Annotated in this window: 55 protein-coding genes and 1 pseudogene (1 of these 56 only partly in view); 28 read left to right on the forward strand and 28 right to left on the reverse strand. The window is 66.2% G+C overall.

Annotation, left to right across the window (positions count from 1 at the left end; all coding sequences use genetic code 11):
• The 4 genes and pseudogenes from ABZ942_RS27630 to ABZ942_RS27645 form a co-directional block, all read right to left on the reverse strand.
• On the reverse strand, positions 1-260 hold a 260-nt coding region (locus ABZ942_RS27630), incomplete at its 3' end, for an NAD(P)-binding protein (protein WP_357386881.1).
• A 315-nt stretch (positions 261-575) separates the two neighbouring features.
• Positions 576-1,454: an alkaline phosphatase family protein gene (locus tag ABZ942_RS27635; RefSeq protein ID WP_357386883.1), complete on the reverse strand. Its 879-nt coding sequence runs from the start codon at positions 1,452-1,454 to the stop codon at positions 576-578.
• 175 nt (positions 1,455-1,629) lie between these two features.
• The gene (locus tag ABZ942_RS27640) at positions 1,630-2,871 is read right to left on the reverse strand and encodes a M4 family metallopeptidase (protein WP_357387923.1); all 1,242 of its coding nucleotides are present in this window, start codon (positions 2,869-2,871) and stop codon (positions 1,630-1,632) included.
• Positions 2,869-3,330 (reverse strand): annotated as a pseudogene (locus ABZ942_RS27645) (hypothetical protein); the annotation flags it as partial. The gene ABZ942_RS27640 and the pseudogene ABZ942_RS27645, both read right to left, overlap by 3 nt.
• A 130-nt stretch (positions 3,331-3,460) precedes the next feature.
• Here ABZ942_RS27645 and ABZ942_RS27650 point away from each other — a divergent pair.
• Both ABZ942_RS27650 and ABZ942_RS27655 read left to right on the forward strand, forming a co-directional pair.
• A complete protein-coding gene (locus ABZ942_RS27650; protein WP_357386885.1) occupies positions 3,461-4,582 on the forward strand; it encodes an epoxide hydrolase family protein in 1,122 nt (373 codons plus the stop codon).
• 188 nt (positions 4,583-4,770) lie between these two features.
• A complete protein-coding gene (locus ABZ942_RS27655; RefSeq protein WP_357386887.1) occupies positions 4,771-6,297 on the forward strand; it encodes a threonine/serine exporter family protein in 1,527 nt (508 codons plus the stop codon).
• A gap of 25 nt (positions 6,298-6,322) precedes the next feature.
• Here the strand turns inward: ABZ942_RS27655 and ABZ942_RS27660 are convergent, their stop codons facing one another.
• Positions 6,323-7,321, reverse strand: a complete 999-nt coding sequence (locus tag ABZ942_RS27660; protein ID WP_357386889.1) for an alpha/beta hydrolase — start codon at positions 7,319-7,321, stop codon at positions 6,323-6,325.
• A 205-nt stretch (positions 7,322-7,526) separates the two neighbouring features.
• Here ABZ942_RS27660 and ABZ942_RS27665 point away from each other — a divergent pair, with 205 nt between their 5' ends.
• Positions 7,527-8,360: a CoA ester lyase gene (locus tag ABZ942_RS27665; protein ID WP_357386891.1), complete on the forward strand. Its 834-nt coding sequence runs from the start codon at positions 7,527-7,529 to the stop codon at positions 8,358-8,360.
• On the opposite strand, the gene ABZ942_RS27670 is transcribed toward ABZ942_RS27665, so the two are convergent.
• From ABZ942_RS27670 to ABZ942_RS27705, 8 genes are read right to left on the reverse strand one after another with little or no spacing between them, the layout of a single operon-like run.
• A complete protein-coding gene (locus ABZ942_RS27670; protein ID WP_357386893.1) occupies positions 8,354-9,097 on the reverse strand; it encodes an arylmalonate decarboxylase in 744 nt (247 codons plus the stop codon). The genes ABZ942_RS27665 and ABZ942_RS27670 overlap by 7 nt on opposite strands.
• A 59-nt stretch (positions 9,098-9,156) precedes the next feature.
• Positions 9,157-9,942: an SDR family oxidoreductase gene (locus ABZ942_RS27675; protein ID WP_357386895.1), complete on the reverse strand. Its 786-nt coding sequence runs from the start codon at positions 9,940-9,942 to the stop codon at positions 9,157-9,159.
• Positions 9,939-10,856, reverse strand: a complete 918-nt coding sequence (locus tag ABZ942_RS27680) for a hypothetical protein (protein WP_357386897.1) — start codon at positions 10,854-10,856, stop codon at positions 9,939-9,941. Before ABZ942_RS27680 ends, ABZ942_RS27675 begins: the two co-directional genes overlap by 4 nt.
• Complete coding sequence (locus ABZ942_RS27685; RefSeq protein ID WP_357386899.1) at positions 10,853-11,539, reverse strand: hypothetical protein; 687 nt, start codon at positions 11,537-11,539, stop codon at positions 10,853-10,855. Before ABZ942_RS27685 ends, ABZ942_RS27680 begins: the two co-directional genes overlap by 4 nt.
• A complete protein-coding gene (locus ABZ942_RS27690) occupies positions 11,536-12,657 on the reverse strand; it encodes an aromatic ring-hydroxylating dioxygenase subunit alpha (RefSeq protein ID WP_357386901.1) in 1,122 nt (373 codons plus the stop codon). The genes ABZ942_RS27685 and ABZ942_RS27690 overlap by 4 nt, the downstream gene beginning before the upstream one ends.
• Positions 12,651-13,616 carry an alpha/beta hydrolase gene (locus tag ABZ942_RS27695; RefSeq protein WP_357386903.1) on the reverse strand — a complete coding sequence of 322 codons (966 nt, stop codon included), beginning with the start codon at positions 13,614-13,616 and terminating at the stop codon, positions 12,651-12,653. The genes ABZ942_RS27690 and ABZ942_RS27695 overlap by 7 nt, the downstream gene beginning before the upstream one ends.
• Positions 13,613-14,437 (reverse strand): oxidoreductase, encoded by an 825-nt coding sequence (locus ABZ942_RS27700; protein WP_357386905.1) that lies wholly within the window; start codon positions 14,435-14,437, stop codon positions 13,613-13,615. Before ABZ942_RS27700 ends, ABZ942_RS27695 begins: the two co-directional genes overlap by 4 nt.
• A 20-nt stretch (positions 14,438-14,457) precedes the next feature.
• Complete coding sequence (locus ABZ942_RS27705; RefSeq protein WP_357386907.1) at positions 14,458-16,065, reverse strand: carbon-nitrogen hydrolase family protein; 1,608 nt, start codon at positions 16,063-16,065, stop codon at positions 14,458-14,460.
• Between the two features lie 235 nt (positions 16,066-16,300).
• Here ABZ942_RS27705 and ABZ942_RS27710 point away from each other — a divergent pair, with 235 nt between their 5' ends.
• Genes ABZ942_RS27710 through ABZ942_RS27725 form a run of 4 tightly spaced genes read left to right on the forward strand, consistent with a single transcriptional unit; the run spans position 16,301 to position 19,151 of the window.
• Positions 16,301-17,533, forward strand: a complete 1,233-nt coding sequence (locus tag ABZ942_RS27710) for a hypothetical protein (protein WP_357386908.1) — start codon at positions 16,301-16,303, stop codon at positions 17,531-17,533.
• Positions 17,530-18,123, forward strand: a complete 594-nt coding sequence (locus tag ABZ942_RS27715) for a neocarzinostatin apoprotein domain-containing protein (protein WP_357386910.1) — start codon at positions 17,530-17,532, stop codon at positions 18,121-18,123. The genes ABZ942_RS27710 and ABZ942_RS27715 overlap by 4 nt, the downstream gene beginning before the upstream one ends.
• A gap of 20 nt (positions 18,124-18,143) precedes the next feature.
• Positions 18,144-18,563 (forward strand): neocarzinostatin apoprotein domain-containing protein, encoded by a 420-nt coding sequence (locus ABZ942_RS27720; protein ID WP_357386913.1) that lies wholly within the window; start codon positions 18,144-18,146, stop codon positions 18,561-18,563.
• Positions 18,564-18,569: 6 nt separating this feature from the next.
• A complete protein-coding gene (locus ABZ942_RS27725) occupies positions 18,570-19,151 on the forward strand; it encodes a neocarzinostatin apoprotein domain-containing protein (RefSeq protein WP_357386915.1) in 582 nt (193 codons plus the stop codon).
• 121 nt (positions 19,152-19,272) lie between these two features.
• On the opposite strand, the gene ABZ942_RS27730 is transcribed toward ABZ942_RS27725, so the two are convergent.
• From ABZ942_RS27730 to ABZ942_RS27750, 5 genes are read right to left on the reverse strand one after another with little or no spacing between them, the layout of a single operon-like run.
• Positions 19,273-20,727, reverse strand: a complete 1,455-nt coding sequence (locus ABZ942_RS27730) for an aldehyde dehydrogenase family protein (protein ID WP_357386917.1) — start codon at positions 20,725-20,727, stop codon at positions 19,273-19,275.
• The gene (locus ABZ942_RS27735; protein ID WP_357386919.1) at positions 20,724-21,869 is read right to left on the reverse strand and encodes an NAD(P)/FAD-dependent oxidoreductase; all 1,146 of its coding nucleotides are present in this window, start codon (positions 21,867-21,869) and stop codon (positions 20,724-20,726) included. The genes ABZ942_RS27730 and ABZ942_RS27735 overlap by 4 nt, the downstream gene beginning before the upstream one ends.
• Positions 21,866-23,254 carry an aldehyde dehydrogenase family protein gene (locus tag ABZ942_RS27740; protein ID WP_357386921.1) on the reverse strand — a complete coding sequence of 463 codons (1,389 nt, stop codon included), beginning with the start codon at positions 23,252-23,254 and terminating at the stop codon, positions 21,866-21,868. The genes ABZ942_RS27735 and ABZ942_RS27740 overlap by 4 nt, the downstream gene beginning before the upstream one ends.
• Positions 23,251-24,525: an acyl-CoA dehydrogenase family protein gene (locus ABZ942_RS27745; RefSeq protein WP_357386922.1), complete on the reverse strand. Its 1,275-nt coding sequence runs from the start codon at positions 24,523-24,525 to the stop codon at positions 23,251-23,253. Before ABZ942_RS27745 ends, ABZ942_RS27740 begins: the two co-directional genes overlap by 4 nt.
• Positions 24,522-25,010: a flavin reductase family protein gene (locus tag ABZ942_RS27750; RefSeq protein ID WP_357386924.1), complete on the reverse strand. Its 489-nt coding sequence runs from the start codon at positions 25,008-25,010 to the stop codon at positions 24,522-24,524. Before ABZ942_RS27750 ends, ABZ942_RS27745 begins: the two co-directional genes overlap by 4 nt.
• A 128-nt stretch (positions 25,011-25,138) precedes the next feature.
• Between ABZ942_RS27750 and ABZ942_RS27755 the strand changes: the two genes are divergently transcribed.
• The gene (locus ABZ942_RS27755) at positions 25,139-25,924 is read left to right on the forward strand and encodes an IclR family transcriptional regulator (protein ID WP_357386926.1); all 786 of its coding nucleotides are present in this window, start codon (positions 25,139-25,141) and stop codon (positions 25,922-25,924) included.
• A 30-nt stretch (positions 25,925-25,954) separates the two neighbouring features.
• On the opposite strand, the gene ABZ942_RS27760 is transcribed toward ABZ942_RS27755, so the two are convergent.
• From ABZ942_RS27760 to ABZ942_RS27770, 3 genes are all read right to left on the reverse strand, one after another.
• Positions 25,955-26,662 (reverse strand): hypothetical protein, encoded by a 708-nt coding sequence (locus tag ABZ942_RS27760; RefSeq protein WP_357386928.1) that lies wholly within the window; start codon positions 26,660-26,662, stop codon positions 25,955-25,957.
• A 128-nt stretch (positions 26,663-26,790) separates the two neighbouring features.
• Complete coding sequence (locus tag ABZ942_RS27765; protein WP_357386930.1) at positions 26,791-27,408, reverse strand: isochorismatase family protein; 618 nt, start codon at positions 27,406-27,408, stop codon at positions 26,791-26,793.
• 13 nt (positions 27,409-27,421) lie between these two features.
• Complete coding sequence (locus ABZ942_RS27770) at positions 27,422-28,636, reverse strand: CoA transferase (protein WP_357386932.1); 1,215 nt, start codon at positions 28,634-28,636, stop codon at positions 27,422-27,424.
• A 170-nt stretch (positions 28,637-28,806) separates the two neighbouring features.
• Between ABZ942_RS27770 and ABZ942_RS27775 the strand changes: the two genes are divergently transcribed.
• Positions 28,807-29,709 (forward strand): hydroxymethylglutaryl-CoA lyase, encoded by a 903-nt coding sequence (locus tag ABZ942_RS27775; protein WP_357386934.1) that lies wholly within the window; start codon positions 28,807-28,809, stop codon positions 29,707-29,709.
• Here the strand turns inward: ABZ942_RS27775 and ABZ942_RS27780 are convergent, their stop codons facing one another.
• The 3 genes from ABZ942_RS27780 to ABZ942_RS27790 are packed head-to-tail and all read right to left on the reverse strand — an operon-like array spanning position 29,710 to position 33,163.
• Positions 29,710-31,116 (reverse strand): MmgE/PrpD family protein, encoded by a 1,407-nt coding sequence (locus tag ABZ942_RS27780; protein WP_357386936.1) that lies wholly within the window; start codon positions 31,114-31,116, stop codon positions 29,710-29,712.
• Positions 31,113-31,979, reverse strand: a complete 867-nt coding sequence (locus tag ABZ942_RS27785; RefSeq protein ID WP_357386938.1) for a cyclase family protein — start codon at positions 31,977-31,979, stop codon at positions 31,113-31,115. The genes ABZ942_RS27780 and ABZ942_RS27785 overlap by 4 nt, the downstream gene beginning before the upstream one ends.
• Positions 31,976-33,163: a CoA transferase gene (locus ABZ942_RS27790; protein WP_357386940.1), complete on the reverse strand. Its 1,188-nt coding sequence runs from the start codon at positions 33,161-33,163 to the stop codon at positions 31,976-31,978. The genes ABZ942_RS27785 and ABZ942_RS27790 overlap by 4 nt, the downstream gene beginning before the upstream one ends.
• A gap of 138 nt (positions 33,164-33,301) precedes the next feature.
• On the opposite strand from ABZ942_RS27790, the gene ABZ942_RS27795 reads away from it, so the two are divergent.
• A complete protein-coding gene (locus tag ABZ942_RS27795; RefSeq protein ID WP_357386942.1) occupies positions 33,302-34,765 on the forward strand; it encodes a dihydroorotase family protein in 1,464 nt (487 codons plus the stop codon).
• 41 nt (positions 34,766-34,806) lie between these two features.
• Here ABZ942_RS27795 and ABZ942_RS27800 read toward each other — a convergent pair whose 3' ends face one another.
• Positions 34,807-35,700, reverse strand: coding sequence for a DUF4437 domain-containing protein (locus ABZ942_RS27800; protein ID WP_357386944.1), 894 nt, complete (start codon positions 35,698-35,700; stop codon positions 34,807-34,809).
• A gap of 81 nt (positions 35,701-35,781) precedes the next feature.
• Here ABZ942_RS27800 and ABZ942_RS27805 point away from each other — a divergent pair, with 81 nt between their 5' ends.
• From ABZ942_RS27805 to ABZ942_RS27825, 5 genes are all read left to right on the forward strand, one after another.
• The gene (locus ABZ942_RS27805) at positions 35,782-36,351 is read left to right on the forward strand and encodes a TetR-like C-terminal domain-containing protein (RefSeq protein ID WP_357386946.1); all 570 of its coding nucleotides are present in this window, start codon (positions 35,782-35,784) and stop codon (positions 36,349-36,351) included.
• Positions 36,352-36,381: 30 nt separating this feature from the next.
• Positions 36,382-37,125 carry an arylmalonate decarboxylase gene (locus tag ABZ942_RS27810; RefSeq protein WP_357386948.1) on the forward strand — a complete coding sequence of 248 codons (744 nt, stop codon included), beginning with the start codon at positions 36,382-36,384 and terminating at the stop codon, positions 37,123-37,125.
• Positions 37,126-37,294: 169 nt separating this feature from the next.
• Complete coding sequence (locus ABZ942_RS27815; RefSeq protein WP_357386950.1) at positions 37,295-38,296, forward strand: hypothetical protein; 1,002 nt, start codon at positions 37,295-37,297, stop codon at positions 38,294-38,296.
• A gap of 603 nt (positions 38,297-38,899) precedes the next feature.
• Positions 38,900-39,073 carry a hypothetical protein gene (locus tag ABZ942_RS27820; RefSeq protein WP_357386952.1) on the forward strand — a complete coding sequence of 58 codons (174 nt, stop codon included), beginning with the start codon at positions 38,900-38,902 and terminating at the stop codon, positions 39,071-39,073.
• A gap of 29 nt (positions 39,074-39,102) precedes the next feature.
• Positions 39,103-41,688: a lanthionine synthetase LanC family protein gene (locus tag ABZ942_RS27825; protein WP_357386953.1), complete on the forward strand. Its 2,586-nt coding sequence runs from the start codon at positions 39,103-39,105 to the stop codon at positions 41,686-41,688.
• A gap of 9 nt (positions 41,689-41,697) precedes the next feature.
• On the opposite strand, the gene ABZ942_RS27830 is transcribed toward ABZ942_RS27825, so the two are convergent.
• Together ABZ942_RS27830 and ABZ942_RS27835 are read right to left on the reverse strand one after the other, a co-directional pair.
• Positions 41,698-42,393 (reverse strand): DUF4232 domain-containing protein, encoded by a 696-nt coding sequence (locus tag ABZ942_RS27830; protein ID WP_357386955.1) that lies wholly within the window; start codon positions 42,391-42,393, stop codon positions 41,698-41,700.
• Positions 42,394-42,731: 338 nt separating this feature from the next.
• Positions 42,732-43,751, reverse strand: a complete 1,020-nt coding sequence (locus ABZ942_RS27835; RefSeq protein ID WP_357386957.1) for an MFS transporter — start codon at positions 43,749-43,751, stop codon at positions 42,732-42,734.
• A gap of 205 nt (positions 43,752-43,956) precedes the next feature.
• Here ABZ942_RS27835 and ABZ942_RS27840 point away from each other — a divergent pair, with 205 nt between their 5' ends.
• Positions 43,957-44,445 carry a beta-ketoacyl reductase gene (locus ABZ942_RS27840; RefSeq protein WP_357386959.1) on the forward strand — a complete coding sequence of 163 codons (489 nt, stop codon included), beginning with the start codon at positions 43,957-43,959 and terminating at the stop codon, positions 44,443-44,445.
• Positions 44,446-44,459: 14 nt separating this feature from the next.
• Here the strand turns inward: ABZ942_RS27840 and ABZ942_RS27845 are convergent, their stop codons facing one another.
• Complete coding sequence (locus tag ABZ942_RS27845; RefSeq protein ID WP_357386961.1) at positions 44,460-44,882, reverse strand: MarR family transcriptional regulator; 423 nt, start codon at positions 44,880-44,882, stop codon at positions 44,460-44,462.
• A gap of 52 nt (positions 44,883-44,934) precedes the next feature.
• Between ABZ942_RS27845 and ABZ942_RS27850 the strand changes: the two genes are divergently transcribed.
• The 12 genes from ABZ942_RS27850 to ABZ942_RS27905 all read left to right on the forward strand — a co-directional run.
• Positions 44,935-45,207 (forward strand): hypothetical protein, encoded by a 273-nt coding sequence (locus tag ABZ942_RS27850; RefSeq protein WP_357386963.1) that lies wholly within the window; start codon positions 44,935-44,937, stop codon positions 45,205-45,207.
• 174 nt (positions 45,208-45,381) lie between these two features.
• The gene (locus ABZ942_RS27855) at positions 45,382-45,903 is read left to right on the forward strand and encodes a hypothetical protein (RefSeq protein ID WP_357386965.1); all 522 of its coding nucleotides are present in this window, start codon (positions 45,382-45,384) and stop codon (positions 45,901-45,903) included.
• A gap of 72 nt (positions 45,904-45,975) precedes the next feature.
• Positions 45,976-47,226 (forward strand): hypothetical protein, encoded by a 1,251-nt coding sequence (locus tag ABZ942_RS27860; RefSeq protein WP_357386967.1) that lies wholly within the window; start codon positions 45,976-45,978, stop codon positions 47,224-47,226.
• A 195-nt stretch (positions 47,227-47,421) separates the two neighbouring features.
• On the forward strand, positions 47,422-48,849 hold the full coding sequence (locus ABZ942_RS27865) for an MFS transporter (RefSeq protein WP_357386970.1): 1,428 nt from the start codon (positions 47,422-47,424) through the stop codon (positions 48,847-48,849).
• Positions 48,850-49,292: 443 nt separating this feature from the next.
• Positions 49,293-50,177 (forward strand): helix-turn-helix transcriptional regulator, encoded by an 885-nt coding sequence (locus ABZ942_RS27870; RefSeq protein WP_357386972.1) that lies wholly within the window; start codon positions 49,293-49,295, stop codon positions 50,175-50,177.
• 129 nt (positions 50,178-50,306) lie between these two features.
• Entirely contained in the window at positions 50,307-51,323 is a 1,017-nt protein-coding gene (locus tag ABZ942_RS27875; RefSeq protein WP_357386974.1) for an iron ABC transporter permease, read from the forward strand.
• Positions 51,320-52,387, forward strand: a complete 1,068-nt coding sequence (locus tag ABZ942_RS27880) for an iron ABC transporter permease (RefSeq protein ID WP_357386976.1) — start codon at positions 51,320-51,322, stop codon at positions 52,385-52,387. The genes ABZ942_RS27875 and ABZ942_RS27880 overlap by 4 nt, the downstream gene beginning before the upstream one ends.
• Positions 52,384-53,316: an ABC transporter ATP-binding protein gene (locus ABZ942_RS27885; RefSeq protein WP_357386978.1), complete on the forward strand. Its 933-nt coding sequence runs from the start codon at positions 52,384-52,386 to the stop codon at positions 53,314-53,316. Before ABZ942_RS27880 ends, ABZ942_RS27885 begins: the two co-directional genes overlap by 4 nt.
• 65 nt (positions 53,317-53,381) lie before the next feature.
• On the forward strand, positions 53,382-54,392 hold the full coding sequence (locus ABZ942_RS27890; RefSeq protein ID WP_357386980.1) for an iron-siderophore ABC transporter substrate-binding protein: 1,011 nt from the start codon (positions 53,382-53,384) through the stop codon (positions 54,390-54,392).
• Positions 54,393-54,459: 67 nt separating this feature from the next.
• On the forward strand, positions 54,460-54,807 hold the full coding sequence (locus ABZ942_RS27895; protein ID WP_357386982.1) for a hypothetical protein: 348 nt from the start codon (positions 54,460-54,462) through the stop codon (positions 54,805-54,807).
• The gene (locus ABZ942_RS27900; RefSeq protein ID WP_357386984.1) at positions 54,804-55,289 is read left to right on the forward strand and encodes a MerR family transcriptional regulator; all 486 of its coding nucleotides are present in this window, start codon (positions 54,804-54,806) and stop codon (positions 55,287-55,289) included. The genes ABZ942_RS27895 and ABZ942_RS27900 overlap by 4 nt, the downstream gene beginning before the upstream one ends.
• Positions 55,290-55,546: 257 nt before the next feature.
• Positions 55,547-55,929 carry the 5' end (the start) of an amino acid adenylation domain-containing protein gene (locus tag ABZ942_RS27905; RefSeq protein WP_357386986.1) on the forward strand. Its footprint extends 1,270 nt past the window's final position, so the window shows 383 of its 1,653 coding nt (coding positions 1-383); the start codon lies at positions 55,547-55,549; its stop codon lies off the right edge, out of view.

A 55,929-nucleotide genomic window follows, 5' to 3' on the forward strand; every position in this document is an offset into this window, starting at 1 on the left:
ATCTCGTTGAGCTGTGGGTCCAGGATCAACTGCTCGGCGGAGGCGTCCATGACGATCTCGTCCAGCAGCGGGTGCCAGCGTTCCGGCAAGCAGTTACGCACCGCCTGGAAACCGGTCGGGTTCAGTACCAGCCGGTAGCCCTGGAATCGGGCGACGATCCCCGGGTCACGCTCGAACACCTCGGCCTCGATCCCGGCGCCTCGCAGACCCTGCGCGAGAGCCAGACCTCCCAGACCGGCTCCGACTACGGAAACTCGCATCACATACCTCCACAACCTCGAAACGAACTTAGTTCGTCATTATGATCTAAGTTCTACTCGACGAACTTAGATCACGTCAAGTTGTAGTGACCGGTATGTCAGCCGATCTCCGGCAACGCCGCGCAGCTCGAGGCCCTGGTCGGTCGCGCCTGCGCCGAGGGCCGCTGACCGCACCGAATACCCTTGTCGCCGTGGGGAACTGCGCTCCCGGATCGCGGCGAAAACGTGCTTCCCGCCACACGCACCGGTTCCGGCTACCCCGATGACGGCCATCAGGGGTAGCCGGGACCACGGCCGCGGTACCTGGTGCGGTGCTCAACGGGCGGTCGGGGTGGTTCTCCATATGTCGGTGATGGGGGTTGCGTGGGCCGCGTTGGCCAGTGGTGGTAAGCCGTAAGCGTTCTCGAAGGTGCGCAACATCGAGTAGTGGTCGATTCGCTCGTGGTATTGGCCGGGATTCACGTTCGCGCCGTAGACGATTGTCGGGATGCGGTTGACGCCGGTGCCTTCGTCCTCGTCGAAGGTGACGACCAGCAGGCTGTTGTTGGCCTTGGCCCATTCCGCGTAGCCGGACAGGTTCTTGTTCAGCCAGGTATCGCCGGTGGCGACCGGGCAGTCGTGGATGTCGTTGCACATGTTCGGCGAGACGAACGAGACGGTGGGTAGCTGGGCGTAGTCCGAGGGGAACGCCGAGTACGGCACATTCGAGGTGGCCGTGACATTGTCGAAGTTCACCCAGCCGTTGTGTTTGCGCCGGTAGCTGCCGCCGCTGCCACTGCATCCGGTGTAGCCGGCGTTGGGCAGGTCCTCGGCGTAGCCGATGAATTGCAGTCCGGCCTTGCTGAGCTGGCTGCCGAGGTTGTCGACGCCGGTGAAGTTGTGCGGGCAGCTGTCACTGGTGACGCCCTGCGTGTCGCCGGAGAACAGCGCGATGTAGTTGGGCTGGCTGGGGTGGGTGAGGGCGTGCGAGTCGGTGAACAAGGCGCCGTTGTCGGCCAGCTTGTTGAAGTAGGGGGCATCGGTACTGCCGATAATGGCGTCATAGCCCGTGTTCTCGAACATCACCAGGACGATGTGATCGAATTTCGGGACGGTCGTGGCGTCGGCACCGGCGGGGGACAGGGCGGTCGATGTGGCCAGGGCCAACGCCCCGGCGACGACGGAAAACGCTTGGGCGAGTTGGGGAATTCGCACAATGACACTCCTCGCGTCTGTGGCGATCCGCGACCGCCGGTAAACAGCCTCGCGCGTCACCACCTCCGCGTCCAGCCAGACAACTGGGGAACGTATTTGCCGAGGTACAAAAGAACGTCTCACCGAGCTCATGACGAGCGCGGTGAGACGTCCAGCTTTATCTCAATAGTAGTTGTCAGGTGCGGGTCTTCAGTTGTGGCAACATGGTGGCCTTGGTGGCGTTGGCCACCTGGACGCAGTCGGCCGCCGTTGTTCCCGCGGTGCTGTTCTGGACATTGGTGTTGCACGCGTTCTTCAGCGCACTCGACAATGCCGCATAGTCGGTATTGGCCGAGAGAAGTGTCTGGGTGGTCCAGTAGAGCGCGGCGGTTTTCTCGATGCCCAGACCGGTGACGGTCACACCATTGAGGCTGCCGCCATCGACCAGGAGCTCCGCGGTCTTGTTGCCCACTCCGCTGTTGGTGTGCACACCACCGTTGTCGCCGCTACCGGTGTACCAGTACTGCCCGTTATAGGAGTCGGGCTGCCGATGTGCCTTCGGGTTCGCCATGTCCCGGATCACACCAATGGAACTGCAGGCACCGAGCTTCCACCGATTCTGGGCAGTATTGCACGGGTTCGCGGTGTCCACCAGGAAGGTGAGTTCGCCGAAGACATCGGACATGGACTCGTTGATCGCGCCGGGCTCGTCGCTGTAGACCAGACCGTTGGTGTTCTGGGTGACGCCGTGGGTGAGTTCGTGCGCGGTGATGTCCTCGGTGGTCAGACCCGAACCGTAGGCCATGTAAGTGCCCGACCAGAATGCGTTCTGATAAGGGCACTCATCGTAAGTGCAGAGACGCACGGTGGCGCGCAACGCCTGACCGTGACCATCCCCGGTGTCATTGCCGATCAAATTGGTCAGGTTCGCCACCTGGGTGTACTGGGCGTAGAACTTTTCGGTGTTGCCCAGGTAGTCGTAGATCTTGTCGACATCCTCGATGCCGCTGGGAGCCTCGCCCTCCGCCCTGGTGGATTGGATGCTGTCGGTGCCGCAGCCGGCCTGGTTGGGGTCGATCTGCTGGTTCGCGTTGTCGCACACGACTCGGTTGAGGTGCTTGGTCTCGCTCCAGCTGCCGAGCACCTTGCCGGTGTTGGTGGCGTCTACGAAGACGACCCAGGTCGCGGGCTCGCCCTTCTTGTCGGCGCTGGGGCCTTTGATGTCGACTTTGAACGCCGGGACCGCCACGCTCTGCGCATTCTTCTTGGAAACCAGCTTCGCGTCGTACCAGTAGGCCTTCGTCTCGGTGACGGTCAGCTTGTCCGGAGCGGCTTTACTCTGCTCGGCGACCTTCTTCAGCGCGGACTGCTGTACCTGCGCCGACGGTGTGGTTGTCGCGAACTTGCCCCGCGACTTCTTCGACAACGACCCGGTCACCGAGATCAGTGACCCGTCGGCGGTCAGCGACTCCGCCGCCGACGCGCCGAACACCGGAACCTTGTCGATCTCCTGGCGCAGCCGAACCGTAGACCCCTTACCAACCGGGAATACCGACTCCACCACCAAAACGCCTGCGGTATCACCATTTCCGCCGAGCGCCTTCTGCACACCGGCCGCGTGCGCCTGCGCCGCGGCCTTGGCATCGGCGGCCGTTCCCGCCGGCACCTTGATCGGATCCTTCGGGACCACCTGCTCGACGGCTCCCTGGGGATCTGTGGTCACTTCTTTCGGAACGGCAGACAAATCTGAACTCGATGGTGCGGATGGACTGGCCGGCGGCTGCCCGCTGGCGCCAGGGCCAGACGCGAAGATCATTGCCCCGACAGCAATTAAAGCAAAGGCGATATTTCGACCCGCCCGTTTGTGTGTGGGTTGCATGACCAAGTAGAACCACATATGGGTGGTCGACTCGACTGGCGACGAGACTGGGGAAAGGCAGGGCTGGGCAGGGAATCTTTGAGCTAACGGGAGCCGGTCGACGGCTTCATTCGATCCGATAATGTCTTACCGAGGAAGAGAGTTCGCTATGGTCGCCGAGCCATTTGAGGTCAGCATTACCGATGCCGAGATCGCGGATCTGCGGGAACGGTTGCGACGGACGCGGTGGCCCGAGCCCGAGCCGGTGGACGACTGGTCGCAGGGGTTGCCGCTGGCTTATGCGCAGGAGCTTTGCCGCAGCTGGGCCGACGATTACGACTTCGGGTTCGCCGAGCGGCTGAATGTTTTCCCGCAGTACCGCGACACAGTCGACGGGTTGGGCATCCACTTCCTGCATGTCCGCTCGCCGGAGCCGAACGCGTTCCCGCTGGTGCTCACGCACGGGTGGCCGGGTTCGGTGCTCGAGTTCCTGGAGGTCCTCGGTCCGCTGAGCGACCCGCGCGCGCACGGCGGGGACCCGGCGGACGCGTTCCACGTGGTCGCGCCGTCGTTGCCCGGGTACGGCTGGAGTGACAAGCCGTCGACGACCGGGTGGGGCGTCGAACGTATCGCGCGCGCCTGGGACACGCTGATGGTCTCGCTCGGGTACGAGCGGTACGGCGCGCAGGGCGGTGACTGGGGTTCGGCGGTGTCCGGCGCGCTGGGCGAGGTGGCGCCCGAGCGGGTCGCCGGCGTGCACCTGAACCTGGGGTCGGTGGCGGCGGGCACGTTCGACGACCCGACGCCCGCGGAGCTGGCGAACCTCGAGGCCGAGAAGGAGTTCCGGCGCACCGGCCGGGGGTACTCGGGGCAGCAGGCGACCCGCCCGCAGACGCTCGGCTACGGCCTCACCGATTCCCCGGCGGGCCAGGCCGCCTGGATCGCCGAGAAGTTCTGGGCCTGGACGGACCACAACGGCCACCCCGAGGACGCGTTGTCGCGGCAGCAGATCCTCGATGAGATCTCGGTTTATTGGTTCACCGCGTCGGCCACCTCGTCGGCGCGCCTGTACTGGGAGAGCTACGCCAAATTCCGGGACAAGGTCACCGCGCCGTCCGGGCTGTCGGTCTACCCGCGCGACATAACCCGCCCGTCGCGGCGGGAGGCCGAGCTGCGGTTCACCGACCTGCGCTGGTTCGAGGAGCTGCCGCGAGGTGGCCACTTCGCCGCGCTGGAGCAGCCGGAGTCGCTGGTCGAGCAGGTGCGCGGGTTCTTCCGCCTCTTCCGCTGACTGCCCGTCCCTTCCCCGGGAAGCCCGCGCCCGGGGAGGGTGCTGCCCACCATCGGCCGGGCACGAATACCTTTCGCCCGTATCGTCGAGCAGTAGTTAGTGTCGTCACAATTCAAGGTTTTTCGCGCTGTCGATGGGCAATCTGACAGCAACGCTGGTGTGGTGGTGCGCACGAGCGGGTTTCCGTCATGCTGTCCAGCACTGGATTGGAGATCATGCCCACGCCGAAGCGCAGGCCTCGCACATCGGTCACCAATGCCGTCAACGGTGCCCGGCGTCCTGTTCGGCAGCGGCGGCCACGGGTGGCGACACCCGAGCAGCGGCGCGATATCGCATTGTTGCTACGCGGGAGCATCTACTCGGGCGTCTCGCCTTCACCGACCGCGACCGGAGATGAGTATTCGGCCCGTCAGGTCATCGACTTCTGCTTGGACCTGGGGGAGGTGATGTTGTCGTCGGGGGCTGACGCGCGCAGTGTCGAGGTGGCTATCGTCGCGGTGTCGGCGACCTGGAATCTGGCAGCTGTGGAACTCGACTTTCCCGGCTCGTCGATCCACATGGTGTACGCGGTGCCCAACGAGCCGACCATCGCCGGATTGCGGGCCGTCCGGGACACCGGCGCCGACCTGCACCGGCTCAACAATGTATACGGCGTTGTCGACGACATCGTGAGCCACGAGACCGACATGACCCAGGCCAGTCGGCGACTCGTCGAGGAGATACGGTCGGATCCGCGATGGCCCTATCGGGTTGTCGCGGGCGCCATGGGCGTGCTGGGTGTAGTCGTCGCGCTGCAGGCGGGCGGGACCTACTGGTCGGCGGCGGGCGCGTTCGTCCTGATGTCCATGTTGATGTACCTCGGTAAGTTGCTCGGGAGACGTTATCTGCCAACGTTTTTCGTCGCCGTTGCGCAGATGGCGCTGGCGACGACGGCCGGTAGCCTGGCGATGGCATACAGCTCGATCAATCCGGGCGAGGCGGCCAGCATGGTCGCCGCATGCGTGGTGCTGCTGTTGCCACATCCGTCGATCGTCGCGACCGCGCAGGACGCGATATCCGGCTTTCGGAGCCTGGCCTTGGTGCGCGGGCTCGGCATCGGATTGGTGGTGCTCGGAATGGTGACCGGCATTCAGGCGGGCCTGATATCGACCCGGTGGGTGCATCTCGAAGTCGATCCGTCGGCGATTCAGCTGACCGGCCTGACGCCGTGCTGGGCGCTGTTCGCCTCGGCGATCGCTGCCGCGGCGAATGCCTTCGCTCAGGGGGCCACCGCGCGGGTGGTGCCGATTTCCATGGCGGCGGCGGTATTCACGCAGCTGATTGTGCAGCTATGTGCGCGTGCACATATCGGGCTGCAATTGTCGTTGATGCTCGGCGCGGCGATACTCGGCGCCGTCAGCACGTGGACGGCGGCCCGCCTGCGCATTTCTGCGGCATCGATAATTGTTCCGGCATTTTGCGGCGCTCTGTTGCCGTCCCTGGCGGTCGCCCATTCATTACTACAGTTCATCGGACATTCGCCAGGATCAGGAGTGTCGTTCGCTCTTTCCGTGCTCACCACGCTGGCCATCGGTGCGGGCCTGGTGTTGGGCAATATTGTGGCTACCGGCGGGGCGCGTCGTATGGTCAGCACACGAACGCGGATTCGCTCGGCGAGCCTCGACACCGAGCCGCGACCGACTGCCCAGGAGGCCGACGGGCAACCGGATTCGTAACCGCGGGAGCGAATCTCGAACGCGATCATGACCCGGAGAGGATCTGCGCGGTGGGTGCGGCGGCGATGGCGTTCGCGACGGCTGCCTTGGCTTCGGCGGCGTCGGAGCGTGGGGCGTCGACAGGGTAGTAGTCGGCGGTTCTGGTGCCGGTGACGAAGTCGCCCGCCCAGCCGATCGCTAACGTGCGGAGCGTCGAGATGTTGACGCTTTCCGGTGTGCCGCAGAGTAGGTCGCCCATCAGGTCGCCGCTCGGGCCCTCGGCGTCGGTGTGTACGCCTGAGCCGATTCGTATTCCGACGTAGGACCGATGGAGGAGCTGTTGGACGGCGGCGGTGCCGCTGCCGAGGCTGTTGCACAGCGACGGCGGGGCCGAGATGGTCAGGATGGGCAGTGCCGTGGTGTCGAGATCGGCGAGTGCGCGCTCGGTGTTGTTGCCCAGGAACGACTTCACCGGGTCCAGCAGCACCAGGCCGCGCAACGAAGGCCAGGTGCCGGGGTAGTCCGTGTGCAGCCGGTGCGCGACGTATTCGATGGCTTCGGCACCCGCGGAGTGGCCGATGAAGACGAGTTGATCGGGGATGCGCAGATCTGTGCGCCGGGCTGAATCGGCGGCTCGGGCAAGGCTTCGAGCGAGCGGCGCGGTGGGATCGGTTGCGGTGCCGAACAGGTCGGCGACGTTGTTCAGGAAACCGGTGTTGTCGCCCAGGTTCTGCAAGGTACAACCCGAGATGTCGATGAACGGCAGGCTCGGCGCGAACACGAGATAGCCTGCGGCGGCGAAGTCTTCGGCCAACGCCGCGACATTGGCGTCGGTCCTGGCGAAACCGTGTTGCAACCAGAGCAAGCCCCGTGGCGTCCCGGCGGGCAGATACCAGTCGGCATTCTGATGCAATGTTCGTGCGGCGCAAGGGATGTCGATGGCTTCCGGGATGCCGGTGGGTTCGGCGGCAGTGGCCGTCGCACTGCTGAGGGCGACGGCGGTGCAAAGGATGGCGACCGCCGAAGCGGGACATCGAAGGTTCATCGTGACTCCAGCGACTGAGCGCGCTGTTTCCTATGGCGGAATAGCGTTTCTTTCTTGAATGTCATTAAGGCCCAGCGATGGACTGGTGTCAAGAGCGGAAACGGGTCCGATCCGTTCTGGACGGCGAGAGGGCGGCATGATAGATGTTTCGTATGAGGAAACAGTGTCTCCAATGGTTTGACCGGTGTGCGCACAAGGTGGCCCGGTGAGGTCGGCCCTGTACGTGCCGGGCAACCGCCCGGAACTGTTCGACAAGGCGCTGGCAGGTCCGGCGGACGTCGTTCTGCTCGATCTCGAGGATGCCGTTCCGCTGGCTCAGAAGGCTGCGGCGCGTGCCGCGGTCTCCGCCTGGCTGCGCACGATTGGTGCTGCTGGGCAACGGATCTGGGTGCGGGTGAATTCTGGCTCGGCGGGACTGGATGATGTGCGAGCGGTGGCCCTGCCTGCGGTTTCGATGCTATGCCTGGCCAAAACCGAATCGGCGGAACAGGTTCGGGAGGTCGATACGGTGCTGCGCGAGGGTGAATCAAAGCCTGGGGCGATCGCGGTGTGCCCGCTGCTGGAGAGTGCGGCCGCGGTGCTCGACGCCCGGGCGATCGCCACGGCGCCGCGGGTGGCACGGCTCCAGCTCGGGGAGGCCGACCTGTGCGCGGATCTCGGTGTGGATCCGGACGCCGACGGTCGCGAACTGCTGGCGGTCCGCTCGCAGGTGGTGCTTGTCAGTGCGGCGGCGGGAATAGCGCCGCCGTTGGGGCCGGTCAGCACGGACTTCCGTGACCTGCAGCTGCTGCGCGGATCGACGAAAGCATTGGCGCGTATAGGGTTTCGAGGCCGCGCGTGTATACATCCGGCGCAGGTCCCGATAGTCAACGAGGTGTTCACGCCCACTGCGGACGAGATCGAGCGTGCACGCGTGCTGGTCGCCCGATTCGAGTCCGCCGCAGGCGGAGTCGTCCTCGATGAGGTCGGCAGAATGGTGGACTTGCCCGTGGTCCGCCGGGCCCGCCGCCTGCTGGAAGGCCGACCCCCCGCTCAGTGATCGCGCAGCAGTGACCCCACGCCCTCGATTCGGTCCTGGATACCGTTGTCGCGCAGCGCCATCCACCAGGTCGCGGCGTTGATGGCGATCACCGGTTTGGCCAGCCAGCGTTCCGCCTCGTCGGCCAGGCGCACCATGGAAAGGTTGGTGCCGCACTGGACGAGTGCGTCGATATCGTCGCTGTCCACTTCGCGGAGGGCGTCGCGGAGCGTGTCCTCGCGGACATGGGCGATGGATACCGCGGTGGGACAGCGCAACCCCTTGATCGCGGCCACCTCGAAACCCAGCTCGCCGAAGAATCGGATGACATTGTCGTCGCCGACCGGCTGATAGGGCGTCACGACGCCGATTCGCCTTGCGCCGTTGAGCGTCAGCGCTCGCCGGCACGCTTCGGCACCGGTGGCGACCGCCAGTCCGGTCGCGTCGTGGATCTGCCGCACGAATTTGCGGTTGCCTTCGACCCCGCCCCAGAACGTCTCGGCCGACATGCCCATCACCATGTAGTCCGGTTCGCAGGTCATGACCCGCGCACAGGTCACGTCCATTTCGGCACGGATCTGCGCGAGCAGCTGGTCCATGCCCGCGTCGTCGCCCATGTTCTGATCACGGATGTGGATGCGGCCGAAATGAGCGGTCACTCCGGGTACACCCATGCGGGCGAAGTCCGGTTCTACCACCGTATTCGTCGACGGAGCGAGTACGCCGAACTTCATGCGCCAGCCCAATACGTCAGGCATTGATCATCTCCCAGTAGTTCTCGAGGCCAGTGCAATCGGGTAATCCATTGCACCCGTAGTCATTCGGTGAACAGGTCCCGGTGGCGAAACGGTGCGGTGGCGAAACGTCCGATCACCTTCGGCGTGGTGAGCCAGCGCACGTGGGCGCCGTTGCGCCGGCTTGCGACGGCGTGCTCGGCCAGCCACGGTGCGACGGTCTCGACGCGATCGGCGAGGATGTTGAATATCTTGCGCGCCTTCGCTAATTCTGCTGAGTCGGCGTATCCTTGGGTCAGCAGATCGGTGACCACCATGCCCGGGCTGAGCAAGCCGACGGAAACTCCGGCGGGAACCTCCTTCGCCAAGGCCTTGGTCAGGTAGGTCAGTGCGCGTTTGCTTGCACCGTAGACCGACAGGCCGGGTACTGTGCGTCCGTCGCTGCCGAGGCCTTCCATATTCCAGACGTGCCCGCCGCCGGAGCTCACCATGCCCGCGATGGCGACGGCAGACCCATTGATCGTGCCGATCAGATTGGTCGCGACCACTTTCCGGGCATCGTCGGCGGCTAGCTCCCACACCGGGGTACGGGTATGGGAGATGCCCGCGTTGTTGATCCAGACATCGATCCCGCCGAAACGCTCGGCCGCGACATCCCACAGTCCCTGCAGTTGCTCGCGGTCGGTGACGTCGGCAGGCACCACCAGCGCGCTCTCCGACAGTTCGGTCCGCAGCTCGTCGATCCGCTCGGTATCGGTGCCGCACAGCGCGACTCGATGACCGCGCTCTAGCAGGGCGCGGGTGATGCCGAGTCCGATGCCGCGTGTTCCGCCGGTAACTACCACGGTTCTGGTCGACGGTGTGCTCATGAGCGCATCAGCACGCCATGCAGTACTGCACTGAGGCAGTTGTGTTCGAACAGTTCGTAGACCACGGCAAGCTCGGAGCCCGCGCCCATCCCGGGTTCGGCATTCATCATGAATTCTCGTCCGTTGAGCTTCCCGCCGTCGGACAGGTGCAGCACCGGGTAGTTGGCTCGGCCGTAGGCGGTCGCGTTGCCCCACACACCGGGGCCCTCGTGGAAGGAGCGGACGCCGTCGCGGCGCACAGTGGCTTCGTACTCGCGGTCGAGCGCGCCGCTCCAGGTGACGCGGTGCTCGGCGGTCAGCAGGCTCAGCGGTGTCACCTCTAGGACGATCCGCACCGTGCCGCGCCGCTGCTGATCGGCGCCCCACAGCTCGCAGTCGCCGGTGTATCGGCAATCGTCTTTGGTTGGAAGTATGAAAGTGGTGGCACCGCAACGTGTTTCGTGATCGACGAGTTCGTCGGCCAGAGCGGGGTCGCGGGTGTAGACACCGTTGAACATCCCGATCATGGCCGGTCCCTGGTACAGCACCGAGGAATAGACCTGGGTGTCGCCGAGTGTCTGATTCCAGGTGTTCAAACCGACTTGCCAGCCGGGGCCGTAGTAGTGCGCGTCGACGAAACCCCCGTAAGGTCTACCCGCGCCGTAAAAGTCGGGGCCGGTGTAGAGGCGGTCGTTGTCGGAGTCGATCACGCCGAAGGCGAACGGCGCTCCGAGGGCGAACCGCCCGGCGAGATCGCCGCCCCCGGTGAGACCGCCGTCCATGTAGTAAGTCGTTGTCCCATCGGCGAACACCGAGGAGCGGCGGATGTCCTCGAAACCCCGCCAGACACCGTCGGCGGCGAACAGCGATGGTCTGCCTACCCATTCCCCGGCGATGCGCTGCTGCCATTGGCTCGGCGCTTCGGCCGCGGTCATCCGAGCAGCTCCGCCCGCACCCGCTCGGCTTGTTCGTCGCCGAGCAGCCGGGCTACCTGCGCCCACACCGGGTCGACCGCCGGGCTGAACAGATTCGCGCGGTTGGCCCGATCGCGCGCGGCCGTATCGCCGGTGACGGCTGGAACTCCCTTGTCTACCAACGTGAGCCAGTGCCCGAGGTAGTCGCGGACGGTGGCATCGAGTGCACGGAAGGCGGTTTCGGTGGCTCGGCACACGACCATCCACGGCGACATCATTGCCCGCTGCCGAAGACCCACCGCCGCTGCGGACACGCCTTCGATCTGCCAGGCCGCCTCGAGCAGCGGAGTCAGTGGCAGGAACGCGGCGTCGAGGTAGGCGAGATGTACCGCGAGGTCGATGCGGGGGATGAGATCGAGGTGCATGGCGTAGTAGTCCGCGTGCACCGAGTCCAGGGTGAAGTGCGGGACCGCCGAGTCGGCGGGGGTGAAGGCGAAGATCATGTGGCTGTCCAGGCCGATGGCCGGGACCACCAGGTCGACGGTGACGACCTTGTCGATCGGATCACCGCGCAGCACGCGCAGCCTGCCGACCGGCTCCGGTGCCATGGTGCTGGTCAAGGGAATGTCTCGAGCGGTGCTGAGTTCCAGGGCTGTGCTCAGGGTCTGCAAGGTGCGTTCGCTGAGCTCGGTGGGCAGGCTCATTGTGGTGTTCCTCCGTTGCGGGCCTTGTGCACCCAGGCTTGGTCGAGTTCGGGGTTGTCGCGGCGAGCGGGGGAGGCGATGACGGTGGCGGTGCGGCGTGGTCCGTCGCCGGTGATGATGTCGTCGCCGCCGAGCCACCACCCGTCCTTGATCAGTTGGGTGCGTCTGCGCCGGTAGGCGATCTGCAGTGCGTCGCTGCGCACATGCAATTCGTCGGCGAGGTCGAAGGGCAGCAGCTCCGGCCGTTGTGACTCGACCACCGGTTTGTCTTGCAGCAGAATGTCTTTGATCCTTCGGCGAGTATCGGCGTCGGCCCAGCGGCTGGTGAAGAAGTTGCGGTAGCCCAGGATCTTGATCAGGGTGCGGTCTTGGGAGAGCGGGATATTGAAGTCGTAGAGCAGCAGATCGCCGATGGGCAGCCGAATGTGCAGCTTCACCACGTTGGGCAGGTACCAGCCATTGGTAACAGTCACGAACTCGGGGCGTGGCTTGTTCCTGGACAGCATTCCCCACAGCCCGCCCGGCGGTGGCGGGCTGAGCTGGATGTCGGCCTCGGCGGACCAATCATCCTTGCGTATGGTGAAATTCGGTATTTCGGGCTTATCCGGATTGCCGAACCTGGTGCCGTGCACGAAGGGTGTGTGCGAGGCGTCGACGACATTCTCGAAGGTGCGTTCGTAGTTGGCCTCGACCTCCATCTCGAACTGCACGACCCGGAAGGCCGGATCGTCGTGCACCGGGATGTCCGGGATCGGCGGGCGCTGTGGTTCGGGCAGATCGCCGAGGAACGCCCACACCATGCCGTACCGCTCCTGGGTCGGATAGGCGTCGACGCGGGCCTTCTTCGGAATGAGCCGATCCGCGGAATTCGCCGGAATTCGCACGCAAGCGCCCTCGGCGTCGTACTGCCAACCGTGGTAAGGACAGGCGATACAGTCGCCGGTGAGCGTGCCCATCGACAGCGCGCCACCTCGGTGCACACACAGATCCGACAGGCACACCGCCGCGCCGGCCTGGGTGCGATACAACACGAAGTCCTGGCCGAGACAGGTCACCTTTTTCGGTGTTCGCCCGACCTGGTCGGCGAATTCCAGTGCGTACCAAAAGTTCTTCAGCATTGTTCGCGCTCCGATAGATGGGGCCGCAACACGTTCGCGTCGGCCAGCTCGGTGAGTTCGGCGCGGGCCGTCGCCGAGTCGCACAGGTGGGTGCGCAGGAACGCCGATGTCATTCGGGCGAAAGGCCGCACCGCGTCCGCGTCGTCCGGTCCGTCGAGGAACGCGCGCGCGGCGGTCGGATCGGCCTCGGCGATGCCGAAGTGATTGGCATCCGGTATGACGGCGAGTAGATGCTCGCCCGGCGGCAAGGCTTCGGCGAATGTCCTGGCGACCGGATCGGGGCGATCGGCGCCGTCCTCGCCGTAGCGATCGGCACTGCCCTTGATGACGCCGTCGTTGGTGCCGACGCCGAGCAGGACCGGGCAGGCGACCTGTGCGGGCAGCACGGTGCCCGCGGGCCAGCCGAGCATGGTGGCCACCATCGTGTGCGCGCCCCAGGCGAAAACCGCGCCGATCGCGGGAAAGAAGCGTGCTGACTGGAGCGCCACCGTCCCGCCTGCGGAGTGGCCGCCGAGCGCGACGCGGTTCAGGTCGAGGGCGCCGAGTAGTGGCCCCTGGGTGTTCAACTCGGTGAGCGCGTCGAGGACCGTGCCGATCGCGGGACAGGTCGGGCGGGTGCCGTAGGCGTCGGGGCGGGCAGCGTCCAGGTCGACGCCGACCGTCAATCCGCGCTGGCCGCCGAACAATTCGGCGACTCGATCGAAAGTCACTACGACGAAGCCGCTTTCGGCGATGGCGGTGACGAACCCGCGGTAGGAATCCTGGCCCACATTGACCCCGGACAGGAACACGACCACCGGATACGGTGCGGCCGATGGATCGGGGGTGAAGACGCCGGAGAGGCGTTCGGTATCAGAGCCGGTGGCTATCGCGGGGTAGTACACCTTCAGGTGCGCGGTATCGAAAGGCGCCTCGCCTGCGGTGCGCGCCGACCACCAGAGCGAACGAATGCAGGTCATGCCGCCCCCGCACCAGCACTCGGCCTCGGTAGGACGCGGTCGCCGCCCCACAGCCCGCGCACCAGGCGCCGGGTCAGGTCGGCTCCGAACATGCGCTCGCCCATCACATTTGCGGGATCGCGTTCGGCGATATTACGGCGGATGGCCAGATCGCGGTCCGCCAGAGCGGCCTGCTCTGTGTCGGGCACCGGCGCCGCTGCGTCGACCCAGCCGAGCCATTGCGCTACTCGTGCGGTGAGTAGTTCGGCGACGGTAGCGCGGTTGGCGCGGTTCGGCGGGAAGGAGTAGCAGTAGGCGGTGGGAGACAGGCTGGACCGGATGAACCCGGTGCGGCTGGTGAACCAGGTGAAGTCGGGGTGTTCTTCCTTGAACGCCAGCCACGGCGGGTCGTTCTCGGCGTAGTAGCTGTCGAAATAGTCGCCATCGCCGACCAGATCGCCGCGCGGTATCGCGTCGACATAGAACCAGCCCTGCGGCCATAACAGCAATGCGACGCCCAGATGGGGGACCCTGATCTGCGGTCCGAGCCATGCTGTGAGATGCAGGTTGACGAAACCCGTTGCGGGGTCGCCGATCCAGGAATGCACCAGCCAGTCGATCTCGGGGCCGGTGTAGGCGGCCAGGCTGCCGGAGGGGCCGGTGGCCGGGTCACCGTAGCTGTCCAGGTCTTCGGTCGAGGGATCTCTGGTGAGTTCGAAGCGTTCGGCGATCCGGGACTGTAGTTCGCTCAATAACTCTCGCCATTCCTGGAAGGTCTCGGTGACGTCTGTTCTGGCCGTCGTGTCGACCATCTGCTCGACGTGTTGCACGGTTTCACTCATCGTCGCTCCGGGTTCTGTCGTCACTGTGCTTCTGTCGTCATGGCATCCAGTGCCCAGCGTGGGCGCCCGTCCACCAGGTCGGTGCCCTTGGAGACGTTGCGGTTCACGGACTGGGCGGGGTGCACGGTCGCCCGCAGGCTCGTCGAGCCGGGCGGTGTGCCGGTCACGATCGGGTGGCTGATCACGCCGGTGAACGGTCCGCTCCACGCGGTCCACAGGGTGAAGTCGGGGCTGAGCGCATAGATCGCGCCGAGGAGTTCGCCGCCTGCGTTGCTGCCGGCGGCCAGCACGTTGAGCCGGTTTTCCGCCGCGCGCTCGGCCAGGCCGAGGGACAACTCCCACGGCTCGGTGGGAGAGCAGGGCACCGCCACGACGTCCACGTCCTGAATAGCGGCCAGCCGGAAGCTCTCCGGGAACAGCGCGTCGTCTCCGACAACGATTGCCATTCGGCCCCAGGTCATCTCGAAAACAATCAACTCGCTGCCGGGCTCCGTCAGCCATGGATGACGGTTGGTCGGATGCAGTTGCGGCTGGTAGCCGACCACTCCGTCGGCGTTGACCAGCATCGCGTGATGTGCACCGTGGGTCCGCACGCTGAGGACCACGTGCGCCGGCGTATCGTGAAGTGCCCGAACGACTTCCGGGATCGGTGGGGTCGCGAGTTCGGGGAGGACGATGAGCTCGACGCCGTCGGCCGCGAGTTCGGCCAGCACCGCGGTGTCGGCGACCGCGAGGGCGGTCGACAGTGTCGCGGCCCCGGCCGGTGCGCGTCGTCCGCGCGGTGCGCTGGTCAGTGCGCCGTAGAGCTCGGGTCGGCGGGCGGCCATGATGTCGGTGCCGTCAGGACGGCGCTTATCGTCGGCCAGTGCCACGTCGATATCGGCGACCACGATCGCATCGCCGGTGACCGGTGCTATCGCGACCGGTATGCCGTCCGGGCCGACGATCTGGCTTTCGCCCGCACCGTGCAATCGGTCCTCCGGTACCCCGAGGCGGGTGGCGATCACCGGAAGTTGCTCGGCCGGCAGCAGCGGACCGACCTTGTTCGCGGCCACCACCCATACCTTGTTCTCGGCCGCGCGCACCGGAATGTGCAGGCTCGCCTCGTCGATGGCGAACGAGTTGAGGCTGTTGAGCAACAGTTGAGCGCCACGCAACGACAGCGATCGGGTGACCTCGTTGATGACGCCCTCCATGCAGGCGTACATGCCGATCCGGCCCAATGGCGTTTCGATGACCGGTGATTCGGTCCGGCCGGGATCGAGGTAGTCGTTCTCGGCGCCCATCAAGATCTGCTTGTCGGATTCGCCGAGCAGCACACCGTCGGGTCCGAACAACAGGCTGGTGCCGGTCGTTCGGCCGCGGTCGCGAGCGAGCGTGACGCCGATCTTCACGTACAGCCGATGTCGGCGGGCACGCTGGGCGATCGCGGTGAGGAACGTGTCGCCGAGGGTGCATGCCATTCGGTGGGCGTGCGCGCGGTCGGCGTACCAAGATAGATGGTTACAGAATTCAGGAAGGACAACCAGCTCCGTGCCTGCGGCCGCGTCGATCATCCGGAGGCAGGTGTCGAGGTTGGCCGCGACGTCGGTTCCCGCCGCCAGTTGTGCGGCCGCGACTCGGGTCATGAACTCGGACCCTCTCATTCGTAGCGTTTCGTATCAAGAAACACCGTTTCCAACTCGATGTCGATTCTGTACCCCGGCGAAGGATCTGTCCAGGGGTGGTTCGACATTTCACGCCACCGTAATTCGCGCCGAACGTGGCTTTTTCGCCTCGTCTTGACACTGGTCGGTGCCGCGGGTTCAATATGGCAATCGTGAAACTGTGTTTCCCTCAGTGGAACACGGGTGGAGGTTGAGGATGACGAGGCAGCGCCCGTCCCCGGAAAACGCGAGCACCGGCCGCCAGACATGGACTCCAGCAGGCCGAATCGGCAACGACGCGAACGGCACTCGAATCGGCGTCCGGTCGACCGCGAGCAGCACGGCGGTCGTGCTTTGCGCGGTCGCCGCCGGACCGGTGGCCGGCGGGCAGTTGGTCCTGCTCGGCAAACCGTTCGGCGGCGCGGTCGGTCTGCCCGGCGCGGTGGTCGGCTACATCGTTCTCACCGCGGTCGCGCTCGGCCTGCTCACTGCGGCGCTGAGTCTGTGGCGATGGCGACCCTCTCGTGGAATAGCAAGTGCAAGTGGGGTTCTCGTCGGTGTCGCGGTCGTCGTGGCGGGTGCGGTCGATGCGGTCGTGGTGTTCACGGTCGCGGTGCTGGTGGCAGGCGCGACAATGGGGCCGCTGCTGGCAATGGCGCGTGCGCTCGCGGCCGATCTCGGGCCCGGCGGCTTTGCTGTGCTACCTGCCACGGCCGGGGGCGGGCTGGCCGCCGCCGCATGGCTGGGCAGCCATTACTACGAGGAGCCCGGCTCGGGTCTGATCATCGCGGGTGGCCTGACCGCCGTCCTCGGCGCGGGCGCGGGACTGCTGAGCATCTCCCGGCGCGGGCCGCTGTTTCCCGTGCGGCCCGCGAAAATCGACATCCAGCCCCGTTCGATCCTGTCCGGCTACGTGGCGATCGGCCTCGCGGTCGGGGGTACGGTGCTACCGGCGCTGCACCTATTGTTGTTCCGCTGGAACGAATTCGGGTCCGAGCAACTCGGCTGGTTACTGTTCGCCGCCGCACCGACCATATTTGTCGTCGCCCTGCCGGGGCATCGCCCGGCCGCCGTACCGATCCTGTTGATCCTGGCAGCGGGTGGTCCGCTGCTCATCGCGACCGCGCCTGGCCCGGTGACATTGACGATCGGACTGGCGGTGGCCCTGATGGCCGCAGCCCGCGCGATGACGGCGCTCGACGAGACGATGTGGGCGACCTCGACGCCGGCCGATCGGGGCGCCGCCGCAACAGTCAGCACGATGGTCGCGGCGATCGCGGGATTGGCCGGACTGGGTCTGGTCGATCTGCTCGATCGGCTCATGGATACCGGATCGGCCCTGACCGTACTGGCCGCCTGCGTACTGATCGCGGCATTGCTGTTCAGCAGGCGTCAGTCCCGCGGACGGCCGAACGCGCTCGGCTCAGCGAGCGAAGGAAGTGCACAATGACAAGTCTGGGTACTGCGACCCGGATGGTAGCGGCCGCAATGCTCGGCGGATTCCTCTTCGGGTCTCCGGTAGCGGCATTCGCGGACGAACCGGCCACGCTACAGGTCAGCTCGACCGCCGAACTGGTCGACGGCCAGCGAATCACCGTGCATGGCAGCGGATTCCGCGCCGGACTCGCCGCAGTCGCGGTCGGCATGTGCAAACAGGGCTTCAGCAACGGATTGAAGGACTGTGACCTGGACGGCGGTGCGACTTTCGTCAACATCGGCGGCGACGGCACCTTCGGTCCGCTGACATTGACCGTGCACCATCAATTCCACAACATCGACTGCGATCAGCAGCAGTGCGTCATCGCGGCCGCGCCGTTGCCGGGCACCGAGCCGCCGGCGGTCATCGCGGCCAATTCCGCTTCGGTGTCAATAGGTTTCGCGGGCTCGCGACTACCGACGGCCGCTCCGGCGCCCGCGCCGGCTGTGTCAGTGCGGGCCGACACCGATATCAACGGCCCGTCCACCGTGTTGTGGGCGGTAACCGCAGGCCTGCTCGTGCTCGTGGCCGGCCTCGCTCTCGCCGATCGGCGGCGGTTGTGAAATCCCTTTGGAGGAAGAATATGAAGCTCATCATCACCAGGCTCGCCGTTTTCGGAGCCGTCGCCATTGCCGCGGCTGTCGGTGCGGGCCCCGCAGCGGCCGCACCGGTACTGCAAATCAGCCAGACGAGCGGAGTTGCCGCGGGACAGACCATCTCGGTCACCGTGAACGGTCTGGCTGCGGATCTCGGATCGGTGGCGGTAGGGCAGTGCAGAGCTCAGGTCGCCGGGCCCGCGGACTGCAATCTCCCCGGCACCCTGCTCGGCAAAGCCGACGAGCAGGGTACGTGGCGGCCCAACGGCGGCAGTAGCGCGATCACCCTGCTCGGTTCCGTTGGCGGAGTCGACTGTACGGCTGCCGCCGGTGCGTGCATCATCGCGGTCACCAGCCTGACCGATCCCGGCAACATCCTGCTCGCCACGCCACTGGCATTCGGGTAGGGCGGCATGGGACTCATCGGACGGCGCGCGGCAGCTCTGGCAGCGCTCACGATGGTCGGGCTGCTGGGTGGCGCGCCCGCGGCACTTGCTGCTCCGGCTTTGCACGCGAGCCAGACGACCGGACTCACTGTGGGACAAATGATCACGGTGACACTGGACGGCCTGCCCGCGAATATGGCCGCGGTCGCGGTCGGGCAATGTAAACCGCGGATCATGGGCCCGGGGGACTGCAACCTGCCGGGGTCGATGCTCGGCGCGGCAGACGGGCAAGGCACATGGCAACCCAGCGGAGACAAACGGGCAATCACCCTGGTCGCCGACATCGGCGGCACCGATTGCACCGCGGCTCCCGGAGCCTGCACGATCAGCGTCACCAGCCTGACCAACGCCAGCGAGATCATCGCCTCGGTGCCGCTGACCTTCGGGCCTGCCGCGGCAGCTCCGAAACCCTCAGCTGCCGCGAGCAAGACAGCTGACACCGACTCCGGCAGCAACACCGCCGTCGTGGTCTGGATCGGTATCGGCGTGGTGGTAATCCTCGCGGCAGTTGTGCTCATCGTGGTACGCCGTCGTGGCCGTCACTACTGAAACCTGGCGGTCCGGGGCAGCACGCTCCGGACCGCCGGGCCACATCCGTTCGCGCGAGGTAGCCGAATGGCTGGCAGCCCGCGCTGTGGTGGACTACTGCGGCAACCGCACAGGTTCTCGGCTACCAGCCGCGGCTGTTGTCGGTGGCGTCCGATGGTGGTGTGAGTGTCCCGGGATAGGCCCCGGCCGGTAGTCCTGTGCCGCCTGCGCGGAATGCGCCGGGCGCGTGCGTTGCCGCTGCTTGGATGTATTCGAGCAGGCCTTCGGGTGCGTATTCGCGGCCGAAGCCGCTGTTCTTGGTCCCGCCGAAAGGCGCGCGCAGTGACATCCCGGTGCGGTTGTGGGTGTTGATGAAGGTGAAGCCTGCTTCGACGCGGGTGGCGAGGGCGAAGGCGCGGTCTTCGTCGGCCGACCACACGGAGGCGGCCAGGCCGAGGTCGGAATCGTTTGCGCGGGTGAGGACTTCGGACTCGTCACGATAGGTCAGGATGGGTACGGCCGGGCCGAATTGTTCCTCGCGTACCAGGGCGGCGTCGTCGGGGACGCCGAGCGCGATGATCGGGTCGAGGAAGTATCCGTCGGTAGTCGGCGCGTCGGCGAGGGGGATGATGCGCGCGCCTCGATTGCTGGCGTCGATGACGAGCCCTGTCACCCGTTCGGCGGCCGCTTCGGTGACCACCGGGCCCATCGTGACCGCCTCATCGACCGGATCGCCGACGATCAGGATGCGCTGTGCGGCAGCGAGATACGAGTCGACGAATTCGGCGAGCCGGGTCTCGGGTACGTACAGGCGCTTCGCGGCCATGCACACCTGGCCTGCCGTGGCGAAGGACGCGAGGACGAGTCGCTCGAAATCGGCCGGGGTCAGCGCGAAGTCGTCCAGGAATATGGCCGGGTCGTTGCCGCCGAGCTCGAGCAGCACCGGTGTGATCGACTGCCCCGCAGCTGCCGCGATCGCCCGTCCCGCCTGCTCGCCGCCGGTGAAGGCGACCTTGCGGATCAGTGGGTGCGCGACGAGCGCGTGGACCGTATCCGGGCCACCGTGGATCACCGTGGTGGCGGGCAGTAATTCGGCCGCCGCGGTGACGGTCAGCGGGGCCAAGGGAGATGGTTTGAGCACGACCGCGTTGCCTGCGGCGAGTGCGGGGCCGAGTTTGAGCATCGAGAGAATGATCGGTGCGTTCCACGGGGTGATCGCGGCGATCACGCCGAAAGGGCGCGGCGACAATGTAAGTCGTCCGTGTGTGTCATCGATGGTGCGGTTCTGGAAGATATCGGCGCCGTGCTCGCGTACCCAGCGCAGATAGGTTGCGGCGAAGCCGATTTCGCCTCGGCAGTCGGTGACGGGTTTGCCGGTTTCCCGTGCCAGCAGCGTCGCCAGTTCGGCCTTGCGTCGGTCGAGGGCATCGGCGGCGTGGCCGAGTGCGGTGAGGCGAGACTCGAGTGGGTGCCGCGACCAGTCGTGAAAGTCTCGGTGCGCGGCGTGCACCACGGCGTCGATTGCCTCGGGTGGGGTCGAGGTGACGGTTCCGACGACCTCGCGCGGATGTGCCGGGTTCTCGCGGTCGATTCTCACGGCCGGATCTCCAGCGAGTCGAGCAAGCAGGCGCGCCGGAGGTAGGCACGGGTCGCGGCCGGATCGGCGGCCAGTTCGCGCAGCTGCGCGCGGTGGCTGTCATCGTGCCCGCGCAACCGATTCCAGTTGTCGTGGCTGGTTCGTTGCACGTGGTCGACGGCGACAGTGCGACGATGCGCCGCGACATCATCGAGCAGCGCGTCCAGGCCACCTTCGATGACATCGGCCAGCGCGGACGCCAATTGGACGGCATCGTGGATGCCGCTGTTCATACCCATGCCGCCGAGCGGGTTGTTGACGTGCGCGGCGTCGCCCATCAGCAGGACCCGGCCGTGCCGGAATCGATCGGTGACTCGTTGATGTACCCGGTACAGCGAGGCGTGCGCCACTCGCCATGGCCTGCCCAGGTCGGCTACGCCCGCCAAACGTTCTGGCAGCCTCCGTAATTCGTACTCGTCGTCGGTGTCCATCGGTGTCGGCAGCAGCACCCGCCAATGCTCCGGGGTGCGCAGTAGGACCAGCCATTCGTCCGGGTCGAAGACGTAGTTGATCGGCGCGATGCCGGGCAACACCGCCGCCAGATCCTCCTCGACCGAAGCGACCAGGAATCGTTCCGGATAGGTGCTGCCATCGAATTCGGCTCCGAGGGCGCGCCGGACGGCGGAATGCGCGCCGTCGGCGCCGATCACCCAGTTCGCGCGCAGCGGGCCTCGGTTGGTGCGCAGCACCACGACATCGTCGGTGCTGAGCAGCCAGTCCACCCGGTAGCCGAAACGCACGTCGGCGGCGCCGAGGGCGTCGAGCAGGATCGGGGTGAGTTTGCTCTGTTCGCATTGCACCCGGAACGGGAACGGGGTGTCCTGGGTAAGCGCAGCGAGGTCGAGGGTCGCGATCTCGTCGCCGCCGCGTTCGCGGTACTGGAAGGTCGAGGCGACGATTCCCTTGTGCAGCAACGCATCCAGCACGCCGAGGTCGCGCAGCATCTCCAGGGTGGGCGGATGAAAGGTGGAGGCCCGCGACTCGGTGGCGAGCTGGTCACCCTGCTCGAGTACGGTGACCGGGATGCCGCGGCGGGTCAGGGTCAGTGCGGCGGTGAGCCCGACCGGTCCGGCGCCGACCACGACGACGGCGGGCATACTCATGACGTGTGCAGGGCGAAGCGCCCTTCGACGCCGACGACGCGAGCGCCGGTGAAGAAGCGCAGTGTCTCGGCGGTGCCCTCTTCGCCGAGTCCGGACAGTCCCCACGCGGGGCGTGGCGTCATCAGGTGCAGGCTCATGATCGAGGAACCGTTGACCTTCACCTCACCGCCGCGGATCCGGCGCGCGATGCTCAGCGCCTGCTGCTCGTCGGTGCCGCAGACATAGCCCTCCAAGCCGTAGGGCACCGCGTTGGCCAGTGCCACCGCTTCCTCGACCTCGCGATAGGTGGTGACACCGGCAACGGGGCCGAACACCTCGTCGACCAGATCGCCATCGAGAAGTGTTGGGGCGAAATAGTTTCCGGTATCCGGCATGCTGCCGAAGCTGCGTGCTTCGCGGTCGGTGAGCGAATCGCGCACCGTCTGGACGTGTTTCGAGTGCACCAGCGGCCCGAACTCGGTCAGCGGATCCAGCGGGTCCCCGACCCGCAATGCCGCGAGCCGCTTTCCGACCGCCTCGACGAGCTCGTCCGCGCGGTCCGCGGGCAGGATCAATCTGCCCAGCGCACGGCACCATTGGCCGTTCAAAGTGGTCAGCAGTTCGGCGGCCATCCGCGCGGCGGTGTCGAGATCGGCGTCGGGCAAGACCACCAGCGGATTGTTTCCACCGAGTTCGAGCTGGCACGGGCGGAACATCGCGGCGGATGCGGTGGCAACGGAACGTCCGCCGGCCAGACCGCCGGTGAACGAGACCGCCTTGACGCGCTGCGCGGCGGCAAGCTGCGCACCGACTTTCGCGCCGCCCTGGACCAGCTGGAACATCGCGGCGGGCACGTGTTCGGCGATCACTTCGGCCAGCACCATCGAGCTGAAGGGTGCGAGTTCGCTGACCTTCAGGATGACCGGGCAGCCCGCGGCGAGTGCGTTGGCCACCTTGTGCGCGGCCATCGGTGCCGGCGCGTTCCACGGGACCAGGCACAGGGCCGGACCGAGCGGTAACCGATGTACCTCGACGCCGTCCCGGTCCTGGCGTAGCGCTCCGGACCGGAGCTGCTCGGCCGCGAGTCGGAAGGAGCCCGAGACGATCGCGCCGAGCAGGGTGGTCTGCGAGATCGGCACCCCGGTCGCGCGCGCGTCCAATTCGGCGATCCGCGATAGTCGCTGGTCGAGTCCGGCGGCGATCGCGTCCAGTGTGGCGGGATCACTCTGTCCGGTGGCGGTTTCGGCGACCGCGAGCGCACGTTCGACGCGATGGGTGGCGGTGGCGACTGCTCTGGCGACCGGCGCACCAGTGGCCGGATCCTCCAGTGCCACACCGAGATCGACTGTCGGTGTGCCCCATTCGCCGTCGATCAGGTCGGTGATGGTGGGTAGCTCGGTGGTCATCGGTCCGCCTTTGCCGGTGCGGTGGCGAACAATTCGTTCGCCGTGGCGTCGGTGACGATGCGGGCCACCTCGAGCATGCCGCGTTCGGCGGGGAAGGTCATCACCAGGCCCATGGCCAGATCACGTAACGCGCGCCCGGCCACCCCGCTCATCGCGGCGGCGGAGGTGCCGCCCGCCTTGAAGGCGCCGAGCGCGACCTGGAAGCAGGCCTCGGTGACCGCGCCCTTGCCGAGGCGCCACTGGGTGAAGACCTCCGGCTTGGGCTTGAACGGCGGCTCCGTGGTCTCCACCAGCAGCTGATAACGCAGCCAGAGGTACGCGGTCTGCAATTGCCTGGTCATCTCGCCGATGAGCACTTGGTGTACCGGCGAGGAAGCGATCGGCTCGCCGGTGTCGGCGAAGGTCTTCGCGGTCGTCGCCGCCAGCATTTCGTCGTAGACGTTCTGTGCGCAACCGGTGTAGACCGCCGCGATGGCGAGTTGGTTGCCGACGAAACTGCCTCTGCTCATGGTGAGCATCTTGGTGAACGCTCCCGGTATCGCCAAGGCCTCGCCGTGTGGGATGAAGACGTCGTCGAGGCGGATGCCGTTGTTGGCGGTGGCGCGCATGCCGAGCCCGTCCCAGGGGGCGCGCACGCTGACACCGGGTGCGTCGCGGGGGACGAAGAAGGTCGCCAGTCCCTCGGCGGTGTCGTACGCCGCGAGTTTGGCGGAGGTGAGGTAGTAGTCGGCCACTCCGGTCGCACAGCCGAAAGACTTCTCGCCCTGCAGAATCCAGCCGCCATCGACCTTGCGGGCCGTGGTGGCGATGGTGATGTTCGCGGCAGCGGTCTTGATCGCCTCCGAGGCGAAGTTCGCCAGCCACCGGCCTTCGGCCATTCGCGTGAGCACCTTCTCGGCGAAGGCCCGCACGACGGGAATCTCGTCGTCGGTGAACAGTCCGGCGTCGATCGCCTCCAGCGGCAGTAGACCGCGCGAGGCGCTGGTGTTGTGGAAGAAGAACGCCAGCGCGGTGGATGGGCACGCGGTGCCCATCGCGAAAGTGGCCGCCGCCAGATCTCGTAGGGTGCCGCCCAGCCCGCCGAACTTCTCCGGCACCACCAGCCCGAGCAGTCCGGCCTCGCGTAAGAGCTGGACGTGGGTGGGCGGAAAGGCGCCGAGCCGGTCGGCTTCCTCGGCTGCCGCGCGCAAAGCGGGCAGCACGGCGTCGACCCGTTGCGCGCGTTCGCGTTCGGCGTCGGTCATGTCCTCGACGAGTCGTTCACCGATCATCGGACTATCCCCTCGTGGTAGCTGCGGTCGTGGTAGATGAGTGGCGCAGTGGGCCGGGGTGTCGCGGCCTCCTGCACGGCGCCGAGGACGATGGTGTGGTCGCCGGCGAGGTGACAGGCGGTGAGCACGCAATCGAGCCAGGCGACGGCGTCGGTCAGCACCGCCGCACCGGTGCTCGCGGTGTCCCACCGCCCGGCGGCGAAGCGATCCGGCCGCGTGGACGACGCGGTGGACGCGAAGCTGCGGCCGATGGCCTCGTGATCGTGTCCGAGGACATTGACCGCGAAAACGCCGCTCTCGCGGATCATTCGGCAGGTTGCGCTCGTGGAAACGAGACACACCGAGATGAGCGGCGGATCCAAGGCCACACTGGTGAACGAACTCGCTGTCATGCCGTGCCGGTCACCGTCACCCCGGAGCGTGGTGACGACCACGACCCCGCTGGCCCACTGCGCCAAGACCGCGCGGAGATAATTCGGTTCCACCGTGACATCCGTTTCGATAGTGGAAACACTGTTACGCACAAGGTAACGCCCGATATGGGCGCGACGCAAGCCGTCCCGTGCCGGGGATGGTGTTTCCCATCGGGAAATCCACCACTTACACTCGAGGCGTGCCCGAAACCGAATCCGACAACCAGAGCAGGTCGATCGCCGCGGTCGAGCGCGCCATGGATGTGCTGTTGCTGTTCGGCCGCAGCGGAAGGGCCGATCTCGGCGTGACCGAGATCGCCACCGAGCTCGGCATCACCAAGGCCGCGGTGCACCGCATTCTCACCGCGCTGCGCAACCGCGACCTGATCGCGTTCGAACCGGCAACGCGCCGTTACGCGCTGGGACATGCCGCTATCGCGCTCGGCCGGGCGTATCTGGCGCGCACCGATCTTCGGGTGATGGCCGCGCCGGAACTGCGCAGGCTGGCGGCCGTGACCGGCGAGACCTCGACGCTGTCGATCCGGCGCGGCGACACCCGGATGTATGTGGATCAGGTTGTGCCGGACCAGGAGTTGCGCATGGAGGTCGCACTCGGTGTGCCGTATCCGCTGTATGCCGGCAGCTCCTCGAAAGTGATCCTGGCGTTGCTGCGCAAAGAGGAAATCGATGAATACCTGGGCAGGCATGACCTGACCGCGTTCACCGATGCGACGATCACCTCGGTCCGCAAGCTGCGCACCGAACTGAACGCCACGAAAAAGCGCGGTTACGCGATCTCGCTGGGGGAGCGGCAGATCGGCGCCGCCTCCATCGCCGCGCCGATCCTCGACCACGACGGTGGGGTCGTGGCCGCCATCAGCGTGTGCGGCCCGCTGTCGCGCTTCCAGCCGCGGATGGACAGCTGCGTTCCCATGCTGATGAAGGCGGCCGGGGCGATCTCCGCCCAACTCGGCTACGCGCCGTAACGTCGGTGCGTCACGGCCCGGCACCGGACATCACAGGTTGGCGCCGGGCTTGAGCACGCCGAGTGCCGCCGCGGCGAGCACGCTGCCCCAGATCAACCACACGTAGGGCAGGCAGCCGTCGACGCTGCGTCGCAGGGTGCGCTCGACAGGTTCGCTGGAGCCGTCGGTCATGAGCATTCGGAATGCAGTGCCGAAGGGGCGCAATGTCATTCGGATGCCGAGGCCCGACGCGACAGCAAGGGTGTACAGCAGAATCTTCGCGCCGAGCCAGCGCGGGTTGGTCGTCACGCCGAACGGGTCGTGCGCCAGCACGGTGTAGCCACCTGCCCCGGCCATGGCGGTGATGACCGCGAATCGGATGCCGAGATCTGCCCGGCGGACGGCGGTGAGCTGCCCGTGGGTGCGGTGTGCGAGCACGGTCAGCGTGAGCCATACCGCAGCGAAGATCCACACCAGCACCACGAACCACCAAGGGAACAGCTCGATTCCGAATGCGCTGGCACCGTGTGGCTCGAGTGCCATCAGCGTGAGACCGCTGGGCAGGAACAGTACGAGGCAGATCTTGGGCCCTAGATCCAGGCCGCTCATGATCGCCAGTGCCGCCGCGCGGGCCGGTGGGGTGAGCCCCGGGTTGATCACGAACCGGCTGGAATAGAACACCCCGAGATCGCCGCCGAGCCAGCACACGAACAGCACCAGGTGCAGCATGATCCACCAACCGTGCGGGTGTGCGCCCATAGGAATCCTTTGGTCAGTTGTCGGAAGCGGGTTTCCGGCAAAGTTGTGGCGTAGGCGGCGACCGAGACGCGATTTCGGTGCACGTCAGCGGTCTCGACAGCTGGTTGCTGGTGCTGACCGCTTGGGGCTCAACGCAATACGTCGAGCGCCTCGGGCAGGCTGAGCACGTCGGCGTACTTGATGTCCAAGTCGAGAAGGTTCGCTTCGTGCAGGGTGGTGTCGCGATCGCCGCAGGCGTCGGCGACGACCAGTGGCCGGAAGCCGTGCTGCATCGCATCGGTCGCGGAAGCGCGTACGCACCCACTGGTGGTGAGGCCGACGATGACGAGGGTGTCGATGCGCTGGGCGGCCAATACCGCGGCCAATGGCGTGGCGTGGAAGGCGCTGGGGTACTGCTTGGTGATGATCACGTCACCGGGTGCCGGTGCGGGATCGTCGAGAAAGTCGCCGAGTGGATTGCCGGCCTCGAACACGCGCAGCACCGGCACCTTGTGGCGGAACAGGCCGCCGTCTGGACCGCCGGACTCGAAGCGCACGCGGGTGAAAATCACCGGCAGGCCGGATTGTCTTGCCTGCGTGACGATTTCGGCGGCAGCCCGGACCGCGCCATCGACCGGAGCGCGCAGCGGTGATCCGTCGGTGAGATAGGCGGCGCAGATGTCGACCACCAGCACCGCGGGGGAGGTACCCGCGCCGAGGCGCGCGCTGTATCCGGAACGCCGGTAGTCGTCGGCTCGCTCGATCATCGGCGATTTCTCCTCAGATGATGCCATCGACGGCGAGTTGGCTGATCGTTTCCGCGTCGAGGCCGAGCAGGCCGCCGTAGACGTCGAGATTGTGCTCGCCCAATTCCGGGCCGGGATGGCGCACGGATCCGGGGGTTTCGCTCAACTTCGGGAAGACGTTCTGCATCGGCAGCTCACCGAACTCCGGGTGCGCGAGTCGCACGATGGCCTCGCGCGCGGCGAAATGCGGGTCGGCGAACATGTCTCGCGCGGTGAAGATCCGGCCGGCGGGGACACCGGCGGCGTGTAGTCGGTCGAGGAGATCGTCGGTCTCGCCGGCCGCGGTCCAGTCCGCGATCAGTTCGTCCAGCTCGGTCATGCGCGCGCCACGGGCGGTATGGGTCGAATACCGTTCGTCGGTGGCGAGTTCGGCACGGCCCATGGCCTTGACCAATCGGGCGAAGACAGTGTCCTGATTGGCGGCGACCAGGATCATCTCGCCGCCTTTGGTCGGATAGACGTTGCTCGGCGCGACATTCGGCAGCACCGGACCCGTGCGCTCGCGCTGATATCCGGTCACCGCCCATTCCGGCAGCAGCGATTCCATCATCGCGAGCACCGCCTCGTAGATGGCCGAGTCCACCATCTGACCGCGCCCGGTGTTCGCCCGGTGATGGACCGCTGCGAGGGTGCCGATGGTGGCGAACACCGCGGCGAGCGAGTCACCGAGCGAGATACCGGTTCTGGCCGGAGCGTGATCCGGATCGCCGGTGACATAACGGATTCCGCCCATCGCCTCGCCGATCGAGCCGTATCCGGCGCGCGGCGCGTAGGGGCCGGTCTGGCCGTATCCGGTGACCCGAACCATGATCAGTCCGGGATGCGTCTCGCGTAGCCGGTCGAAGCCGAGGCCCCAGCGCTCCATCGTGCCGGGCCGGAAATTCTCGATCACAATGTCGGACCGACTGATCAACGCGCGCGCCAGCCGCTGTCCGGCGGCTTCGCGAAGGTTGCAGGTGACCGACTTCTTGTTCCTGGCGACGACCGGCCACCACAGGGATTTGCCCTGCGACTGTTCCCGTCCCCACTGCCGCATCGGGTCACCGGTGCCGGGGGATTCCAGCTTGATCACCTGGGCGCCGAGATCGCCGAGTAGCTGGCCGCAGAACGGTCCGGCGAGCAGCTGGCCCATCTCGACCACCCGCAGGTCGGCCAGTGGCCCTGCGGATTTCGTCGCCTCGACTGCCATGAGGCATCTCCATTCTGTCACGCACCTCGACGCCTGTTGCGTTCTCTCGGTGGACATATCGCTATGGCTGAGATTGGATACAATGTATCCCGTAGCGGAACACTGTGACAAGGCGGGCAATCCGTGCCGCGGCGGCAGGACATCGTTCCGTCGGCAACCATGGAGGGTCTGTGAACGTCACGCTGGTCGAGGTCGCGCCGAGGGACGGCCTGCAGAACGAGCCGGAAATCCTCGCGGTCGAGGACAAGGTTCGGCTGGTGCAACGCAGCGTCGATGCGGGATTGTGCCGGATCGAGGCGGTGAGCTTCGTCAACCCGCAACGCGTTCCGCAGATGGCGGACGCGGAGGCTGTGATGGCCTCGGTTCCCCGGATCGATGGCGTGTCCTATGCCGGGCTGGTATTCAATGATCGCGGTCTGGATCGAGCACTGGCGGCGGGCGTCGATGAGATCAATGTCGTTGTGGTTGCCACGGATTCGTTCAGTCAGCGGAACCAGGGGTGTTCGACCGTGCAGGGGATCGAGCGCTGGGCTTCGCTGGCGGCGCGGGCACGGGACGCGGGACTGCTGCGCACGGTGACGATCGCGGCGGCATTCGGTTGCCCGTTCGACAGGGAAGTGCCCGAACCGGTTGTGCTGGAACTGATTCGCCGCGTCGCCGAGGCCGGACCCGATGAGATCGCGTTGGCCGATACCATCGGTGTCGGCACCCCGGATCGCGTGCGGGCGCTGACCGCGGGCGCGGCGGCGATCGCACCGGAGACGGCCCTGCGTTTCCATTTTCACAACACCCGAAACACCGGCTACGCCAACGCCATTGCGGCGTTGGACGCTGGTGTCCGGGTTCTGGACGCCAGCACCGGAGGCATCGGCGGGTGCCCGTTCGCGCCGGCCGCGACCGGCAATATCGCCACCGAGGACCTGCTGTACGCACTCGATCGGATGGGGGTCGAGACCGGCGTGCGGATCGAGCAGGTCATCGAAACCGGTTCGTGGCTCGGCGAATTGCTCGGTAAGCCGGTGCCCGCCTTGCTCGGCCGGGCCGGTGTATTTCCTGAGCCGGACCGGCGGTAGTCATGTCCGCAGTAGCGACATCAACGCATCGAGGTCCCGTTGTTTCGCGAGATCGAAGACCACTGTGCTGATCCGGTCCGCGTGGAGTCCGGTCAGTGTGTGTTCGGTGTTGAGACGGAACTTGGTGGCGAGTTCGTCCTCGGATAGTGGATTGCCTGGACCGCCTCGGTTCACGTCGACTCGCGCGGTCCGGATGCGTCCGTCGTGCAGCCGAGCGGTTAGCACGGCCGGAAACTGGTGCGGGAAAATCGCGTCGCAGTGTGCATCCGCAACGCAGGTGACCCGGGCCGCGAGGGCCAGGCGGTCGGTATTCGCGGCTGCCGCATCGGTGAAGTCCTGATGGAACAATCCGAGACCGCCACCGCCGAGCAGGGCGGCGGCCACGGTGTAGGGACCGGAGAAGGCGGCGTGGTAGCCGGACTTCGGACGGATCTTGTCGGCGTGCGGCTCGCCGATGGTGCGCAGCACGGCGGTGGGTGCGCCGAGTTCGAGGCGCTCGACAACGTCGGCGGTGATGCCTTCGGCGCGCAGGCGTAGCGCCGCGTCGATGCCTGCGTGGGTGAAGTGGTTGCAGGGATAGGGTTTGAAGAACACCTTCGGCAACTCCCAGTGCTCGCCGAGGCCGTCGAGTATCGCGTCCGGATTGCTCTGCTCGCCGCAGAACGCCTGCAGCAGACCGAATCTCCCCTCGAACACCGTTGGCGGCCCGGTCAATCCGGTGCGGGCGAGACCGGCCGCGGTGACCGCGGCGTGCGCGGCCCAGCCGCAGTGCACTCGTTTCACTGTCCCGCCGGTGCGGTTGGCCTCCAAGAGTCCCGAACCCATGCTCGCCGCGATACTGATCGCGTGTGCGATGCCGTCGGCGTCGGCGCCCGAGAGCATCGCGACGGCCGCGGCGCCGCCGAGGGTGCCGCAGATGGCGGTCGCGTGCAGGCCGCGCTCGAAGAAGACCGAGCTGCCCAGCTCTTGGTCGTAACCCGCCATGCCGACCCGGACCGCGATCTCCACCCCGACGGCAATGGCGTCGAGCAGAGCCGGGCCATCGGCGTTGCGGGATTCGGCGACCGCTAGTGCGGCCGGTACCACCGTCGCCGACGGGTGTAGTACCGAGGGTAGGTGAGTGTCGTCGAAATCCAGTGCGTGCGCGAGGGTTCCGTTGAGCAGAGCGGCGCTCGCGGCCGGCCATCGACCGGGCAGTCCGAGCGCCGTCGCGCCTGGTGTGCCGCCCCATTCCTCGACCAGGGTGCGCACCGCGCGAGCCGGCCGGGTGTCGAGCGCCGCGATGGAGTTGCCGAGCACATCGAGGACCCGCTGTGCGGTGTTCGCCCGCAACGAGTCCCCGACCCCCTGCTCGCGGGCGGACACCGCGAAGGTGGCCAGTTGCTGGACGATCGTTGCTCGGCTCATCGGCTGACCGCCGCGAGCGGGCGGACCGGGGAGCCGGTGCCCCCCACGATCTGCAAAGGGGCGAGCAGGAAAGCGAATTCGTTGCGCCCGCTGGCGGCGAGGTCTTCCAGCGCGAGGTGTTCGATGATGTAGATGCCGGATTCGACGAGCAGCACCCGATGCACGGGCAATACGTGGTGGCCCGCGCCGGGTGCGATGCACTCATAGGCGGTGGTGTCCGCGCCGGTCGCCACCACGTCGCGGCCGGCGAGCCAGTGCGCGGCTTCGACGCCGAGCCCGGGCACGCCGGTTTCCCTGCCCAGGTAGGCATCTGGTTCGCCGAACAGCCGCGACCATCCCGTGCGGATCAGCACGACATCGCCGGCCGTTACGCGGACCCGCGCCTGTCGAGCCGCCGCTTCCAGGTCGCCCACGGTGATCTCGTAACCACCAGGGAGCCGGTCGATCTCGTGCACCCGGGCGATGTCGAGCAGTACGCCGCTCCGCAGTAGGCCGGGCAGGTTCTCGGCGCCGTGCGCGGTGAACGCGCCGCCGCGCTGGGCCTCGCGTGCGTCGACGCCGCCGTAGAGTGCGCCGTTCTGGCTGACGTGGCTGAGTGCGTCGATGTGGGTGCCGACATGTCCGCCGGTCACGATGATCTCGTTGGCGGCCGAGCCGCCGTCGGGGCGTACCAGGTCACCGTGCCTGCGCGCCAACGTCATTCGGAAGCCGGGGTGATTGGGCGAGCACGGCATGCCGGTGAAGAACGGCTGTCCCAACTCGATCAACCGGATGTCGCCACGGACAGCGGCGAGCAAGGGATCCCGTGTGGTAATGGGTTCTTCGGCCCCGGCCGTTTCCGCCGTGGATTCGGTGTTCGTCATCGGATCACTCCGGCGGCGCGTAGCTGGGCGAGCTCATTTCGGTCGACGCCATAGCGCTGCAGCACTTCGTCGGTGTGCGCGCCCAAAGGTGGTCCGGTCCACCGTATTGCCCCGGGTGTCTCGGATAGCCGGAACAAGATGTTCTGCATGCGCACCGAGCCGAGCTCCGCATCGGGCAGTGTGATGATCGAGCCGAGTGCCCGGAACTGTGGGTCGGTCAGCACGTCGGCGGCGGTATAGATCGGCGCCACCGCCGCCTCGGCTTTCTCGAAGGCGCGCACCACCTCTTCGGTGCTGTGCCTGCCGATCCAGCCACCGACCGCCGCATCGAGTTCGTCAGCGTGCCTTGCCCGTTCGGTACCGGAGGCAAACCACTGCTGCTCGATGAGATCGGGACGCCCGACCAGCCACAGCACTCGCTCGGCGACCGACTGCGCGCTTGCGGAGACCGCGACCCAGCCGCCGTCGGCGGTGCGATAGGTGTTGCGCGGTGCGTTGTTCGAGGATCGGTTACCCATGCGCGGCTGCAGTTCGCCGAGCTGGTCGTAGGCGATGATCTGCGGACCGAGCAGCGTCAGAATCGGCTCGATGATGGCCAGGTCGACCTGCTGCCCGGTGCCGTCGCGGTCCCGTGCGCGCAGGGCGGTCATGATGGCGAAAGCTGTTGTCAGTGCGGCGATTCCGTCGGCGAGACCGAAAGGTGGCAGGGTGGGTGGGCCGTCCGGTTCGCCGGTCACCGCGGCAAAGCCGCTCATCGCTTCGGCGAGTGTGCCGAAGCCGGGACGTCGTGCGTACGGTCCGAATTGGCCGAATCCGGTGACCCTGGCCAGTATCAACCGTGGATTCAGCGCCCGCAGTTCGGGATAGCCGAGCCCCCACCGTTCCAGCGTGCCCGGCCGGAAGTTCTCGATCACCACATCGGTTTCGGCGACCATCCGCCGAAAGATCTCTTGACCTTGCGGCGCGCCCAGATACAGCGTCACCGACTTCTTGCCGCGCCCGAGCATCTTCCACCACAGGCCCACGCCATCGCGCTGAGCGCCGTGGCCACGGACGGGATCACCGTTCGGATGCTCGATCTTGACGACGTCGGCGCCGAAGTCCGCGAGCAGTGTGGCGGCCAGCGGTCCGGCGAACAGTGTCGCCACATCGAGCACTCGAACTCCGGCTAGTGGCTGGATCATCGCTCACTCCTTAGGGCTGCGACACGTTTCCCTCATCGAAACACTCAGGCGGGTCGCGGCATTGACTACCAGCGCATGCTACTGCGATGATCGCCGAATTGGTAACTGTGTTTCGCAGAGAGAAACTGGAGGGCAGCCGTGCCCGCGACCGAACTGTTGATCCGCAACGCTCGTGTGGTCCGCCCGGATGACCCGCCGGCGAACAGCCCCGACCCGCTCGACATCGCGATCTCCGGCGGGCGTGTCGATGCGATCGGCCTGAATCTTCCTGTCGAGGACCACACGCGGGTGGTCGACGCGAAGGGGCTGCTCGCGTTCCCCGGCGTGGTCGACGCCCACCAGCACTGGGGTATCTATCGCGACCTCGCCGCGGACACCGAGAGCGAAAGCCGAGCTTGCGCCCAAGGCGGTGTCACCACCTCGCTGACCTACCTGCGCACCGGCCGCTACTACCTCAACCGCGGCGGGTCATACCGGGAATTCATGCCCGAGGCGCTGGACCGGATGGCCGGACGATCGCACGTGGACTACGGTCTGCACCTGGCGCCGATGACCGCTGAGCACATCGACGAAATCCCTTACCTGGTCGAGGAATTCGGCGTCACCTCGTTCAAGATCTTCATGTTCTACGGCGGTCACGGCCTGCACGGCCGATCGTCGGACCAGTCCGAGTTCTTGATGATCCCGCCGACCGAACGTTACGACCTGGCGCACTTCGAGTTCGTGATGCGCGGCATTCAGCGTGCCCGCGAACAATTCGGCGACCACCTCTCGCTGTCGTTGCATTGTGAGACCGCCGAGATCATGGCCGCCTACACGGCACTGGTCGAACAGGATCCCCGGCAAACCGGTCTGCGCGCCTACAGTGCCTCGCGCCCAGCGCATTCCGAGGGGCTGGCAATCACGATGGCGTCCTATCTCGCGCACGAGACGGGCCTGGCCGACATCAACCTGCTCCACCTGTCCTCCGCGAAGGCCGTCGCGGCCGCGTTGACGATGGCGAAAGCGTTCCCGCACGTGAACTTTCGCCGTGAGGTGACTATCGGTCACCTGCTCGCCGATGTCGACACCGCGCACGGGATCGGCGGCAAAGTCAATCCGCCGTTACGTGAGCGCGCCGACGTGGAGGCACTGTGGCGGCATCTGCTGGCGGGTGACATCGACTGGGTGGTCAGCGATCACGCCTGCTGCCGGGACGAACAGAAGTTCGGCTCCGATCGCGACGACGTCTTCCTCGCCAGATCTGGCTTCGGCGGCGCGGAGTATCTGCTGGCCGGTCTGGTGGGGGAGGGCCGGAAACGTGGTCTGTCACCGCAGCGTATCGCCGAACTGACCGCCGCGAATCCCGCCCGGCGCTACGGTCTGCCCCGTAAGGGACACCTCGCCGTTGGCTACGACGCCGATGTCGTCCTGGTCGATCCCGCCGCACAGTGGACGGTGCGTGCCGCGGACTCCGAATCTGCCCAGGAGTACACGCCTTTCGAAGGTTTCGAGATGACCGCGAAGGTCACCGATGTTTTCCTGCGCGGCCATCATATTCTTCGGAAAGGGCAGCCGCAGGACGGTGTGCATGGCCGGTACCTACGTCGCGGCGGGGGGTGAGCGCCGCGACGAGGCGTCGGCTCTGGCGGTCGGTGTGCCGGCTACTGGTAGGTGGGATCGGCCCACTGGCCGACGGAGCGGGAGCGGACCGGCTCGACCGGGCGAGGTGCCAGGCTGTGTGGCGAGTCCGGCCCCCAGTTCGTCGCGTCGCCCGACACCTCGATCTTGGCGTTGTCGGTGTACCAGTCCACCAGATCGGCATCGGAACGAACTATCCACGTGCAGCCGCGTTCGGAGTCGGCGGTGAAGTCGCCGTGGCGAATGAGCGCGGGGCGCCAGAAATAGGTTCCGGGCCACATCTTTCCGAAGTTGTAGTCGAACCCGCCGTCGAGGCAGTAGGCCTCCTCGCTGCACGGGTGATGGGCCAGCGGTTCTTCACGCCAGCCCGGCTTGGCCTTGATGAGGCGGGTGTAGAAGCCGGTCTGCTCGTCGCGGTGCAGGAGCTTGATGTACAGGCCGGGGACCGGTGTGCCGCCGAGGTCGAAGCGCATCGGACTGCCGTCTTTGACGTCGATCCACGGCATCGCTGCGGTGTCGAGGACAACCAGTTTCTGGTCTGTGCGCACGAAATCCCGGTCTGTGTCCGACAATTCGAACGCCCAGTCGCCGCGTTCGCGGAACAGCAGGATCTCGGTGCCCGCGGCGACAGCGATCGGCGGGGTCCACACCCCGGTCGGGGCCATCCAGAAGCCTCCTGGACCGAGTTCGGTCTCGCCGAGGGTGACCGTTCCGGACAGCACGAACCACTCGGTCTCGGCGCGGTGCACGCCGGCGGGTCGCGACCAGTCGCTGGTGAATCGGACTTTGAGCGACGCGGAGCCGTCCTCCTCGTCGTAGCTCAGGTTGCGTTGTTCGGCACTGCCTTCGGCGTGCTGGAACTCGGCGGCGTGCTGGATCAGATCGCGTTCATCGATGAGTTCGACATGTGGACGCATGAGGTCTCCTGGGGCGAGCGGTAATTCCGATACAAAATGTACTGGTTATTAATAACCAAAACAAGATGTATCGTTTATTATGTGAGCAAGCCAGGACGACCCGCCGGTCCCGCCGCCGACACCGAACAGATCGTGCTGACCGCTGCCTTGGATCTCCTGTTGACCGAAGGGGGAGCCGCGTTGACACCGCAACGGTTGCATGCGGTTACCGGGGTGGCCAGGACCACGATCTACCGGCATTGGCCGACTCCGCGAGAGTTCCTCGCGGCCCTCATCGCGGTCGCCCCCCATCCGGCGGCGCGGCCGAGCGGCGATCCGATCGCCGATCTGCACACCGAAGTGGACCTGCTCTGTGATCGCTTGCGCGACAAGCCCGTTGCCGCCTTCCTGCGCGCGCTGGTCACCGCATCGGCAACCGATCCGGAATGTGTTCCGCTGCGCCAGCGCTATGTCCTGGATCTGCTCGCGCCGATCCGTCGGTCGCTGGGCGAGATCGGTGTCATTGCGGACGATGACGTCGCGGAGGCTGCCATGACGATCGTCTCGCCGCTGCTCGTCGACGCGCTACTGCTCGACCGTTCGGCCGACCGGAACCGGGCCCACCGGGCCGTCGACGACGTGCTGACGCGGCGAGCCGGCCTGACTCGATGACAACACCGCGCAAGATCGAGGATTGAGTAGATGACCAATGCCGTCGGCCCCCGGGCTGTCTTCGGTGTAATCGTGCCGAGCACGAACACCGTTGTCGAACACGACTATTGGCGGGCCGAGGTGCCCGGCATCGCCTACCGTGCGGGATCGATGTACATCCCGAATCCGGTGATGGGTAACGACGACGACTTCCGGGCACTGCTCGGACAGATCCGTACCTCCATCGACACCGCCGTGCGCGATGTACTCACCGCCGAACCCGATCGGATGGTCATGGGCATGTCCGCCGAGACCTTCTGGGGTGGGGTAGCCGGCAACGCGGCATTCGAACAGCGCCTACGAGACCGCACCGGACTGCCCGTGACGACCGGCGCGAGTTCCTGCCGCGCCGCCCTGCACGAACTCGGTTGCCGTCGAATCGCGGTCTTCTCGCCGTACCAGCCGATCGCCGACATCGAGGTCGCCCGGTTCTTCACCGAGGCAGGCTTCGACGTCGCGGCGATCACCGGATTGCGCTGTCCGACAGCGATGGACATCGCCCGGGTAGGCGCCGACCGGTTGCGCGAGGTCGTCGCCACGATCGACGGACCCGATGTGCAAGCCATCGTGCAGGTGGGCACGAACCTGTCCTTCATTGCCCTCGCCGATCAGCTGGAACGCGAACTCGGCAAGCCCGTCATTGCCATCAACGCCGCCACGCTATGGCATGCGCTGCGCGAGCACGGTATCGACGACAACGTCGAGGGAGCGGGACTGCTGCTGCGCGAGCGCTGAACCTGCCGCTGTGCCGCAACGGATCGCCTGGCGCAAGTGTTAGGCCGACTTTATGCGAGTTAAGGGGTCGGGATGCGTTGTGTCACAAGTAGTCCCGGCAGTGGAGGTCGCGGTCGGTACGGCTTATAACGTGGCGGAATCGGAGCGGTGACAATGCGAGCAGATCGGGATGATGAGCGAAGAGCAGAAGGGTACCTCTGACGACAAGGGCGGCATCAAACCGTCGCAGGTCACCGCGGCGGCGCTGGCGGCGGTGACTGCGGCTTTTCTGGGATCGACGCTGGGGGTGGCCGGCACCGTGGTGGGTGCCGGGATCGCGAGTGTGGTGTCCACGGTGGGTGGTGAGCTGTACCTGCGTTCACTGAGCAAGACGAAGGAGGCGGCGCAGCGCACCAAGGAGGCGGCACTGGCGCTGACCGACTCCAATACCCGGCAGCAGGCCGGGCCGGTTCAGCAACCGCCGCAGGTGTCCGGACCACGAACGGTCGGCCGTCATCCGACCACCCAGGGCTGGGCGGGGGGTAGGAACGGCATGCGCCCAGGAGCTGGTGTCGGACCTCAAACCTCTTGGGGGCAGCGACAACCCATGTACAACAGGGTGCCAGGAGCCAATGCCGGACGGCCCGTCGATGGGGACCCCACCGTATTCATTCCCCGGCTGAATCTCGAGTCGCCGGTCGAGGGCGCCGAGACCGGTGCACCGCAGGTACGTCGCCGGAATAGCCTGCGCTGGCCGTTGATCATCGGCACCAGCGTGGTGGGGTTCGCCATCGCGATCGTGGCGATCACCGGCTTCGAGGGTGTCATCGGAAAATCGATCTCGGGAGACGACGTCACCACCGTCGGTCACTTGTGGACCGGTGGACAGCCCGACAAGCCCCCGACGGGTGGCGACGAGAACGTTCAGCCAAGTCAGAGCCAGGTGCCGATGACCACGACCCCGCCGAACAGCAGCGACGGCGCGAAACGGCCGACGACTACCGGTTCGACACCGTCGACGAGCGTGCCGGGTTCATCGACACCGTCGACAAGCGTGCCGGAGTCATCGACACCCTCGACAGCCGTGCCGAGGTCAACGAACACATCGCGGACCCCGAGCTCCCCGCCGAGCAACAGCAACACCGCACCGAGCGGTAGTAATCAACGCCCCGGCTCGACGGGGGCCAACTAGACCGACCGTTTGGTATGTCGCAGTAGCCGATTGGTAAGGGCCTGACGCGCCGTCGTCGACCCCGGTCGCGGATAGGGTCAGCGCTGGTTGTCCAGTGCGGTCACGATGTCGGCGACTTCAGTGCGGTGGTGCAGTCGGGTCGCTCCCCACTTGCTCGGGGCTTGTCGGTGGTTGTCCAACCGAGGAGGCTGACGATATTGTCGAGGTCAGCGATCGAGACCGATAACGGAATTGCGTACAGGGTCTATGTGCAAGATTGCGGCTGCCAGCCCGAAGCACGCCAATTGTTCGGTGATCGTCGCTCGCACACCGGAATTGGATCTCCAACCGCAACCGGTTGCCTGGCATAGGTAGCCGACCGCCGCCAGTTCGGGGTTGTCAACCCTCTCGAGTATAGAGTCCGGGCCTCCGATATCGTCCGTTCGAGTGATGGTGTCATCGCTCGAACGGATGAGCTTGGAAGCGCGAAAGCTGTTGTGGCCGTGCGGATCTACTCGGATGTCATGCCCAGTGTTCTGTGGGCTTGAAGTGTCTCTGCGCGGTGCCTAGTGTTCGGGTGGAGGTCGAAACCACCATTGCGGCAACAATGAAATGAGTTCAGATATGGATGTCTTGCTGGAATTGGCACCGCGCAATGCGGGTGCAACGACGGTGGAACCGAATATTGAATTCGGTGATCCGGACCCGCTGCACACTGTCACGGCTTGCCCGGCCAGTGTGATCTGCTACGACAATACCGAACTGTGCACCGTCAGCTATCCGCCTTTCAGCGGATAGTTCGTCTCGATCATCGATGAGGTAGTTCAGTGACGGATATCGGCCGCATCGATATCGAGCAAGGTTTGGCGCAGGCGGCGATCGAATACGGTCGCCGCCTGCGCCGGTCGCAGACCTGGCTGTATGTCGACAATCCCGAGGCGGAGTTGCCCGATCACGGCTGGAAACTGCACATTTCGGCCCGTGCGACGGAGTACGAGCGCCTCGCGGTCATCGTGGTTCCGGTACTGCTGGCCGCAGGCTGCAATTTCAAGATGGCACGATCGACGCGCGTGCTCGGATCGTTGAACGAGGGCAGGAAGGCCGCGGCGTCGGTCGGTAAGGCGTGGACCGTCTACCCGGATTCCGGGCAGGTTCGGCAGTTGGGAATCCAGTTGGCCGAGTTGCTGTCCGGCGAGCAGGCGCCGCGGGTGCTCTCCGACCGCAGGGTCGCTGACGACGCGCCGGTCTACTATCGCTACGGCCCTTTCCGTCGGCAGCTGGTCGCGGGGGTGGACGGTCAACTGAACATGCGGATGACCGGGCCGGACGGCGAAAGTTTTGAGGGGCTCGCGAAATCGACTTATCGCCAGCCACCGTGGACGCGGGATCCGTTCAGGGCGACGGCTGCCGACACCTCGGGAGACAACCTGGTGGAACTTCTCGGTGGCCATTACCGCCCGCTGCAGGGTCTGCTGCAAGCGGGCCACGGAAATGTCTACCGGGGCGAGGATATTCGCACCGGCGAGCCCATCGTGGTGAAACAAGCTCGCGCATACGTCGCGGAAACAACATCCGGCGACGATGCCCGGATGCGTCTGCGCAATGAACGTTACGTGCTGGAACGCCTCACCGGAATCGACGGCATCCCGACATTCATCGATCACTTCCGGCACGGCGCGGATGAATACCTGGTCACCAGCTTCGACGGCGAATTCAATCTGGCCGAGGACGTGCCGCGCAACGGGCGCTATCGGCCGCAGGCACAGTCGGATTCGACAGGTCGGACACTCGATCGGCTCGGCGCGCGACTGGCCCGGATCCTGGTCGACATCCACGCCAGGGGATTCGTGGTCGCCGATCTGTCCCCGAAGAACATCGTCATCGAACAATCCACCGGCGAGCCGACTTTCATCGATTTCGGGCTCTGCACCAACGGCACGGTGCACATCTCCGGCGGCACCCCGGGCTACTCCTCGCATACCCAGTTGACCGGTATGCCCGCGACAGCAGCCGACGATATGCGCGCGCTGGGTATGACACTGTTGTTCGCGGCAACCGGCGCCAACCCCGTGACCACGGGCAGCGATCCCGATACCCCGCGCATCCGCGCGTTGCAGACCATCCGGGGGATATACGGTGCTGAGCAGTATCCGTCGATCCGGTGCGTCATCGGGTTATTGGATACCGACGCCGACCGTGCGCTCGCGGCGCTGCACGCGCTCAGTGCCGGGCATCCGGAACGATTCACCGATACCACCCTCTCCTCGGTAGTCACCCCGATCGCCCGACCCGACGCGGCCGCGCTCGCCGACCAGCTGCTGGACGATCTCATCGCTCGAGCAGTCGAACAGCTGGACCGGCCCGACGGGTGGCCGGAGGTGAACGCCTATCGCGGCGTGGCCGGAGTCGGCCTGGAACTGCTGCACCACCTGCATCGACCGGACGTCGTCGACTTGGTGCAACGGCTGGCGCAGTTCGCGGCGAGCGGCGCGCGGCGAACTCGGCTCGCGCCAGGGCTACTGGTCGGCTCGACCGGTATCGAGATCCTGCTCCGCCGCGTTCGCGCCGTGGGTCTCGATACCCCAACCCTGCCACCTGATTTGGTGCTGCCCTCGGCGGGCTGGCAGCCGTACGGCGACGATCTTGTTGTCGGCGCGGCCGGTGTCGGCTTCGGGCACTGCCTGCTCGCCGAGTTGTCGTCGTCCGTGCCGCACGATCGGCAACTACACCTCGACACGGCCGAGCGCTGCGCGGACCTGCTCTTCGACCACACCGACGCGGTATCGCACCATCCCGCCGAGGATCTCCCGACGGCGGCCGGGCTCGACGCTGCCGCCGGACTCGCCCACGGCCAAGCCGGGGTCATCACCTTCCTGCTGGCGCTGACCTGCGGCGGAATCATCGACGCCGATCATGCCGCGCTGCGCACCCGCATCGACGCGTTCTACCGGCAGACACGTTCGCTCATCGACCGCTCCGGGCACTCCACCGCGGTACCACTGTGCGTCTCGTGGTGCCGCGGACTGGCCGGGATCGGCGATACGCTCTTGCGGATCGCGGTGACCCGCGACGATGCCCACGCAATGGATCTCGCTGTCGCGGCGGGCAATGCGTGTGCGACCTGGATTCCGTACCTGTCGCACCGCGGCGCATGCTGTGGGATCTCCGGGGTCGGCAGCTTCCTGGTCAGCCTCGCTGAAACCAGCCACGACGATCGCTTCACCGAGGCCGCCTGGTCGGCAGCGGACCAACTGATCCTCCGCGGTGTCGCCGACGGCCCCGGCCTCGACCCCGCACAGCAGTTGGCCGATCAGCCGAATATCGTGTCGTGGTCGTCCGGGCATGCCGGGACACTGGGGTTTCTACGCCGCCTGCACACCGTGGGTGCGGCGCCGACGGTCGGGCCATTCTGAAGGAGGCGGCTACAGCGGTGTGATCGCGCGGACGACGAGCATGTGCTGTGGGCTCGGGCAGATCAGGTTGTCCCAAGGCAGCCACAGTGATTCGGTGTTGTCGGGCGGGTAGACGCGCAGGGTGTTGGTGCGCAGGGCTGCGCATTCGTTGATCTGCTTGGGGTAGGAGATGAATTCGAATTGTGCTGCCCCGCCTGGTGCGAGCGTGACCGGGGCAGGCTGGGGTGCCTGCGGGCCCTGGTCCCGAGTGGCGGGCTCGCCCACCGGATCACCGGTGGGGCCGTTGGTTTGCGAGACGCCCGGAAACCCTTGCAGGACACAGGTTCGTGAGCTGGAGTTGATGAACCTCAGGAACCAGGTCCCGCCTATCTGGCCGCCTACTCCCTTGTCCAGGCGAAGCTGAGCGGTCACGCATTTCGGGGGCGCGGTGTCGGCGGGAGTCGTCGGGTCTGCGACGGCGGTTCTGGTCGCGGGCACGGCGGTGGGCTCGGGGACGCTGCCGCCGGGCTCCGGGACACTGCCGCCGGGCTCCGGCACGTTGCCGCCGGGCACACTCGGGTGCGCTGGTTGGGTGGGCTGCTCGGATTGTGCTGAAGGCAGCGGAGTTCGGGTCGCCGGAGTGCTGGTCGTGGGCGAGTCGCAACCGCTAGCGGTGATGGCGACGCCCGCCGCGAAGCCGGCGACGAGCAGTGATTTGATCCGCATGAGATCCCCCTGGAGTTCGGTGCTGCAACCGTTCGGTATGCAAGCTGCACATCGAGGTGTGTCGGTCGCCGTTACGTCGCGTGTCGGTAAGGATTTGGGTAATCGGCGGCAAATCAACGCAGTTCGCCGTTTTGTTGCCCGAAACTTCCTGCTCCGGGCACCTTCGATCAAAGTGTTAACGCCAGGCTGCGCGGACCGTGCCCCAGAAAGTGGGGGCCGTCAGATGCGCCGAGCCGAGTAGCAGACAGCCGATTTTCAATCCATCGACCACGCTGGCTCCACAAACGATCACCCCCCGGCGCCGGGCCACTCCTCTTCGGTGACCGCGAGCCGACCGTTCACCGCGTAGGTCTGTCGCGGAGGATGGCGGTCAGTAGGGCCGCAGCTGCGGCGATGACTGCGGTGGCGGTGAACGCGGTGCCGTACGCGTGGGCGAGCTGCGAAGCTGTGGGGTGGTTGCCGGAGTCGCCGGCGGCGGTGGTGATGGCGAGCAGTCCGGCCAGCCCTAGTGCGCCGCCGATTTGCCGGGTGGTGTTGATCAGTCCGCCGGCCAGTCCGGTGTGCTCGGTGGGGACGTCGGCGGTGGCTCGTGCGGTGAGCAGAACGAACGCGATGCCTTGTCCGGTGCCGATGAGTAGTGAGGGGGCGGCGGTGTCGGTGAGGAATCGTCCGTCGACGGGGGTGCGTGCGAGCCAGGCCAGCCCGGCTGCGAGCAGTGCGAGTGCGGTGGTCAGCAGGGCGCGAGTGTTGAGGTGTCGAGCCAGTTTGGGTGTGATCGTGGAGGCTGTTGTGATCATGATCGCCAGTGGCAGTTGGGTCAGTCCGGCTTGGATCGGTGTGTAGCCGAGCACCTTCTGCTGGTAGAGCGGGAGGAAGAAGAACAGTCCAAGCCATACCGCGCCGAGCAGCGTCATGACGATGTTCGCGGCCAGTACCCCGCCGATGCGCAGGAGCGCGGGCGCGACGAGCGGCTGCGATAGCCGCCGCTGTAATCCGGCGAAGAGGATGAGCAGTACTACCGCCGCGATCAGTGGGGCGAGGACGCGAGCCGTGGTCCAGCCGTATTGCCCGCCGACCGACAGCACACCGGCGACGCCGCCGATTCCCGATACGGCGCCCCATACCCCGATGGCCCGCGCGCGGCCCGCGCCCGCCGGAAACAGTGTCAGCACCAGTGCGAGGGCGGTCGGGGCGAGCAGTGCCGCACCCACCCCCTGTCCGACTCTGGCGGCGAGCAGGACCGCGGCCGTGGGTGCGAGCCCCGCCGCGATCGAGCTGACCGTGAAAATCGCTGTGCCGGTGAGAAATATGCTCGGTGACAACATGGTCGATTCGGCGGGCAAGTTCAGCAAAGGCATGCGTGACGCAGCAGACAAAATGGACAACATGGACGGTCGGCAACCATGATCGATGCCGAGCATGAGGCATTGGTGTCGTGGGGATCGGTTGCCGGTTCCCCGGGCAGGTGCACGATGTCGAGGACTTCTGGCGGCTGCTGCGCGGGATCTTCCACGCCGCCATGGTGATCGCGGACGGTGCGCTGGCGAGCAGTTCCTGCGGACCGTGCGGCCGAAGGCCGACGGCGCCTGGCACCTGCACCAGCACACCCGCGACCTGGACGCCTTCGTCCTGTTTTCGTCGATAAGCTGGAACGTCGGCACCCCGGGCGCGGCGAATTACGCTGCGGCCAACGGGTTTCTAGAGGCACTCGCGCTCCATCGCCACGGCATGCAGGGCCTACGCGCCGAACTGCTCGGGCTACCCGCGGGTGAGCGCGAGCCACGGTTGACAACGGCATTGGCGCAACAGATCTCGCGGATCTTCGCCATGCCTGTCGACCGGCTGGCCCACGACGTCGGCCTGACCGATCTCGGGATGGACTCACTGCTGGCCGGGCAGATTCGTATCATGCTGGCCAAGCACCTGGAGATCGACTTCCCGACCATGGGCTTGATGCGTGGCCCGACGATCGCGGAACTCGCCGCTGCGGCGCTCGCCCGGATGCTCGGCGAAACATCCGGAACCGCAACGGCTTCGGCGCCGCGGGGGTGATCGAAAGGGTGGGGCTAGCGGGTCGGCTCGAGGAGTTCGGCCAGCCGGACGGTGTCGCGCAGGTAGCGGTCGTACGGAAAGCCGGCCGCGAGCAAGGCGTTGCGGAGTTCGTCCTGGAGCGGCTTACCGCTGGTGTGGAAGGCGTTGCGGCCGGCTTCGGTGGTGCTGACCAGTCGCCGTCGTCCGTGCTCGGGGTCGGGGTTGACCTGGATGAGTCCGGCTGCTTCCAATGGGCGCAGGGCCCGGCTGATCGCCGGGTCGGACACCGAAAGCGCTTGCGCCAGCTGGTGCTGGGTCATCGGCTCGCTCTCTTCCACCGTGCCGAGCAGCCGCATCTGGCTGTAACTCAACCCGCCCGAGCCTTCCACGCGCCGCCTGGTGGCCTCACCGAGCAAAAACACCACGCGATGCAACAAGTCACCCAGTCCATCATCCATGGTGCGAGCGTACCAGAATCTTGTCCAGTTAATATTAACCGCACAACGCTCGATGGCGCCGACCCGCCGGTCTGCCGCGCGTGTCCAGCACGCCGCCCGCGACTGGCTCACCAAACTCCACCTGGTCGCCACCAGCGCCGGCATCACCACCGTTCCCGCGACGCTACTGCCCGCAATCCCCTCCGGCATGCGCTTGATCGCCCTCGACGGCGTCCCCGAGGAGCGCCGCCGCGTCAACCTGGCCCGCCTGCCGGGCCCCACCGCACCGGCGACGGACGCCCTGGTACACACCCTTCGCCAACAAGCCGCGGACCTCGCCGAATAACCCGCCCGACCATCCAGGGGATCCAGTGCCGGGACATCCGCAGCCGACAGCAGTAGCGATCGGCAACCGCGATGATCAAGTACGAGCGAGGCCGAACTTTGTCGTGAGCTGCTTGTATTTTGATCCATGTACGCGGGACACTGGGCTGTTCGGGCCACGACGAGAGGGGCAGGCGTGAGTGACGACCAACAACTGACGATGGATCTCGGCGTCGAACGGACCGCGTGGGGTAGATGGGTCGACCTCGACCGCCGTGAAGCGCAAGCCCAGAAGTTCATGGACCGCACGGGCATTCGTGAGATTCCTCCGGAGCCATGGCCGGAAGACTCGGCAGAGATCGAACGACTCAACCCGATCGTTGCGGAGCTGTTCCCTGATATGGCTACGGCCATGGTTCCCGAGAACGCTGACATGGCCGACGCCTTCATCTGCTTTATGGGTGAGTGTTACATCCGATTCGCGGGCGCACGGTGGGTCGAGTGGGAGTGGGTGGATGGTGAAGAAACCTTGTACGAGAGCGTCAATCCGGCATTGGAATGTGACACCTATGACGAGGACGAAATATCTGCGTGGGCGTTGATCAATGACATGGTCAATTATTCGCGAGGTAGTTACGACGGAATGTTTTCTTACGCGGCGGCGGCATTGCGTGATTACGCCGCCGATCATGAGGAAAAGCGTAGCGCAGTTATCTAGCATGTCACGTGACGATTCGTCGCCTGGGTCGTCGCTTCGGAATGTTACGCACACCGGGGGGTGCGGTCGGCTATGTCAGACGGATACGACAGAGACCGTGACGGCTTCGATAGTAACCAACGCGGCAGGATATTCGAGAACGGTAGCTACGAGTATTTCCGCGATCGAAAATACGGTTACGTACAACAGTCGGAAAAATTCCGTGCTGCCGGTGTCAAGATTCGATTCGACAAGTTAAGTAAAGACTCGGGCCGGGTGCGGAGCATCGAAGAGAAGTCCGGCCAGATGAAAGGACCGAAGGACGAGAAGCAACTAGAGGTCGTATACGAGCTGATCAGGACAGGCAAGATCGACCACCACACCTTGCGCACGGTCGAGCGTGAGCTTATTTCCGACCGATGTCTGGAGCTGATAGACAAAATACGCCGGGATTTCCCCGACAAGTTCACCCATCTCGAAATATCGAGGACCGAAGCACGTGAGATTTGGGCTAAAGGCCTCGCCATCGAGCGAGGTCTAGGCCAGCAGCTCGAATTAGACCAGGTCCGTGAGAAGGCGCGAGATGGCAAGGTCAAGGCGCTGGAGAATCGCCGGGAGAAAATCGCGCTGCTGGCGAAGGCTCGTGCTGCGGCCGAGCGACTGCGGAAAATGCAACTCTTCCGACAAGGCGCGGCGCGTGGCAGAGCAGAAGCACCGGCGCGACTCCGGTATGAGCGGGCACAAGCCGCGGAGCTTGCGAAAGCCCGTGAGCAAGAAGCACGGGAAAAACCCGCTCGTGAGCTGGCAGACAAGAAAGCTGCGCTTGCGAAAGCGCTCGAGAATCAAGCCCGGCGGATCAACAAAGCATGGGAGAAAGGCCAGGCGGTCGACCTCGCCCAGGTTCGTGAAGCACACACCGACCTGAGTAAGGGGTTGAAAGAGATCCGAGAGGCCGAGCGTGCACAGGCTCTCCAAATGCTCACGGCCACTGGTTACACCAAACAGCAGGCGCAGACCATGCAAGCGATGCTGGAGCAGGAGCGTGAACGTCAACGCCGAGACGTCGTGCTCGGCATCAACACCCTCGGTGTGATTGTCGAGCGTGCGGACAAAGCAGCACCCGCGAAGGAAACGGGTCGGGAGCCCACCGATGCCGAACGCCAACAGGCCGAACGGGAAAAGGCCCAGCGCGAACGCACCGAAGAATTGCAGCGGCTGTACCGAGAAGGTCAAGCGCGCCCGCCGCAAGCCGCGGTACGAGAGCCGCCCGAGCACGCGCCTCCAGTCCAAGGCCGGGGGAGAGACGGCCAGGGGATCACCCGGGGGCCAGAACGCACCCGTTGATGTCGCTCCAACAACGAAGGGGGACACCGCCGTGAACAAGCCGTGCTCGGTTGGTCTGCGGAGCGTTGCCCGTGGATCGGTCCGCCGTCGCCTAGCCTGAGATGTTCCATCCCGAACGGACGGTATCCGCTGCCGCGATCGCCACGGCGGGACCCGAGTGGCGGCGGATCGTGAACTCGAGGAGGTTGTGTCCTTGTGGCTGTGCTGACTCCGCGCGAACGTCCGAGGCGTTGGTCGCTCGACGACATTGTCGTCACCGATCCGCCGATCATCCGTCGGGCGATCGGCGCGGCGAGCATCGGCAACATCACCGAGTGGTACGACTTCGGCGTCTACGCCTATTTCGAGCCGACCATCAAGGAGGTGTTCTTCTCCCATCTGGGCGATACCGCGGGCACGGTCGCCACGTTCGGCCTGTTCGCGGTGGCGTTCCTGGTCCGCCCGTTCGGCGGCATGTTCTTCGGCCCGCTGGCCGACCGCATCGGCCGCAACCGGGTGCTGGCCACCACGATGATCCTGATGGCACTCGGCACCTTCGCCATCGGCTGCATCCCGGATCAGAACTCGATCGGCATCTGGGCGCCCATGCTGCTGCTGTGCGCACGGTTGTTGCAGGGCTTCTCCACCGGCGGTGAATACGGCAACGCGATGACCTTCATCGCCGAGTACGCGCCGGACCGGCGGCGCGGGTTCCTCGGCAGCTGGCTGGAATTCGGCACTTTCACCGGTTATCTGCTCGGCGCGCTGATCGTCACCCTCGCCGACGCCACCCTGAGCCATGACCAGTTGCTGGCGTGGGGCTGGCGGTTGCCGTTCTTCGTCGCGTTGCCGCTCGGTCTCGTGGGCGTCTACCTGCGCATGCGGTTGGCCGACACCCCCGCGTTCGCCGCTCTGGAGCAGGAGTCCGAGGAGCGCGAGAAGTCGAACAAGACCGGTGACGAGGCCAAGATCCTGGCGAAGCTGTGGCCCTACGTCCTGGTCTGCATGGGTCTGGTCGTCGTATGGAACGTCCCCAACTACATGCTGACGTCCTACATGCCGACCTATGTCACCTCGACGGTGCCCGACGCGACCGGCGGTGGGGTGGCCTCGTCGACCTCGCAGTGGTTGCAGATCGCGGTGATGGTCGTCGCGCTGCTGACCATTCCGGTGATCGGTCTGATCTCCGATCGGGTCGGCCGTAAACCGATCATCTGGACCGGTATCGCGGCGCTGATCGTGCTGGCGTTCCCGATGGTGCTGCTCGTCCGCACAACCAATGCGTTCGCCGTCTTCGCGGGCCTGCTGATGATGGGGCTGACGCTGATCTGTTTCAGCGCGACGATGCCATCCACCTTGCCTTCGCTGTTCCCGACGAAGGTGCGTGGCGCGGGGCTGTCGGTGGCGTTCAACGTCGCGGTGTCGCTGTTCGCGGGCACCACCTCGGTGGTGGTCGGCGCACTCGTCGGCGTGACCGGCGATTTGAACTGGCCCGCTTACTATTTGATCATCGCGGGCGTGGTGGGCGCGGTGTCGGTCTACTTCCTGCAGGAACCCAACGGCAAGCATATGTGGGGTTCGGCGCCCGCCGCGCAGTCCGAGGAGGAGGCGGCGGAGTTCGTCGGGTCGCAGCCGCCTTCGTAGCGAAATCCCTTTCAGCGCAAGGGATTTCTTGTCAGCGATGTGACCCCACGAGGCCTGTTGCCCGGGGATCGAGTCGGCGTGATGGGACCCGCTGCCATGCTGCTGCGTGCCCCCTGGGCAGACTGGGTGACGTTGCTGGATTTCGGGTGAGGATGGCGGAATGGCTGAGGCGGATGGCGCGCTCGACGCGCTGATCGATACCGTGGATTTCGTGGAGGTCTCGACGGACGGGCGAATCCGCAGGATCGTCGGGTTCTTCGGCGGGTTGCGGAGTATCTAGCGCCAGGGCGGTAACCGGTGTGCCGATTGATCCGAGTCGGGTCCGGGGGGTCGATTGATGTTGCGTGCGTGAGCGATATCATCGAAGTAGGCGCGGTGCGAGGTGCGAGGGTGCGGGACGGCGCTACCGCTGGTGGCCTTTCCAACATCGGAGTTGAAAGCTTATGACCGCAGAACCGAAACGGATCGCTGTCGAATCGAGCGTCGCCGACCGAGGTCCGACGGCGTTGCGGATCGCGGTCGGCGGCCAATTGCGCAGGCTGCGTGAAGGATGCGGCATCACGCCGCAAGCCGCGGGTGATCACATCCGTGGCTCGGCCGCCAAGATCAGTCGGCTCGAGCTGGGCCGCACCGGATTCAAAGAACGCGACATCGTGGATCTGCTCGACCTGTACGGAGTTACCGATACCGATCAGCGAGAGATGTTCGTGGATCTTGCGCTCAAGGCCAACGAGCCGGGTTGGTGGCATCACTACAACGACTTGCTGCCGCAGTGGTTCGAGACCTATGTCGGGCTGGAAGGCGCGGCACGGATGATCAGAACCTATGAGGGCCAACTGGTTCCGGGTCTGCTGCAGACCGGGGACTACGCTACCGCCGTGGTCGAGATGGGTCAGGGGCGCAACGAGCCCGAGCGGCGGGTGGAATTGCGGACCAAGCGTCAGGAAATCCTGGATGTGCCTGGCGGGCCGATACTTTGGGCAGTGTTGGACGAGGCCGTGCTGCACCGGCCGGTCGGCGGCACGACGGTGCAGCGCGAGCAGATCGAGCATCTCGTGGAGATGTCGGCCAAGTCCAGCGTGACGATCCAAGTGCTGTCCTACCGGTCCGGTGCCAGCGCCGCCGCGGGTAGTTCGTTCACCATGCTGCGTTTCGCTGAGCGAGACCTGCCCGACATCATCTACTTGGAACAGTTGACCACCGCGCTGTATCTGGACCGCCGCGAGGACGTCCGCCTCTACCGTGAGGTCATGGATCGGCTCGCGACCCAGGCGGAAACACCGGAGCGGTCCCGGGCACTGATGATCGCCGCCGCAGCCGCGCTGTGAGTGACACGGCTGTCCACCGCTGGTGAACAGCTCGGCCTGTCGTTCCGGATCGTTGCTGGGGAGCAGGATTCGATCACCAGTCCTCGGTAATTGGCAGGCTTAGGTATCGCTAACCTATGCTCATGCCTCATGAGCTCGGTGGACACGAAGCGTGCGGCGCCACAGCGGCACCGTATTGCGGTGCTGCTGTTCGGGTTTGCCGCTTTGCTGCTGTGCATTGTGCTCAGCCTGGCACTGGGCGCCCGATCGGTGGCTCCGGGAACCGTTGTCGAGGCGCTGTTCGGCGGTGGTCAGGGCCGCGACGCCATGGTGATCACCGGGATGCGGCTGCCTCGCACGTTGGTCGGGCTTGCGGTTGGCGCGGCGCTCGGACTCGCGGGCGCGGTCGTCCAGGGAATCACCCGCAACCCACTTGCTTCGCCGACCACGCTCGGCATCAATGCGGGTGCCGGATTCGCCGTGGTCACCGCGATTTACGCGCTGCACCTGACGCGTCCGGTCGAGTACGTCTGGTTCGCGTTCGCCGGCGCGGCGGCCGCCGCGCTGTTCAGCCTGGCCCTCGGACGCCGGGCCGGCGACCTGGATCCGATCCGGCTTGTGCTCGGCGGCACCGTGTTGCACCTGGTGCTCGTCTCGTGGACATCGTCAGTGCTGCTGTTCAGCGAGCGCACGCTCGACGAGGCCCGTTTCTGGTTGGCCGGTTCGATCGCCGAGCGCAACCTGAACGTGCTGACGCCGATGCTGCCCACCCTCGTGATCGGCGCGGTCGTCGGCTTCGCGATCGCCCCCGCGCTGAACACGCTCGCGCTGGGCGACGACTCCGCGCAAGCACTCGGTATGCCGGTGGCCCGTATCCGGCTGGCCGGAATGGTTGCGGTGGTGTTGCTCGCCGGTTCGGCGGTCGCGGTCGCCGGACCGATCGCGTTCATCGGCCTGGCCGCGCCACACATGGTCCGATTGGTGCTCGGCAACGACAACCGGCTGCTGATTCCCGGCTGCCTGATCGCCGGTCCGCTGTTGCTGCTGAGTGCCGACATCGTGGGTCGCCTCGTCGCCCGGCCGTCGGAGGTGGAGGTCGGGATCGTCACCGCCTTCCTCGGCGCGCCGTTGCTGGCCATCCTCGCCCGCCGCAAGGAGGTGCGATGACGAACCAAGTGTTGTCCGGCACCGTGATTCGGACGGCCCGCAGCGGTTCGACCGCGCTGGCTCGACAGCGGCGACGGGTCTTGCTGATCGGGGTGCTGTGCGCCGCAGCCTTGGCGGTTCTCACGACGATCGCCCTCACGACCGGCGAAGTGGCGATGTCCGCCCCGACGGCGCTACGGGCCGTGATCGGCCTGGGCGACCAAGGCGACGTCTACATCGTTCAGGAATTCCGGGCCCCACGCGTAGTCGCCGGGCTGATCGCCGGTGCGGGCCTGGCCACCGCGGGCGCGGTGCTGCAGCGACTGTTTCGTAACCCGCTGGCCTCGCCGGATGTCATGGGTGTCACCGGCGGCGCCTCCTTCGGTTCGGTACTTGTGCTCGCCCTCGGTGCCAGTCAGACGCTCATCCCGCTCGGCGCGCTCGGCGGCGGCATGCTCGCCGCAGTTCTGCTCGGCACGCTCGGCTGGCGGTCCGGATTGTCGGTCACCCGCCTGGTGCTGGTCGGGCTTGCCGTCCAGGCGGGTCTGGCCGCCGCGGTGAACCTGATGGTGGTGCGCTTCCCCAGGGAACTCGCCGGACAGGCGATGCAGTGGACCACCGGCTCGCTCTACGGGCGGACCTGGCCGGAGGTCGAGGGGGCCGCGATCGCCAGCGCGCTCGTGCTGGTGGTGCTGTTCTTGCGCTACCGCACACTGGAAGTCCTTGACCTGGGCGATGATTCGGCAGGCACCCTCGGTATTTCGGTCTCCGGCGCCCGGTTGACGCTGCTGCTCACCACGGTGGCGCTCGCCGCCCTCGCCGCCGCCTTGACCGGGCCGGTTTCCTTTGTGGCCCTTGCGGTTCCACACCTTGTCCGGCTGCTCGCCGGTCGGCCGACCGTGGGCACCATGGCGGTCACCGGGCTGGCCGGCGCGACGCTGCTGGTGGGTTGTGACTTGATCGTGCAGCATGTGCTGCCGATCAATGGCCTGCCGGTCGGCGTCGTGACCGCCACGGTCGGCGCGCCCTGGTTGCTGATCCTGATGCTGCGGGAAAGCAGCCCCGTTCAACGGAGAACCGCATGACCGACAGTCGCGCAGCTTACGACGTTCGACCGGACCTGCCCGGCGATCAGACTGGTCGCGAGAGTGCCGATGGCGCAGCAACTCCCGAAGTGTCGAACGAATTGCGTACGCACAAACTGGATTTGCGCTACGGCGACCGCGTCGTCATCGAAGACCTCGAGCTGGTGCTGCCCGGCAATTCGATCACCGCGATCGTCGGTCCGAACGCCTGCGGCAAATCGACCCTGCTGCGCGGGCTGACCAGGCTGCTGCGTCCCGCGTCCGGCACGGTCACCCTCGACGGCGCCGACATCCATCGCATGTCGGCCCGGGCATTGGCGCTGCGGTTGGGATTGCTGCCGCAGCAGCCGATCACCCCGGAGGCGATCACCGTCGAGGCGTTGGTGCGGCTCGGCCGCCACCCGCATCAGCGACTGCTGCGTCCCTGGTCGGCCGCGGATCAGGCGGCCGTCGAGGATGCGCTGCGCCGTACCGGCACCGCCGACCTGCGTGATCAACACGTCGACCAGCTTTCCGGCGGTCAGCGGCAACGCGCCTGGATCGCGCTGGCGCTGGCCCAGGACACCGACCTGCTGCTGCTCGACGAGCCGACCACCTTCCTCGACCTGCGCCACCAGCTCGACGTGCTCGATCTGGTCGCCGACCTGCACACCGAGGCGGGCCGCACCGTGGTCATGGTGCTGCACGATCTCGGGCAGGCCGCCCGCTATGCCGACCACCTGGTGGTGCTGCACGAGGGGCGGCTGGCGGCGGCGGGCGCACCCGCCGACGTGCTCGACGCGGATTTGGTACGCACCGTATTCGAGGTCGACTGCCGAGTGATTCCCGATCCGGAGACCGGTACCCCGCTGGTGGTGCCGAGGAGCCGAGCCGTCCGACATACGTCCGCTGCCACCCCAGTTACCGACAACACCGCCGTTCGCAACTGACCGGCCTTACCCATACAGCGTCACCGAAGACGTTGCGCCACACCAATAAGAGACGAGGAACAGCCATGTCGACCCAACGATTCCAGATGGGTGTATTCGGCCGCATAGGCGTCGCGCTTGTCGCCGCAGCGATGGGTGTGTCCGCGCTGGCAGCCTGCGGTAGCGATGCGGCCAAGCCGGAGAGCGCCGTGTCGGCGGCCGACTCGGCCAGCTTCCCGCGCACCCTCGACACCCCGATGGGCGCGGTGACGATCCCGCACGCGCCCAAGCGGGTGGTGGTGCTCGACACCGCCGAACTCGACTCGGTCACGCTGCTCGGCATCAAACCGGTCGGCGCCGTCGCCCCGCACACCAAGTCCAGCGGCGGTTTCCCGGGGTACCTCGCGGACAAGGTCGGCGCGGCGACCGACGTCGGCCCGCTGCTGGAGCCGAACCTGGAGCGGATCGCCTCGCTCAAGCCCGATCTGATCCTGTCGTCGAAGGTCCGGCACGAGAAGATCTACAGCAAGCTCAGCGGTATCGCCCCGACCGTGTTCACCGAAACCACCGGTGGCCCTTGGAAAGCGAACCTGGCCGTGCACGGCAAGGCGCTGGGTCTGGAACAGCAGGCCGCCGACGCGCTGAAGCAGTACGAGGATCGGGCGAAGGCCCTCGGCACGGCCATCGGGGCGAAGAACAACGGCGTGCTGCCGGTCGCCTCGGTGGTCCGGTTCATGGCAGGCCCGACCCGGCTCTACCAGAGCACGTCCTTCAGCGGCGTGGTGCTCGGCGACATCGGCCTGCCCCGACCGGCCTCGCAGGTCTCCACCGATCCGCAGAAGACGATGAAGGACATCAGCCCGGAACAGATCGATCAAGCCGACGCCGACCTGATCTTCATTGCCACCGTTGAGGATCCGAGCAAGACGCAGAAGGGCGCGGTGACCACCAGCCCGGTCTGGCACGACCTGCGTGCGGTGAAAAACGGCAAGGCCATCGAGGTGCCGGACGAGACCTGGATGTCCGGCATCGGCGTCCAGGCCGCGGACAAGATGCTCGCGGATGTCGCCAAGGCGACGGGGGTGGAGCTGAAGTAGCCGAGGCAGCGCGGTCCTTGGATCGGGACTTGCAATCGGTACCTGGGTACAGGCTTACCTTGGGTTCATGACGATCAACGTTGCTTCCGCGGGCTGGGTATCCAGTGCATGCACGCTGCCTACCGCTGAGCGTCCGGTGCGGGTAGCTGAGTTCGACGAGTTCTTCGCCAGCTCCGTGCATCACATCGAACGTGCGCAGCCCACGAGGCTCGATGCGCGGCTTGTCGCGGACGTCGAACCGGTCGCTCGTGACCTGGCGGCACGTGAGGTCGGGTGCTGTTCGTTCTTCACCTTTACTTTTGAGACCGACGCTACCGGCGTGGTGATGCATATCGATGTTCCTGCCGCGTATGTCGATGTCCTCGACGCGCTGCAGGCGCGGGTCGGTGCCGCGGCGGATCCGAGCCCACGGTGAGTGCCGGTCTGCGCTCCGGCGAAGTCGCGGCAGCGGCCGGGGTGAATATACAGACGCTGCGTTATTACGAGCGTCGTGGTCTGCTGGTCGAGCCGGGGCGCTCACTGGGTGGGCATCGTCTCTACCCGGAACAGGCCGTGGCACTGCTGCGCGTCATCAAGGCAGCGCAACGCGTCGGATTCACCCTGGACGAGATCGCCGACCTGCTCGACGTGGCGCGGGCCCACGGCCGACGCCCCGAGGCCGGACTACATGCCCGCGCCACCACTAAACTCGCCGAAGTCGACGCGAAACTCGCTGAGCTCAGCGCGGTTCGGGACACCCTGCGCGCGGCTCTGACTGCCGGATGCGACGATCTGCTCGAATGTAGCGAAAGCCCGTGCTGCCCACTGCCATTCGAAGGGACTTCTAGATCCACAACGATCGGCGGAGACGGCGCTGGCGAAGCCGTTCGTGGGCGCGACACCACCGAGACGCGCTGACGCTCCTGCGGTTGGCGCAAGTGGGTACATCCTCCCGATCGCGGTCCTCCTTCCTCGTGGCGCAGCGGTCGCCAGCCGACATCAGCCAGCGGGATGAGGTGAACCTCCGTAGGGACCGGCAACCTGCCGAGACGGCGCACGCGCAGTCCGTTGCGCTGGCGTGAGCCGTGTCTCCAACCTCGTAAAGGTTGCGTCAGGGTCGTTTCGCGCGGGGTTTGTTGCGCTCTACCGTGGCGAATCAGGGCATAGGTGTGAGCGTGGAGGTCTGGTTGTATCACCAATACTCGATGGCGGCGCTGGAGCTGCGCGGGCGCACGGTTCAGCGCAGTGTTCGACACGGTGTTCCGGGTCTGGTTCGGGCGGTGTCGACAGAAACGCCGGAGGCCGTCGCGGCATCGGACGGTTGCGGTGAGCTGACATATCGGGAACTGGAGTTGCGATCGGATCGCGTCGCACGGCTGCTCCGGGCAACCGCGCCACCTGCGCGGCCGGTCGCGATCGCGGTGCCGCGGGGCCGGGCCCTGCTCGTCGCGATGCTCGGTGTGCTGAAGGCGGGGCTGCCCTACCTACTGGTCGATCCGAGTGCTTCCTCGGCGCGGATGCGGCAGTTCACCGACATCGCCGATTGTGAGGTGGCGTT

Origin of the sequence: Nocardia sp. NPDC046473 (assembly GCF_040645995.1) — a bacterium.
Classification (GTDB): Bacteria; Actinomycetota; Actinomycetes; order Mycobacteriales; family Mycobacteriaceae; genus Nocardia.

Bases quoted from the DNA above. Each gene is read 5' to 3' on its own strand.
- ABZ942_RS27650 (WP_357386885.1), top strand. From the start codon at position 3,461: ATGGTCGCCGAGCCATTTGAGGTCAGCATTACCGATGCCGAGATCGCG.
- ABZ942_RS27655 (WP_357386887.1), top strand. From the start codon at position 4,771: ATGCTGTCCAGCACTGGATTGGAGATCATGCCCACGCCGAAGCGCAGG.
- ABZ942_RS27660 (WP_357386889.1), bottom strand. From the start codon at position 7,321: ATGAACCTTCGATGTCCCGCTTCGGCGGTCGCCATCCTTTGCACCGCC.
- ABZ942_RS27670 (WP_357386893.1), bottom strand. From the start codon at position 9,097: ATGCCTGACGTATTGGGCTGGCGCATGAAGTTCGGCGTACTCGCTCCG.
- ABZ942_RS27675 (WP_357386895.1), bottom strand. From the start codon at position 9,942: ATGAGCACACCGTCGACCAGAACCGTGGTAGTTACCGGCGGAACACGC.
- ABZ942_RS27680 (WP_357386897.1), bottom strand. From the start codon at position 10,856: ATGACCGCGGCCGAAGCGCCGAGCCAATGGCAGCAGCGCATCGCCGGG.
- ABZ942_RS27685 (WP_357386899.1), bottom strand. From the start codon at position 11,539: ATGAGCCTGCCCACCGAGCTCAGCGAACGCACCTTGCAGACCCTGAGC.
- ABZ942_RS27690 (WP_357386901.1), bottom strand. From the start codon at position 12,657: ATGCTGAAGAACTTTTGGTACGCACTGGAATTCGCCGACCAGGTCGGG.
- ABZ942_RS27695 (WP_357386903.1), bottom strand. From the start codon at position 13,616: ATGACCTGCATTCGTTCGCTCTGGTGGTCGGCGCGCACCGCAGGCGAG.
- ABZ942_RS27700 (WP_357386905.1), bottom strand. From the start codon at position 14,437: ATGAGTGAAACCGTGCAACACGTCGAGCAGATGGTCGACACGACGGCC.
- ABZ942_RS27705 (WP_357386907.1), bottom strand. From the start codon at position 16,065: ATGACCCGAGTCGCGGCCGCACAACTGGCGGCGGGAACCGACGTCGCG.
- ABZ942_RS27710 (WP_357386908.1), top strand. From the start codon at position 16,301: ATGACGAGGCAGCGCCCGTCCCCGGAAAACGCGAGCACCGGCCGCCAG.
- ABZ942_RS27715 (WP_357386910.1), top strand. From the start codon at position 17,530: ATGACAAGTCTGGGTACTGCGACCCGGATGGTAGCGGCCGCAATGCTC.
- ABZ942_RS27720 (WP_357386913.1), top strand. From the start codon at position 18,144: ATGAAGCTCATCATCACCAGGCTCGCCGTTTTCGGAGCCGTCGCCATT.
- ABZ942_RS27725 (WP_357386915.1), top strand. From the start codon at position 18,570: ATGGGACTCATCGGACGGCGCGCGGCAGCTCTGGCAGCGCTCACGATG.
- ABZ942_RS27735 (WP_357386919.1), bottom strand. From the start codon at position 21,869: ATGAGTATGCCCGCCGTCGTCGTGGTCGGCGCCGGACCGGTCGGGCTC.
- ABZ942_RS27740 (WP_357386921.1), bottom strand. From the start codon at position 23,254: ATGACCACCGAGCTACCCACCATCACCGACCTGATCGACGGCGAATGG.
- ABZ942_RS27745 (WP_357386922.1), bottom strand. From the start codon at position 24,525: ATGATCGGTGAACGACTCGTCGAGGACATGACCGACGCCGAACGCGAA.
- ABZ942_RS27760 (WP_357386928.1), bottom strand. From the start codon at position 26,662: ATGGGCGCACACCCGCACGGTTGGTGGATCATGCTGCACCTGGTGCTG.
- ABZ942_RS27765 (WP_357386930.1), bottom strand. From the start codon at position 27,408: ATGATCGAGCGAGCCGACGACTACCGGCGTTCCGGATACAGCGCGCGC.
- ABZ942_RS27770 (WP_357386932.1), bottom strand. From the start codon at position 28,636: ATGGCAGTCGAGGCGACGAAATCCGCAGGGCCACTGGCCGACCTGCGG.
- ABZ942_RS27780 (WP_357386936.1), bottom strand. From the start codon at position 31,116: ATGAGCCGAGCAACGATCGTCCAGCAACTGGCCACCTTCGCGGTGTCC.
- ABZ942_RS27785 (WP_357386938.1), bottom strand. From the start codon at position 31,979: ATGACGAACACCGAATCCACGGCGGAAACGGCCGGGGCCGAAGAACCC.
- ABZ942_RS27790 (WP_357386940.1), bottom strand. From the start codon at position 33,163: ATGATCCAGCCACTAGCCGGAGTTCGAGTGCTCGATGTGGCGACACTG.
- ABZ942_RS27800 (WP_357386944.1), bottom strand. From the start codon at position 35,700: ATGCGTCCACATGTCGAACTCATCGATGAACGCGATCTGATCCAGCAC.
- ABZ942_RS27810 (WP_357386948.1), top strand. From the start codon at position 36,382: ATGACCAATGCCGTCGGCCCCCGGGCTGTCTTCGGTGTAATCGTGCCG.
- ABZ942_RS27815 (WP_357386950.1), top strand. From the start codon at position 37,295: ATGATGAGCGAAGAGCAGAAGGGTACCTCTGACGACAAGGGCGGCATC.
- ABZ942_RS27820 (WP_357386952.1), top strand. From the start codon at position 38,900: ATGGATGTCTTGCTGGAATTGGCACCGCGCAATGCGGGTGCAACGACG.
- ABZ942_RS27830 (WP_357386955.1), bottom strand. From the start codon at position 42,393: ATGCGGATCAAATCACTGCTCGTCGCCGGCTTCGCGGCGGGCGTCGCC.
- ABZ942_RS27835 (WP_357386957.1), bottom strand. From the start codon at position 43,751: ATGCCTTTGCTGAACTTGCCCGCCGAATCGACCATGTTGTCACCGAGC.
- ABZ942_RS27845 (WP_357386961.1), bottom strand. From the start codon at position 44,882: ATGGATGATGGACTGGGTGACTTGTTGCATCGCGTGGTGTTTTTGCTC.
- ABZ942_RS27850 (WP_357386963.1), top strand. From the start codon at position 44,935: ATGGCGCCGACCCGCCGGTCTGCCGCGCGTGTCCAGCACGCCGCCCGC.
- ABZ942_RS27860 (WP_357386967.1), top strand. From the start codon at position 45,976: ATGTCAGACGGATACGACAGAGACCGTGACGGCTTCGATAGTAACCAA.
- ABZ942_RS27870 (WP_357386972.1), top strand. From the start codon at position 49,293: ATGACCGCAGAACCGAAACGGATCGCTGTCGAATCGAGCGTCGCCGAC.
- ABZ942_RS27875 (WP_357386974.1), top strand. From the start codon at position 50,307: ATGAGCTCGGTGGACACGAAGCGTGCGGCGCCACAGCGGCACCGTATT.
- ABZ942_RS27880 (WP_357386976.1), top strand. From the start codon at position 51,320: ATGACGAACCAAGTGTTGTCCGGCACCGTGATTCGGACGGCCCGCAGC.
- ABZ942_RS27885 (WP_357386978.1), top strand. From the start codon at position 52,384: ATGACCGACAGTCGCGCAGCTTACGACGTTCGACCGGACCTGCCCGGC.
- ABZ942_RS27890 (WP_357386980.1), top strand. From the start codon at position 53,382: ATGTCGACCCAACGATTCCAGATGGGTGTATTCGGCCGCATAGGCGTC.
- ABZ942_RS27895 (WP_357386982.1), top strand. From the start codon at position 54,460: ATGACGATCAACGTTGCTTCCGCGGGCTGGGTATCCAGTGCATGCACG.